Genomic DNA, 56,871 nt, shown 5'->3' with positions numbered 1-56,871 from the left:
TACCCGCGCGGGTCGCACTGATCCGCTCGAACGGCGAGCAGGAGGGCGTGGAGCTGAACCTGCACAAGTCCCGCCCCGTCAGCACCTTCGACGCCCACCGGCTGATCCACCTGGCCGCCGCTCGCGGCCGGGTCGACCAGGTGCTGGAAGGCCTGTTCCACGCCTACCACACCGACGCGCTGAACGTGGCCGACCCGGACGTGCTGTCCGGCATCGCCACGGCGGCCGGCCTGGACGCCGACGAGGTCGGCGCGCTGCTGGCGGGCGAGGCCTACGCGGACCAGGTCACCGCGGACGAACGCCGGGCCCGCGCCGCCGGCGTGGGAGGAGTGCCCTCCGTGGTGATCGACGGCCGTCCGCCGGTCTCCGGAGTACAGGATCCGGCCGTGCTCACGGCCGCCTTCGAAGCGGCCTGGGCACAGCGCGCCGGGGCCTGACGGGGGAGCGTGAACCCGCCTGGTCGGCTGGATCCCTTCTCCAACGGATCTCCAGCAGGCTGACGAAAAGTGATCGACCAGGCGGGGACACCTCCACGCCGACGGGCTCTGGAAAGGAACATCAGTGCAGCGCAAGTGGAAGCTGACGGGCGGCGCGGTCGGTTCGCTGGGTCTGGCTCTGACGGGGGTACTTGCCACGTCCGGAACGGCCAGTGCCGACACCGCGACGACCACGCTCCCGTACATCTGCCAGACGCGGGTCTCCGGTGAGTGGATACCCGTCGAGTACAGCCGCAACTTCACCACCACGGCCCCGGCCAAGGTGGCGCCCGGCCAGACCTTCAAGGTCACCTTCGACTCGGCGCCCATCAAGGCGATCGCCGACTACAACAAGTTGTTGAACACCATCTCGTTCAACTACAAGGTTCCGGCCAACGCCAAGATCGTCAGCTACAAGCTGACGGGCGGCAGCAACCTGGGCACGGCCCACCAGACCGTGGAGCGCAACGGCAACGACCTGCGCGTCAAGTCCGACGGCGAATGGGCCGGCGGCGTCGAGTTCGACTTCCCCAACCTGGAAGTCACCCTCCGCGCCCCTGCCGGCGGCACCCTCACGACGGGCGCCGGCGGTTCCAGCTTCACCGACACCGCGTTCGGCTGGAACCGGCTGCAGCCGGTCACCAACGAGTGGGACCCCTTCCAGTGCTACGCCGACCCGGCGAAGTCGGTCGCGTTCTCGACCACCACGGTCGGCTACTGACCAACGGTCCGACAGGCCCGGGCGCGGCCGCCGAGCACCCTCGGCGGCCGCGCCCGGCCGCACCCTCATCCCGGGGAGCCCGAAAGACATGCCACACACCGACACCGCGCACGCCCCGTCCACGGACGGGACCGCCGGCCAGACGGTCGACTTCTGGTTCGACCCCCTGTGCCCCTTCGCCTGGATCACCTCCCGCTGGGTGCTGGAGGCCGCCGAACGGCTGCCCCTGACCCTGCGCTGGCACGAGATGAGCCTGGCCCTGCTCAACAGCGGCCCGGAGGTCCCCGAGGCCCGGCGCGCCCTCCTCGGCCGCTACTGGGGCCCCGTCCGACTGGTCGCCGCGGCCCGGGACGCACACGGCGACGAGATCGTCGGCCCGCTCTACACCGCCCTCGGCAGCCGCTTCCACGGCCGGGGCGGCATCTTCGAACCGGTGCGCACCGCGGCGGACTCCGACTTCCGCGAGGCCATGCACCGCGCGCTGGACGGGGTCGGGCCGGGCTGCGCCGAGGCCCTGGCCGAACTCGGCCTGCCCGCCTCGCTGCTGAGCGCGCTGGACTCCGAGGAGTGGGACGAGCGGCTGCGCGCCTCGCACGACCGGGTTCCCGCACGGGACCTCGGCCAGGAGCTGATCGGCGTTCCCACGATCTCCGTGGACGGCGGCCCCGGCCAGTTCGGTCCGGTGCTCTCCGCGATACCGCGTGGTGAGCGGGCGGCGGGGCTGTGGAGCGCCTTCGCGACGCTGGCCGCCGATCCGGACTTCTTCGAGCTGAAGCAGAGCACAGGACGCTCCGCGCCCGTCACCGACTAGGCCGTCCGAGTGCCGGCACCGGCCGGGCCGCCGTGCCCGGCCGGCCCCTCTTCCCCTTTCCTTGTCAGCAGTTCTCCCGCCCGCTCCGCGGCACGACCGGAGGAAGTCAGATGCGCATCATCCGAATCCACGAGTACGGGGACCCGGATGTCCTCCGCGTGGAGGAAGCTCCCATTCCGACGCCGGGTCCGGGCGAGGTCCTCATCGCCGCCGAAGCCGTCAGCGTCGGCTTCGCGCAGACCCAGATGCGGCGCAACATCTTCCCGGCCCCGATGTGGCGCCCCCAGTTCCCGATCGTCCTCGGCGGGGACGTCATCGGCCGGGTCGCGGGCGTCGGCGCCGGGGTGACGGACATCCACGAGGGCGACCGGGTCGGCGCGTTCACCCTGAACGGCGCCTACGCCGACTACGCCGTCGTCGAGGCCTCCACCGTGCTGCCCGTCCCCGAAGGCCTGGACGCCGCGCAGGCGACCGCGCTGCCCTCCCCGGGGCCCATCGCCTCCGGCACGCTGGGCACCGCGCGGCTCCAGCCCGGCGAGAGCGTCCTGGTGCACGCCGCCTCCGGCGGCATCGGCCACCTGAGCGTCCAGCTGGCCAAGGCCGCCGGCGCCGGCCTGGTGATCGGTACCGCCGGCTCCGCCGACAAGCTGGAGTTCGTACGGAGCCTGGGGGCCGACGTCGTCGTCGACTACACCCGTGACGACTGGGCCGAACAGGTCCGCGAGGCGACGGGCGGCAAGGGCGTCGACGTCATCCTCGACAGCGTCGGCGGCGACGTCCTGCGCCAGGGCGTCGGCTTTCTCGCGCCCTTCGGCCGGCTGGTGTTCTACGGTTCGGCCGGCGGCGGACTGGAGATCCCCCGGGTCTCGCCCATGGAGCTCATCGAGATGAAGTTCCTGACCGGCTTCGCGCTCTCGCGCTGGCGCGCCGCCCGCCCCAAGGAGTACCTGCGCAATCACGAGGACCTGGCCGCCCGGCTGGCCGACGGCACCGTGCGGCACGCCGTGCACGCCACCCTGCCGCTGCACGAGGTCGCCGAGGCCCACCGCCTCATCGAGGCCCGTTCGCAGACCGGCCGGATCGTCCTCCTCCCGGACGCCGACGCCTGACCGCGGCACCCGCGAGCGGCCCCGCCGGCCCCGGCCGGCGGGGCCGCTCCCGCGTGGCGTGAACTCGTCCCCCGCAGCGGCGGGAGCTGATGGATTCCGGTTCCCGGAGCCCGCCGTGATCAAGGGGATGAGAGCGTGGTGCCATGCGAGACGAAAGGTCATCAGCCATGGAGAATTCCGCCGACGGCGTGTACGACGTCGTCATCCTCGGTGGCGGCAGCGGGGGTTACTCCTGCGCCCTGCGCGCGACACAGCTCGGCCTGAAGGTCGTCCTCGTCGAGAAGGGCAAGCTGGGCGGCACCTGCCTGCACAACGGCTGCATCCCGACGAAGGCCCTGCTGCACGCCGGTGAGGTCGCCGACGAGCTCCGCCGCAGCGAGTCCTACGGAGTGAAGTCCACCTTCGAGGGCGTCGACATATCCGCGGTGCACACCTACAAGGACGGGGTGATCGCCCACCTGTACAAGGGACTCCAGGGCACCCTGAAGGCCCGCAAGAACCTCACCCTCGTGGAGGGCGAGGGCCGCCTCGTCTCCCCGACCGAGGTCGAGGCGGGCGGCGTCCGCTACCGGGGCCGGCACGTCGTCCTCGCCACCGGCTCGCAGCCGCGTTCCCTGCCGGGCCTGACCATCGACGGCGACCGGGTCGTCTCCTCCGACCACGCCCTGGTCCTGGACCGGATCCCCGAGTCGGCGGTCGTCCTCGGCGGCGGCGTCATCGGCGTCGAGTTCGCCTCCGCCTGGAAGTCCTTCGGCGTGGACGTCACCGTCGTCGAGGGCCTGCCGCACCTGGTGCCCGCGGAGGACGTCGAGATCTCCAAGGCGCTGGAGCGGGCCTTCCGCAAGCGCAAGATCAAGTTCGAGCTGGGGGCGCGCTTCTCCGGCGTCGAGTACACCGACTCCGGCGTCCGGGTCTCCCTGGAGAACGGCAAGCAGGTCGAGGCCGAGCTGCTGCTCGTCGCCGTCGGCCGCGGCCCGGTCTCCGCCGGCCTCGGCTACGAGGAGGCCGGGGTCGCCCTGGAGCGCGGGCACGTCGTCGTCGACGAACTGATGCGCACCAACCTCCCGACCGTGTCGGCCGTCGGCGACCTCGTACCGACCCTCCAGCTGGCCCACGTCGGCTTCGCCGAGGGCATCCTCGTCGCCGAGCGGATCGCCGGCCTGCCGGTCACCCCGGTCGACTACGACGGAGTCGCCCGGGTCACGTACTGCGAGCCGGAGATCGCCTCCGTCGGGCTCACCGAGGCCAGGGCCAAGGAGCTGTACGGCGCGGACAAGGTGATCGTCAGCAAGTTCAACGCGGGGAGCACCGGCAAGAGCCGGATCCTGAAGTCGGCCGGCGAGATCAAGCTCGTCCAGGTCGCCGACGGTCCCGTCATCGGCCTGCACATGATCGGCTCGCGGGTCAGCGAGCAGATCGGCGAGGCCCAGCTGATCTACAACTGGGGGGCGCTGCCCGCCGAGGTCGCGAGCCTCGTCCACGCGCACCCGACGCAGACCGAGGCGCTCGGCGAGGCCCACCTCGCCCTGGCCGGCAAGCCGCTGCACGTCCACGGCTGACCACGGCCGACCACGTCCGGCGCGGGCCGCCGTACGGGCCCCGGAGCCGCTCCTTCCGAGGTCCGTACGGGCGCGCTCGCCGTAATGTCCTGGCGGGGAGCGGAGCCGGGTGCCACCATCGGCTCCGCGCGGACGCGGGGTCCGCCGGTCAGCAGACGAGGACGCGCCATGACTCCGGATCACTCCGTACCGGGCCGGGTTCCACCGGGCTGGGGTCCCCGGGAGCCCGCCGGACCGGGTCCCGCCGGACCGGGGCCCGCCGGACCGGGGCCCGCCGCACCGGGTCCGGCCGCACCCGGGCGGGGCGGCGCGCGGGCCACCGGGGTGCTGCTCGGCGTCTCGACGGTGCTCGTCGGGCTCATGTCGGGGCTGTTCTTCGCCTTCGACGTCTCGGTGATGCCGGGGCTGGCCCGACTCGACGACGACCGTGCCTACGTCACCGTCATGGGCAACTTCAACGCGGCCATCGACGGCAACGGCCTCTTCGGCACGGCCTTCGTCCTGGCCCTGTTCACCGCCGCCGCGGCGGCGGTCCTCTCGCTGCGCTCGGGCCGCCGAGCGGTCGCGCTGTGGGCCGGGGCGGCCGCGCTCGCCTACCTCGTGGTCCTCGTGATCACCTTCGCGGTGAACATCCCGCTGAACAACGAACTCGCGGACGCCGCGGCCTCGGCGCGCACCGACCTCCCGGTGGTGGACAAGTTCAAGGGCACCTGGGTCACCACCAACATCGTCCGCACCGTGGTCTGCACGCTCGCCCTCGCCTCCCTGGCCCGGGCCCTCGTCCTGCACGGCCGCGCCACGCCACGCTGACCGGCGGGCGGGCACCCGGGCGGGGCGCCCGCCCGGGTCAGGAACCGCCGTGCAGGACCAGGGCCCAGGCCAGCAGGCCGGTCGCCGCCGTGCACAGCAGCGTGCGCCAGACGTTCGCACGGACCCACGGCCCCTCGAAGGCCCGCCGGACGGACGCCGGATCGGCGAGCCGGTCGGCCGGGCCGGCCTGCTCCAGGGCGTTGTTGAGCGGGATGTTCACCAGGCCGGTGACCGTCATCGCCAGCACGTAGCAGACGAACGCCCCGACGAGCGGCGCCAGGGCGTCCCGCCCGTCGGCCGGGACGTGCAGGCCCACGGCGAGTCCGGTGAACAGCAGCGCCCCGAGGTAGCCCAGCATGAACCAGCCGTTGAGGATGGCCACGTTGACCCGCTGCATCACCTCGACGACGGTCCGGTCGCCGGTGCCCCGCAGGCCGGGCATCACGGCCACGGCGAACCCGTAGAAGAGGCCGCTGACCAGCCCCATGGTGATCGTCGCCGCGATCAGTGACGCGAACCGTGCCGTTTCCACGCAGAGCTCCCCGCACGTAGTCGAAATCCGGTCATCGAGCTGTCGGTCCCGGCCGATCCTACGGGCGGAGATCGCCCGCGTCCCGGAAAATCCGATGGGCCGTTACCAGCCGGTTTCAGCCGTTGGACACCTTTCTGCGCACACAGCCGCACGGGGTACCCTCCGCTTCCGCGGGCCCGCACGCCCGGCAGCGAAGCCTGGAGAGGAAACTGACCGTGACCGAACCGAAGCACCGGCTGGACGCATTGCGGGCCGACATCGAGCGCCGCAACCCCGCCCAGCCCGAGTTCCACCAGGCCGTGCGCGAGGTCCTGGACACCCTGGCCCCCGTGTTCGCCGCACGCCCCGAGTACGCGGAGGCGGGACTCGTCGAGCGGCTGGTCGAGCCCGAGCGGCAGATCATCTTCCGGGTGCCGTGGACGGACGACCGCGGCCGGGTCCACGTCAACCGCGGCTACCGGGTGGAGTTCAACAGCGCGCTCGGCCCCTACAAGGGCGGGCTGCGCTTCCACCCGTCGGTCGACATCGGCGTGGTGAAGTTCCTCGGCTTCGAGCAGATCTTCAAGAACGCCCTGACGGGCCTGGGCATCGGCGGCGGCAAGGGCGGCAGCGACTTCGACCCGCACGGCAAGTCCGACGCGGAGGTCATGCGCTTCTGCCAGTCCTTCATGACGGAGCTGTACCGCCACATCGGCGAGCACACGGACGTCCCCGCCGGTGACATCGGCGTGGGCGGCCGCGAGATCGGCTACCTGTTCGGCCAGTACCGGCGGATCACCAACCGCTGGGAGGCGGGCGTCCTCACCGGCAAGGGGACCGGCTGGGGCGGTTCCGAGATCCGTCCGCAGGCCACCGGCTACGGCAGCGTCCTGTTCGCCGCCGAGATGCTGGCGGTCCGCGGCGAGTCCCTCGACGGACTGACCGCCGTCGTCTCCGGCTCCGGCAACGTCGCCCTGTACACGATCGAGAAGCTCCAGCAGCTCGGCGCCAACCCGCTGACCTGCTCCGACTCCCAGGGCTACGTCATCGACGAGAAGGGCGTCGACCTCGCGCTGCTGCGGCAGATCAAGGAGGTCGAGCGCGGACGCGTCAGCGAGTACGCGCAGCGCCGCGGGGCGTCCGCCCGCTTCGTACCCGGCGGGCGGGTCTGGGAGGTCCCGGCGGACGTGGCCTTCCCCTCCGCCACCCAGAACGAACTCGGCGCCGACGACGCCCGCGCGCTCGTCGCCGGCGGGGTCAAGGCCGTCTCGGAGGGCGCCAACATGCCCACCACCCCGGAGGCCGTCCACCTCTTCCAGGCGGCCGGAGTGGCCTTCGGCCCCGGCAAGGCCGCCAACGCGGGCGGAGTCGCCGTCAGCGCCCTGGAGATGGCCCAGAACGCCGGCCGCACGGGCTGGAGCGCGAGCCGGGTCGAGGAGGAACTCGCCGGCATCATGCGCGACATCCACGCCGTCGCGTACGAGACGGCCGAACGGTACGGAGCCGCCGGCGACTACGTCACGGGCGCCAACATCGCCGGCTTCGAAAGGGTCGCCGACGCGATGCTCGCCCAGGGCGTGATCTGACCCGCGATCCGGGGGCACCCGGCCGGGAGCCCGGTGGAGGGCCGTAACCTGGTCCTCCACCACCGACAGGGAGCAATCCGTGCTGAGCGCGCTTGACGGGACGTACGGCGACCGCGAGGACGCGCTGAGCGTCGCCGGGCGGAACGCCTCGTACGAGGAACTGCTGGGCGCCGCCGGCGCGGTCGCCGCCGACGTCGCGGGCGCCCCGGCGTTCGCGGTGACGGCGACCGCCTCGCTGGAGACCGTCGCGGCGGCCGTCGGCGCCCTGCTGGCCGGGGTGCCGCTCGTACCGCTGCCGCCCGACGCGGGACCGGCCGAACGCGCGCACATCCTGCGGGACTCGGGCGCCGTGGAGGTCGACGTCGACTTCGCACGGCGGGCCCCCGCCCGGACCGCCCCGGCCGCGCCCGCCGCGGACCCGGCGCTGATCCTGTACACGTCCGGCACCACCGGGCCGCCCAAGGGCGTCGTGCTCAGCGGCGCCGCGATCACCGCCGACCTCGACGCCCTCGCCGGAGCCTGGCAGTGGACCGCCGAGGACACCCTCGTCCACGGGCTCCCGCTGTTCCACGTGCACGGGCTGGTCCTCGGCGTGCTCGGCGCGCTGCGCACCGGCAGCCGGCTCGTGCACACCGGCCGCCCCACCCCGCAGGCCTACGCGGAGGCGGGCGGCAGCCTCTACTTCGGGGTGCCCACCGTCTGGTCCCGCATCGCCGCCGAACCGCGGGCGGCCGCGGCCCTGTCCGGGGCCCGCCTCCTCGTCTCGGGCAGCGCCGCCCTGCCGGCCCCCGTCTTCCGGGACCTCGAACGCCTCACCGGCCACCGGCCGGTGGAGCGGTACGGGATGACGGAAACGCTGATCACCCTCAGCGGCCGGGCCGGCGGAGAGGTCCGCCCGGGCACGGTCGGCACCCCGCTGCCCGGCATCCGGACCCGCGTCGCGGCCGAACCGGGCGCGGAGATCGGCGAACTCCAGCTCACCGGCCCCACCCTGTTCTCCGGCTACCTGGGCCGCCCGGAGGCCACCGCGGCCGCGTACACCGAGGACGGATGGTTCCGTACGGGTGACATCGCCGCCGTCGACGCGTCCGACGGCGTCCACCGGATCGTCGGCCGGGCCTCCATCGACATGATCAAGTCCGGCGGTTACCGGATCGGCGCGGGCGAGATCGAGAACGCGCTGCTGGACCACCCCCGGGTGAGCGAGGCGGCCGTGGTCGGCGTCCCCGACGCCGACCTCGGACAGCGCATCGTCGCCTTCGTCGTCGCCGAAGGGGTCACCGGCACCGAACTGACCGACTTCGTCGCCGCGCACCTGTCGGTCCACAAACGCCCGCGCGAGGTCCGGTTCATCGCCTCCGTCCCGCGCAACGCCATGGGCAAACCACAGAAGAAGCTCCTGCTCACGGACGACACCGGGGACCACGCATGACCACGCCCGAGACCACCAGGGACCTCCGCACCACCGGCAGCCCCTGGATCCGCCGCTTCCACACCGCGGTCCGCCCGCAGGACGCACCCGTCCTCGTCGTGCTCCCGCACGCCGGCGGCAACGCCTCCTTCTACTTCCCGCTCTCCCGGGACCTGGCCCCGTACGCCGAGGTGCTCACCGTCCAGTACCCCGGCCGCCAGGACCGCTTCGGCGAGCCGAGCCCCGACACCGTGACCGGGCTCGTCGACGAGGTCGAACGGGCCCTGCGGCCCTGGCGGGGCAGGCCCCTGGTCCTCTTCGGGCACAGCATGGGCGCGGTCCTCGCCTTCGAACTGACCCGCCGGCTGGAGCGGGCCGGCACGGGCCCGCGCGGCCTGGTCCTCTCCGGACGCCGCTCCCCGCTCACCCACCGGGAGGAGAGCACCCACACCGAGGGGGACGAGGCCCTCCTCGCCCGGCTGAGCGAACTCTCCGGCACCGACCCGCAGCTGCTCGCCGACCCGGACTTCCGGGAGCTGATCCTGCCGTCGCTGCGCAGCGACTACAAGGCGATCGAGACATACCGCTACGAGCCCGGACCGGTGCTGCGCACCCCCGTCAGCGTGCTCTGCGGGGAGTCCGACCCGCGGGCGAGCCTGGCCGACGCCATGGGCTGGCGGCAGCTGACCGGCGCCGCCTTCACCTTCCGGTCGTTCCCCGGGGCGCACTTCTACCTGGCGGAACAGCACGACGCCGTGGTCCGCGCGCTCACCGAGGACCTGTCGGCCTTCGCCGCCGTCTGACCGGCCGGGGCCCTTCCCGGGGCCTCCCCGGGCCCTGGCCACGGCCCTCGTCCGGGGTCCCCTCCGGGCCCCGGCCGGGCGGCCGGATCCTGCCGGAGATCATCTAGGCAGGGCCGGGGGGCGTCGGTACGTTGCTCGCATGGACCAAACGGCTGGCGATCCCAGAACCGACCATCGCGCCCTCGTCGCGGCCGGCATCACCGTCGTGATGTGGGCCTCCGCCTTCGTCTCCATCCGCGCGTCGGCCGACCACTTCGGCCCCGGCGCGCTCGCGCTGGGGCGGCTGCTGACGGCGTCCCTCGCGCTGGGCGCCGTACTCCTGGTCAAGCGGGTGCCGCTGCCGCCCCGTCAGGCCTGGCCGGGGATCCTCGCCTCCGGGGTGCTCTGGTTCGGGCTCTACATGGTGGCGCTGAACTGGGGCGAGCAGGAGGTCGACGCCGGTACCGCGGCGATGGTCGTCAACATCGGCCCGATCGTCATCGCCCTGCTCAGCGGCTGGCTGCTGAAGGAGGGCTTCCCGCCGATGCTGCTGGCGGGGATGGGCGTCTCCTTCGCCGGAGCGGCCGTCGTGGGCGTGTCCACCTCGAACGGCGGCTCCTCCTCGGTCGTCGGCGTGCTGCTGTGCCTGGTCGCCGCCCTCGCCTACGGGGCCGGGGTCGTCTCGCAGAAACCCGCGCTGCGGTACGCCACTCCGCTCCAGGTGACCACGTACGGCTGCTTCGTCGGCACGGCGTGCACCCTGCCCTTCGCCGGGCAGCTGCTCGACCAGCTCCCCGAAGCCCCGCTCACCGCCACCCTCAACATGGTCTACCTGGGCCTCTTCCCGACCGCCCTCGCCTTCACCACCTGGACGTACGCCCTCTCGCGCACCACCGCCGGGAAGATGGGCGCCACCACGTACGCGGTGCCCGCCGTGGTGGTCGTCATCGCGTGGTTCGCCCTCGACGAGGTGCCCGGCTGGCTGACCCTGCTGGGCGGCGCGATCTGCCTCGCCGGCGTCGCCGTCTCCCGCAGGCGGCCCCGGGCCGCGGCGGTTCCCGCGGGGAAGTGACGCGGGAGCGGCGGGAGTTCAGCTCCGGTCGCGGCCTTCGAGTTCGGCCTCCAGTCCGCCGAGCAGGATCTGGAGTCCGAACTCGAAGGTTTGCTCCGGCGCCGCCGCGTACGCCGTCGCCGCCGGTCCGTCGACGCGCGTGCGCAGCCTCGGGAACTGCCGGGCGACCTCGGTCGCCCTGGCCACGGTCTCCTGGATCAGCTCCTGCGGGTCGCCGCCGTCGCGCCCGAGCCGCCGGGCCAGCGAGGCCTCGGCGGAGGTGCCGAGGACGCTGCCGAGCACGAACGTGAAGACGGTGCCCGCCGCCCGGTCCGCCTCGGGGCCGGTGAACCCGGCCGACTCGTAGACCGCCAGGCTGAGGTCGTCGTACCGCGCCTTGCCCGGCCCGTAGAACAGGTACGAGCCGAAGGCCGGCACCAACCACGCGTGGCGGCTCAGCATCGCGTGCAGCCCGGTGGCCATGGAGGTGGCCGCGGCGCGCCAGCCGACCGCCTCGGGGTCGGCCAGCTCGATCTCGTGCCAGACGTGGTCGCCGGCGAGCAGGACGAGGTTGTCCTTGTTCTTGACGTGCCAGTAGACGGCCGTGGCCGCGGTGCCCAGGCGCTTGCCCAGGCTCCGCATGTTCAGGCCGTCCAGACCCTCTTCGTCGAGCAGTTCGATCGCGGTCAGGACGATGTGTTCCCGCGTGAGCGTGTCGCGTGCCATGCCCCTCACGATAGGCCGCCCACCCCCACTTGCACAAAGTTCAGGCGAGGGCTTGCACTTAGTTCAAGTCCAGGCCTACAGTCTCCTTGAACTTAGTGAAAGTCACTGGGTGAACGTCACAGCGGCGCCGTGGGCGCCGTACGAGGGGGACCACCGTGAACGCTCTTGTCGCCGCACTCCAGCTGCTCGTCGCCGCCGCCTTCCTGAGCATCCCGGTCGTCCGCGCCCGCTACGGAGCCGTCGCCATGGGGGCCGCCGAGGCGGAACTGCGGCGCCAGGGGGTGCGGCCGACCGTCCTCACGGAGAACGGCATGCGCTTCGACGCCGGCGGCCACGAGACCTGGGCGCCCGTCGGGTTCGCCGCGACGATGGCGGCCGCGGCCGGGGCCAACCTGCTCGCCGCCTCCTGGGCCCCGGTCCTGACCTACGTCGCGCAGTCGCTGATCGTGCTGGTCAACTGCGTGATCCTGTACAGCAACCTGACGGCGGTCCCCTCCGTGACCGCCGCCTTCGCCCGCAAGGGCGACGAGGAGCTGGCCCGCGTCGACGTGGCGGCCCTGCTGAAGGCCGCCGAGGACGGCTTCCCCGCCTGGGTCTGGGTCCTGCAGAACGCCCGCCACGTGGTCGTGTTCGGCGCCTCGGCCGCCGCCCTCGCCGTCACCGCCCTCGCCTGAGCCCCCACGGGCCCCGGGTCCCGAGGGGGCGGCCGGGCCCCGTCAGGCGGCGAACGTGGTCCCGTCGGGCGGCGAACGTGGCCCCCCGTCAGGCGGCGAACGCGGCCCCGTCAGACGACGAACGTGGCCTCGTTGCGTCCGAGGAGATAGCCGAGCTGGAGCCGGTTGAGGGCCCCCATCTCCTGTTTGATGGCCGCGATGTGGGCCTGGAGGGAGCGCTCGCTGATCCCTATGCGGCGGGCGATCGCCTTGTCCGCGTAGCCCTCCACGAGCAGCCTGCTGATCGACTCCCGGATCGCCGGAACCACTTCGTCCGCCGCCTTCGCGGCGTGGAGCGGCACGAAGGGAAAGGGCTTCGCCCGGTCCCAGGCCTTGTCGAAGGTGTCCCGGAGAAATCGTACGATCGTCGGTTCGGTAATCGAGATAGCCGTGGTACGGTCTTCGTTCGCCGAAATGAAGGCGACGTCGTCCACAATGATCAGACGGTCGAAGAATTCTTCCAGGGTGCGAACCTGGGCGCCGTATTCGGTAACCGCGCGGACATATTCCTTCGTCGCCTCGTCGAATCGCGTGGTGTGCTGATAGAGCGTCCGCATCGCGATCCCCGCCGAGATGTGCCGGCGTACGGATTCCAGGGCCTCCTTCAGCACCGCGCTCGGCCGTGCCCCGTCCGGCTGCGCGGTGAGGATGTCCCGCCGGACCGATCCGAGGGCGTCGTTGATCGCGCCGGAGATACTGCCCAGGCCATGCAAATAACGGACTCCGGGCCCCACGACCTCCTCGTCCGCGCGGGCCTCCACCGCCGGCGCGGCGGCCGGGCGCGCGGCCTGCTGCGCGGCCTCCTGGGCCAGCAGCCCGAGGTGCGTTGCGAGTTCCCGCAAGAACGCCTGCGGTTCCCCCGCGGCGGCCGCACACAGCGCTTCAGGTGCACCGCTCTGTGCGGTTTCGACGTATTTGACTACGTCCACGTGCCACCCCTGTCTGTCCGGTATGCAGCTGTTCGTAGCGGTCTGGACCCCGTGGGTTCCCGCAATGCGTAAACCGGAGCCATCGTAGGTCTACCTCGTCGTGACCCGGCAGGGGAGATTTGGTCTCACCGCAGGAACGAACACGAAGAAGGCGCCCGGCGATCATCACCGCCGGAAACCGCCTCGGTTTGGCGTTCCTGGAATGGCCGAACACGAAACGACTCGAGGGGACTGGGCAAAATGGGGAAGAACCACATGGTGACTCGTCAGACCGGCCGCGTTTCCGGAATCCGCGGCCGCGTCGCACTCGCCGCCGCGGGCATCGCGCTCGGCGTCGGTACGACCGTCGCCGGGATCGCCCAGGGCGCCCTCACCACCGACTCCGGCAGCCACCTGCGCCTCGGTGACGTCGGCTGGAACAACACGAAGCCGCACGTGGTCGCCGGTGACGTGGGCTGGAACACCCCGCAGCCCGCCGAAACCACCCCGGCGCCGGCCACCACCGCCCCGGTTCCCGGCCCCACCAACGACGTTGGCTGGAACTGACCGTCCGCCGCCGCCCCGTCCTGCACTGCTTCACCTCCCGCCACTGACCGACCGGCAAGAGAATGGCTGATCCTCGTGGTTGCCCCCTCCCCCTGGTTCCTGACCTCCGAGAACGGCGCGGCCCCCGAGCCCGCCACCCGCGTCTACTGCTTCCCGCACGCCGGGGGGAACCCCCGGACCTTCCTCGACTGGCAGCCCGCCATGGGACGGGACGCGCGGATCCTCGCCGTCTGCCCGCCCGGCCGGGGCCACCGCTTCCGTGAACCGGCCCTCCCCTCCGTCGCCGCGCTCGCCGACGGGGCCGCCGCCGCCATCGCCCTCGCCGCCACCGACGACCGGCCCTTCCTCCTCTTCGGCCACAGCTTCGGCGCGGCCCTCGCCTTCGAGGTCGCCCGCCGCCTCGACGCAGTACGCGGCCTCGCCGGCCTCGTCGTCTCCGGATGCAGCGCCCCCTCCCTGCTCCCGACCCCCCGCGTGGTCCGGACCGCCCGCCTGGAGGGCCGGGCCTTCACCGAGGCCGTCGGATTCTTCGGCGGACTGCCGCCCGAGGTGGTCGAGGACGAGGCCGTGCAGGAACTCCTCCTCCCGCACCTGAAGGCCGACTTCCGGCTCGTCGCCGAATACCGCTACCGGCCCGCCGCCCCGCTGGACGTCCCGGTCACCCTGCTCAACGGCACCGAGGACCCGCACGTCGACGCGGTCGCGCTGGACGCCTGGACCCGCGAATGCGCCACGGAACCCGGCCGGCACTGGGCCGAGGGCGGCCACTTCTACTTCGAGGGCCGGCCCGAAGCCGTCACCCGCGTCCTGCGCCCGCTGGCCCGCGCGGCCGCGTCGGCGACACCCGCCGGGGATGAGTACGTTGAGCTGATCTGACACCCCCGGCCCGAGGGCCGACGCACCCCGGCAGCTCACCAGCGAGGATCCCGATGAACCACACCGCTCCCTCCGGCGCGCCCACGAACGCGCCCACCGCCGCAGGCTCCGCCGCCGACCAGCTCCGGCGGGCCGTCGCCTTCCGGGACCTGCACGCGGGCCCCCGCCCCTTCGTCGTCCCGAACCCCTGGGACGCGGGAACCGCCCGCATCCTGGCCTCCTTCGGCTTCGCCGCGCTCGCCACCACCGGAGCCGGCCTCGCCCACAGCCTCGGCCGCCCCGACGGGACGAACGCCGTCAGCCGCGCCGAACTCCTCGCCAACGCCGCCGTGATCGTCGAAGCCACCGGCCTGCCCGTGACCGCCGACCTGGAGAGCGGCTTCGGCGAACGGCCCGAGGACGTCGCCGAGACCATCCGCCTCGCCGCCGCCGCGGGCCTCGTCGGCGGCTCCGTCGAGGACTCCACCGGCCGCGACGAGGACCCCGTACGCCCCCTCGACGAGGCCGTGGAGCGGGTCGCCGCCGCCGTGGAGGCGGCCAAGGGACTCGACTTCCCCTTCACCGTCACCGCCCGCGCCGAGAACTTCTTCCAGGGCCGCCCCGACCTCGACGACACCATCCGGCGCCTGCGGGCCTACGAGGCCGCCGGCGCCGACGTGCTCTACGCCCCGGCCCTGCCCGACGCCGACGCGATCCGCGCCGTCTGCTCCGCCGTCGACCGGCCCGTCAACGTCCTGATGGGCGGCGCCCTGCCGCTGTCCGTCGCCGACCTCGGCGCCCTCGGCGTACGCCGCGTCAGCACCGGCTCCGCGCTGTCGCGCGCCGCACTCGGCGCCCTCACCCGGGCCGCCCGCGAGATCGGCGAACTCGGCACCTTCGGCTTCGGCGCGGACGCCCTCCCCTACGCCGAGGCCAACGCGCTCCTGAGCCCCGCCGCCCCCGCCCCGTCCGCCGACCGAGAGAGCGAACCGGCACCGTGAGCCTTCCGCACGCGTTACCCGCCGCCACCGCGGCCACCACCGTCCCGGCGGCCCCTGCCGTCCACGCCGTCCACCTGTCCGCGCCCCGCTACGTACTCGGCGAACTCCCCGCCGACCACACCTCCATCGACGGACTGGCCGAACGCGCCCGCCGGTTCGGGATGCCGCCCCGCGCCGACCTGTGGGGCTGGGGGACCGTCCACCGCACCGCCAAGTCCCTGGAGACCCTCGCCGCCGAATCCGTCCGCGCCACCCTCGACGCCGCCCGCACCGCCCCGGGCGACGTCGACTGCCTCCTCCTGTGCTCCACCCGCTTCCCCGGCGGCCCGCGCACCCACGGCACCTTCGTGGAGAACGTCATGGCCGCCACCGGCCTCGGCGCCGCCGCCTTCACCGGCCTGACCCTCGGCCGCTGCGCCAACCTTCTGGCCGGCATCCGCACCGCCCAGGCGTACGTCGCCGCGGGCATGTACCGCCGGGTCGCGGTCGTCACCGCCGACCGGGTCACCGACGAGTCCGTCCGCATGGACAACTTCGCCCTCTTCAGCGACGGCGCCGCCTCCTGCCTGATCAGCGCCGCCCCGCTCGGCCCCGACGCCTACGAGATCGTCGCGGGCGCCGGCGCCCAGGACCCGGCCGGCCTCGACTGGTCCAACGAGATCAGCTCCGACCTCGCCCGCGAGGTCAACGAACGCGTCCTGGAGGACGCCGGAATGAAGATCGGCGACATCCACGGGGTGCTGCACCCCAACCTGTACAAGCCACTGGTCGTCCTCAAGGAACGCCAGGCCGGCTTCAGCCGCGAACAGCTCTTCCTCGACAACATCCCGCGCGTCGGCCACTGCTTCGCCGCCGACCCGCTGATCAACCTCGTCGACCGCGCCGGGGCCGGCGCCCTCAAGCCCCACGGCCACTACCTGCTCGCGTCGAGCGTCCCCGGCGTACGGATCGGCGTCCTGCTGCGCAGGCTCCCGGCCCCCGCCGCCCGACGGGGGGACCGCTGACATGAGCGCGCCCACCAGCCCCGCCGACGAGAGCTTCCTCGACCTGGCCCGCAGTTCCTTCGCACCCGCCTTCCCCCTGCCCGACCTCACCACCTCCCTGCCCGCCGGCCCCTTCGAGGCCTCCCCGGCCGGCGCCGCCGAAGCCGCCCGCATCGCCGCCGCCCCGCCCGCCGGACTCTTCCGCCGGCTGCTCGCCGACCAGGAGAGCGAAGCCGTCCTCCTCGCCGCCCGCCGGGTCCTCGCCGCGTTCCTCGCCCCCGAGGGCGACCCGGCCGACGACGACCCCGACCCCGGACCGGCCGCCGACGCCGACGCGGTCGCCGCGTACGTCGCCGCCGCCCGCACCGAACTCGCCGCCGTCCTCACCCCGCTGCGCACCCACCCCGACCCCGAGGTCCGCGCGGCGGTGCTGCGCCAGCGCGCCCCCCTCACCCTGACCGGCGGCTGCTGGCTGGACACCGTCTCGCAGGCCGCGACCCAGCCCGCCGAAATCGTCGGCCGCCTCTTCGGCCAGCACTGGCTGCTCCAGGGCGAGGGCACCGCCGAGGCCGGCCTCCTCGGCCGCCGCCGCCGGGCACTCGCCGGCCACGGCGTCTACCTCCCCGAAGTCGAGGCCGCCGCCTTCCTCGACGCCGCCGGCGCCCGCCCCCTCACCGCCCTGCACGCCGCCTTCCACCTGGCCCTGTCCCGGCTGCCCGCCTCCTTCCTCCCCGAGGTCGTCGGCGTCCACTACGCCGCCCACGCCCTCGGCCTCGACGAATTCCTGCTCGGCAGCGAGCCGATGCTCACCGAGCACGACGTACGCCCCGTCCTCGCCGAGTACCTGGACCTCACCGGACAGTCACCGACCGGATTCGAGGACCGCCGCCGCGCCCTCGCGGCCGTACGGCTGGTCGTCCGCCTGGAACGCGAGCACACCGCCGCCCTCGCCGAGCTCGCCGCCTGGCACGAGGGCCTCTCCCTCGACGCCAAGGTCGCCCTGATCGTCGAGCGGCACGCCCCGCACGCGGGACGCCAGCACCGCGCCGTGCGCCTGGGCACCCGCAAGCTCACCGACTGGCTCGACGACGCACAGCTCGACGCGGCCGCCTTCGTCCGCGAGTTCCGCACCGCCCGCCAGCTGCGCCCCGGCCGCGACGGCGGACCCTGCCGGTTCCTGAAGTCCATCAAGTTCGGCGGCCCCATGTTCGGCATCTTCGACGAGCGGGAGGCGGCCGTCTTCGCCGCCTGGGCGCGGTCCGTCGCCGCCGGAGAGCCCGCCGGAGCCGACCTCGTCCCGCTGACCGCCGGGGACGAACCCGCCCGCGCCTGGAGCGGACGCCTCGCGACCGTGGAGCCCGCCGACGTGCGGGTCGGCGAGCCGGCACCCACCGACGACCACCGCCGCTTCTTCCACCGCCTCGTCAACTTCGAGCGCCACCCCGCCGTCCTGCCCGCGGCCCGGGCCCGCGCCGAGGCCGGACTCGCCGACGCCGAGCTGCTGTTCGAGCACGGCTCCCAGGGCCTGCTGACCGACGCCTCGTACTTCGACTACACGCCCGAGGCCCTGATGGAGCGGGTCGAGCGGATCTACCGGGACAAGCTCGTGGACCCGTACGAGCCGCTCACCGAGATCCCCTCCCGCGACGAGGTCGTCTTCGAGCAGTCCACGTACGCCCTCGGCAGCCTCATCGACGGCACCTGGGCCCACCGCGTCGGCAACCTCGGCCGCCGCCGGCGGCGCAGCGACGACATGCTGTTCTCCATCTACGCGGACGAGATGGGCCGCGGCGACATGGCGAAGAACCACATCACGATCATCCACAAGGTGCTGGCCAGCATGGACATGGACCTGCCGCACATCCGGCAGGAGGCCTTCCTCCACCAGGGAGACCTGCCGGACCACTTGTACGGCTTCTCCGTCCACCAGATCTGCCTGTCGCTGTTCCCCGACAGCCTCTACGACGAGATCCTCGGCTACAACCTGGGCATCGAGATGTTCGGCCTCGGCGCGATGCGGCTCCACGAGATCCAGAAACTGCGCCGGCACGGCCTCGACGTCTCCTACGAAGAGGCCCACCTGTCCATCGACAACTTCTCGGCGGGCCACGCCCGCCAGTCCGCCGAGATCGTCGTCGCCCACCTCGACGACGTGCGCACCGCCTCCGGCGAGGAGGCCGTCCAGTGCGCGTGGCGGCGGATCTGGCGCGGCTACGCCTCGTTCGCCTACTTCGTCGAGCACGGCCTGGTGAAGCGGGTCCGCGCCGAAGCGGCCGCCGCCGCGGCCCTGGCCGCGCAGACCCCCGCCGACCTGGTCATCTGAGGAGCCCCACCATGGAACTGACGACGAGTTTCGACCCCGAGGTCCTCGCCCTGCCGTTCTACGAGGACTCCCACCGCCGCCTCGCCGAGTCCGCCGGCGCCTGGTGCGACAGCAACCGCGTCCTGTGGGAGGAGATCCGCACCCTGGACCCCGACACCGCGGGACGCCGCCTCGTGCGCGCCCTCGGCGCGGCCGGCTGGCTCTCCGAACTGGATCCGCGCGGCGCCCCCGTGGACGACTTCCGCGCGGTGTGCCTGCGCCGCGAGGCCCTCGCCTACGCGGAGGACCTCGCCGACTTCGCCTTCTCCATCCAGGCGCTCGCCGCGACCCCGCTGCTGCGCTTCGGCAGCGAGGCGCAGCGCGGGCGCTACCTGCCGGGGATGGCCGCCGGCACCCTCATCGGGGCGTTCGCGGTCTCCGAGAAGGAGGCCGGCTCGGACGTGGCCTCGGTCGGGCTGGAGGCGGCCAGGGGCGAGGACGGCTCGTACGTGCTCAGCGGCCGCAAGGCGTGGATCGCCAACGGGACCATCGCCGACGTGTTCGTGGTGATCGCCCGCACCGGGCAGGGCCCCGGCCCGCTGGGTCTGTCCGCCTTCCTGGTGCCCGCGGACACCCCCGGGCTGCGGGTGGAGCGGGTCGACGCGATCGCCCCGCGCTCCTTCGCCCACCTGTCCTTCGAGGAGTGCCGGCTGCCCGCCGACGCCCTCCTGGGGCGGCCGGGCAAGGGCTTCGTGGTCGCGGTGGACCTGCTGGAGCGGTTCCGCACCACCGTCGGCGCGGCCGCCCTCGGCTTCGCCCGGCGGGCCTTCGACACCGCCCTCGCCCACGTCCTGGGGCGCGAGGCGTACGGGGCCACCCTCTTCGACCTCCAGCTGGTCAAGGCCTCGCTCGCCGACATGGAGGTGCAGCTGAACGCGGCCGCACTGCTGGTGGCGCGCGCCGCCTGGGAGACCGACCGGGGCAGCCGCCGGTTCGCCCGGCACTCCAACATCGCCAAGGTCCACGCGACCGAGGCCGCCCAGGGCGTCGTCGACTCGGCCGTGCAACTGCTCGGAGCGGCGGGCATCGTGCAGGGCGGCGTCACCGAGCGCCTCTACCGCCAGGTCCGCTCGCTGCGCATCTACGAGGGCACCTCGGAGGTGCTCAGGATGGCCATCGCCGGCTCCCTCGACATGCGCCGGGCGGCCCGCGCGGCGGCCTGACCCGGGGCCGCCCGTACCGGTCGCCCTTCCCGTACAACCGCCTTACCCGTACCACCCGTTCAGCAAGGAGCTGGCAGTGAGCAGCACGAAGACCCAGGCCGCGGCCCCCGTCACCCCCGTTGACGCGGTGCGCCTGCCGGACCCGTACCCCTACTACGCGCGCCTGGTGGCCGAGCGGCCGTTCGCCTTCGACGAGGCGCTCGGGGCCTGGGTGGCCGCCGACGCGGCCGCGGTGCGCGCGGTGCTCGGCAGCGACGCCCTGCGGGTGCGGCCGGTGGCGGAGCCGGTGCCGGCCGGGATCGCCGGGACCCCCGCCGGGGAGGTCTTCGGGGAGCTGGTGCGCATGACGGACGGCCCGGCGGCGGTCCGGCTCAAGGCGGTGGTGGCCGAGGCGCTGGCCCGGGCCGACACCGCGCACGCGGCCCGGCTGGCGGCCCGGCACACCCGCGAGGTGCTGGCGGCGGGCGGCGAAGTCCCGTACGAGGAGCTGATGTTCGCGGTCCCGGCCCGGGTGGTCGCCGAGCTCAGCGGCCTGACCGAGGGCGCCGGCCGGGAGGCGGCCCGCGCGATCGGCGACTTCGTGCAGTGCATCCCCGCCTCCGCGACCCCGGCGCAGCAGCGGGCCGCGGCCACCGCGGCGGTCCGGCTGCGCGAACTCCTCACCCCGGCCCTGAACGCGGCCTCCGCCACCCCCGTCCCGCCCGCCGGCCCGGGCGGCGCCCCCGGGCTGCTCGCCGAGCTCGTCGGGGCCGCCGACCGGCACTCCTGGCCGCACCTCGCACCGCTGCTCTCCAACGCCGTCGGCTTCCTGTCCCAGACCTACGACGCCACCGCCGGCCTGATCGGCAACACCCTGGTCGCCCTCGCCCGGGGCGCCGCCGCTCCGGACACCCCCGCGGCCACCGGAGCGCTCGTGCGCGAGGTGGTGCGCCACGACGCCCCGATCCAGAACACCCGCCGGTTCGCCGCCGGTTCCTTCGTCCACGCCGGCTGCGAGGTGGAGCCCGGGCAGCAGGTCCTGGTCGTGCTCGCCGCCGCCAACCGGGACCCCGCCGTCAATCCGGACCCCCACACCCTGTCGCCCGGCCGGGTGAATCCGGCGGTCTTCACCTTCGGCGCGGCAGCCCACCGCTGCCCAGGTGAGGAGCTCGCCGTCGCCATCGCCCGCGCCGTCGTCACCGAACTCCGCACGGCAGGCTTGAACACCACCGCGACCCCCGCCTACCGCCCTCTGGCGAACGCCCGGATCCCGCTCCTCTAGCGCGCAGGCACTCCCAGGACGCCGCCCCCGCAACCGCGATCAGGCCGGGGGTCTCCCACCCCCATGCCTTCAGACAGGACAAACCGCAACATGTCGGACACCATTCACCTCTGGATGCGGCACGAGGCCCGCCTCACCGAACGCCGCGCCCCCCTCACCCCCGAAGACGCCGGCCGCCTGGTGGCCGAGGGCATCCGGATCACCGTCGAGGAGTCGGACCAGCGGGCCTTCCCGCTCGCCGCCTACACCGCCGCCGGCTGCGCCACCGCCCCCACCGCCTCCTGGGACGCCGAAGCCCCCGACGACGCGTACGTCCTCGGACTCAAGGAACTCCCCGCCGGCCCCGGCACCCCGGCCCTGCGCCACCGGCACATCTATTTCGGCCACGCCTACAAGGGCCAGTCCGGAGCCCGCGAACTGCTCTCCCGCTTCACCGCGGGCGGCGGCGCCCTCCTCGACATGGAGTACCTCACCGACGAAGCCGGCCGCCGCGTCGCCGCGTTCGGCTACTGGGCCGGCTACGTCGGCGCCGCCCTCGCCGTCCTGCACCACCGCGGCACCCTCACCACCCCGCTGCGCCCCACGGACCGCGCCGCCCTGGACGCCCTCCTCGCCGCCGGAGCGGGCACCGCCACCGCGACCGGCAGCGCCACCGCCCTCGTGATCGGCGCGCTCGGCCGCAGCGGCCGGGGCGCCTGCGACGCCCTGACCCGGGCCGGCCTGGAACCCACCCGATGGGACCTGGCCGAGACCCGCGAGATCGACCGCGGCGCCCTGCTCGCCCACGACCTGATGGTCAACACCGTCCTGACCACCACGCCCGTACCGCCGTTCCTGACCAAGGCCGACCTCGACGACCCCGCCCGCCGGCTCTCCCTGGTCTCCGACGTCACCTGCGACGTCACCTCCGACTGCAACGTCCTGCCGGTCTACGACGAGACCACCACCTGGACCGAACCCGTCCGCACCCTGCGCACCGGCCCCAACTCCCTCGACCTGATCGCCATCGACAACCTCCCCTCCCTCCTCCCGGTCGAGGCCAGCACCGCCTTCTCCGCCGAACTCGCCCCGCAGCTGCTGCGCCTGGCCGCCCCCGCGGACGGCGTGTGGGAACGCGCCCTGCACACCTACCGGACGGCCGTCGAAGCCCAGGAGGATCCCCTTGTCCGCTGACCAGTCCGCACCCGCCGCGATACCCCAGGCCGCGGCGTCCGGCACCGTCCACTGGATCGGCACCGGCCTGTCCACCGGCCGCTCCGGCCTCTCCCTCGTCTGCGAACGCGCCCGCCGCGTGGTCCTGTGGGACCGCACCGCAGAGCGCGCCGCCGCCCGCCTCGCCGCACTCGGCCTGGCGGGCCGCGCCGAGGTCCGCGCGTTCACCCCGGCCGCCCTGGCGGCCGGGGTGGGCCCGGGCGACGTCCTCGTCTCCATGCTCCCGGCCGCCGAACACGCCCCGCTGCTGCGCCTCGCCACCGACCGCGCCGCCCACTTCGCCTGCACCAGCTACGTCTCCCCGGAACTCGCCGCGCTGGCCGAGGAGGCCGCCGGCCGCACCCGTACCGTCGTCCTCACCGAGGCCGGCCTCGACCCCGGCATCGACCACCTGCTGGCCCACGACCTGGTCGCCCGGGGCCGCGAAGCCCTCGGTGACCTGCCCGCGACCGCCGCGTTCACCTCCTACTGCGGAGGCCTCCCGGCGGCCCCCAACCCCTTCCGCTACCGCTTCAGCTGGGCCCCGTACGGGGTCCTCGCCGCCCTCGGCTCCCCGGCCCGGCACATCGAGTCCGGCGCCGCGACCACCGTCCCCCGCCCCTGGGAGGCCACCCGCTCCCTGACCCTGGCGGGCGAGGACTTCGAGGTCTACCCGAACCGCGACAGCCTCCCCTTCGTCGCCCAGTACGGCATACCGGACCACTGGCGGCTCGACACCTTCGTCCGCGGCACCCTGCGCAACGCGGGCTGGCACACCGCCTGGAAGGAGGTCTTCGACACCGTCGCCGCCGGTGACCCCGAAGCCGTCCGCGCCCTCGCCGGCTCGCTCGCCGCCCGGTACCCCACCACCCCCGCCGACCGCGACCGCGTCGTGCTGTCCGTCGCCCTGGAACTGCGCACCCCGTCCGGCCCCTCCTGGCGCGGCTCCCACCTGCTCGACCTGACCGGCGGGGCGGCGGAGTCCGCGATGGCCCGCTGCGTGTCCCTCCCCGTCGCCTACGGCGTGACCCGGATCCTGGCCGGCGCCCTCTCCGCCGGACTCAGCCGCGCCGCCGCACCCGGCGAGAGCGGCCGCTGGCTCTCCTTCCTCGGCGCCCACGGCCTGCGCGGCACTCGCGAAGAAACCACCTCCACCTCCTCAGGAGCACCGGCATGACGCAGCCCACCCGCCTCCCCGGGGCACCCGCCCTCCCCGAAGCCTTCATCCTCACCGGCGCCTTCCGGGTCGTCTGCCGCAACCCCCGCTACCTGGAGGAACTCGCCGCCCGCGGCCTGAAGATCCTGCTCATCACCCCCGACACCCAGCGCGAGGCCGTCCGCCGCGCCCGCAAGGACCCCGACCACCCGGCGTCCCTCATCGAGGACATCGCCTACGTCGACGGCTCCCTCGACCTCGACGGCTCCTTCACCCCCGGCTTCGTCGCCGAGGCCCGAGCCTGGCGCGGCCGCTACGCCGTCCGCGGCGCGTACGCCGTCGGCGAGACCCTCGTCGAACAGACCGGGCTGCTGTGCGACGCCCTCGGCCTGCCCGGACCCGGCCTGCGCGCCACCCGCGTGTGCCGCAGCAAGTACCTCCAGCGCTGGTACCTGGAGGAGTTCAGCCCCGCCACCCTCGTCCTGCCGCCCGGCGGCCGCGACGACGCCGACCTGGCCTCCCTGCGCTACCCGGTCGTCGCCAAGCCCGCCACCCGCCACTCCAGTTCGGGCGTCGTCGCCGTCGGGGACGCCGAGGAGCTGCGCGCGCTGCTGCCGCAGTACCCGGACCACGAGACCGTGATGATCGAGGAGAAGGTGACCGGCCAGGAGTACTCGGTCGAGTCCCTCGTCCAGCACGGCGAGCCCGTCTTCACCTCGGTGACCCGCAAGGAGACCACCGAGTCCGGCGACCGGACCTTCGTCGAGCTGGCCCACTCCGTCCCCAACGCCCGCACCGAGGAGGACGCGGTCCTGCTGGCCGCCAACCGCCGGATGCTGGAGGTCCTCGGCTTCCGCGACGGGATCGCCCACGCCGAGTGGCGCATCGGCGAGGACGGCGCCCCCCGCCTGATGGAGGTCGCCGCCCGCACCCCCGGGGACGGCCTCGTCGCCCTCTACCACCTCGCCACCGGACGGCCCCTGGAACCGGAGATCATCCGGATCGCGCTCGGCGAGAGCGCCGCCTACCCCCCGCCGCGCCGCTTCACCCGCCAGGTCTACCTGGAGCACGAGGCGGGCTGCCTCGCCGACGTCACCCTCGACTGGCCCGGCGTCAGCCCGCAGTGGGTCGGCGAGGCCGGCACCTGGCCCGAGTGCGCACCCGGCGAACCCGGGGACCGCGCCGCCCTGCGCGCCCTGCTCGTCCTGAAGGAGGCCGGCGCCCGGCTCCAGCCGCTCGCCTGCTCCGACGACCGGGCGGTGACCTTCCTGATCGACGCCCCCACCCCGGAGGGGCTCGACGCGCTGGAACGGGCCGTACGGGCCGCCGTCACCGTCACCGTCGAACCGGGGGACCCCGATGAGCACTGACGTCCGGCCCGCCGAAGCGGCGGCGGAGACCGCGGCGCCCACCCCGGCCGCCCCCGGCGTGTGGGCCACCTTCACCCAGGCCCCGCGCGCGGTGAAGACCGTACTGGCCGGGGTCCTCGTCAACCGGCTCAGCGGCTTCCTGCACGTCTTCCTCGTCCTCTTCCTCACCGCCGAGGGCCACTCCAAGGGCCGCACCGTCATCGCCCTCGGCGTGTACGGGGCCGGCGCCGTCGCCGGCTCGCTCGTCGGCGGCACCCTCGCCGACCGGCTCGGCATCCGCGGCGCGACCGTCCTGTCCATGAGCAGCACCGCCGTGCTCACCGCCGCCCTGCTGTACCTGCCCGACTTCACGCTGCTGCTCGCCGCGATCGCCCTCGTCAGCCTGGGCGCCCAGCTGTTCCGCCCGGCGTCGGCCACCCTCCTCGCCGAGGAGACCGACGGCGACCGGCAGATCATGATCTTCGCGATGTACCGCTTCGGCCTCAACGTCGGAGCGACCGCCGCGCCCCTGCTCGGCTACGCGCTCTACCACGCGGGCGGGCAGACCTACACCCTGCTGTTCTGGGGCGAGGCCGCGCTCGCCCTGGTCTACGCGCTGATCGCCCGGGCCACCCTGCCCGCCCGGAAGAAGCCCGCCCCCGCCGCGCCGGACGCCGCCCCCGCGCGGACCGGCGGCTACGGCGCCGTCCTGCGCGACCGCCGCTACCTGCTCTACCTCGCGGCGGCCTTCTTCCACTCCGCCGTCTACATGCAGTACCTGTCCACCCTCCCGCTCTACATGAAGGACGCCCAGCTGGCGCTCTTCTGGTACACCTTCGCGGTCGCGCTCAACGGCGTCATCGTCATCGCCTTCGAGCTGCTGGTCACCAAGCTGTCGCAGCGCTGGCCCCTGAAGATCACCATCGGCCTGGGCTTCGCGCTCGTCGGCGCCGGAGTCGCCTGCTACGGACTGCCGATCGGACCGGCGGCCATCGTCATCGGCACGCTCGTGTGGTCCCTCGGCGAGATCCTCGGCGGCCCCGCCGTGTTCGCCTACCCGGCGAGCGCCGGCCCCGAGGCCCTGCGCTCCCGCTACATCGGCAGCTTCCAGTTCGTCTTCGGCCTGGGCTCCGCCCTCGGGCCGATGGCCGGCACCTGGCTCTTCCTCCAGTTCGGCTCGCTGGTCTGGCCGCTGGTCGGTGCCTGCTCCCTCCTCGCCACGCTGTGCGGCCTCATCGCCGTACGGCCGCGCCCGGCCGCCGCTTCCTAGCACCCCCCTCCCTCCTGCCGATCACCGATCCGAACGAGAGGTTCCGACCATGGGGCACGAGAGCAACCGGCCCGGCACCACGCACTTCCGCTGCCTGGGAGTCGGGGTGGGCCCGGCAAACCTGAGCCTGGCGTCGCTGCTGCACAACAGGCCGGACGTACCCAATCTCTTCCTCGACCGCAAGGAGTCCTTCGGCTGGCACGACGGCCAGCAGATCCCGGGCACCACCCTCCAGGTCTCCCAGTTCAAGGACCTGGTCAGCCTCGCCGACCCCGCCAGCCCCTTCTCGTTCCTGGCGTACCTGCACGCCAAGGGCCGGGTCTACCACTTCCTCAACGCCCAGTTCGACGACGTGCCGAGGCTGGAGTTCCGCAACTACCTGGCCTGGGCCAGCCGCCGCAACGAGAACGTCGTCTTCGGCGAGGGCGTGCGCGAGGTCGGCTTCGACGACGCCCGCCGGGTGTTCACGGTCGCCACCGACCGCCGCACGGTCACCGCCGACAACGTCGTCGTCGGCGTCGGCAGCCGGCCCTGGGTCCCGCCGGAGGGCGAGGACCTCCTCGGCCCCAGCCAGTTCCACGTCGCCGACTACCTGGGCGCCGCCCGGGACGTCGGCGGCAAGCGGGTCGTCGTCATCGGCGGGGGGCAGTCCGGCGCCGAGGCCTTCCTCGACCTGATCTCCCGCTCCGGCTGGGAACTGCCCCGCCGCGTCTCGTGGATCTCCCGTCGGCAGAACTACTTCCCGATCGACGACTCGCCCTTCACCAACGACTACTACATGCCCAGCCACGCCGACTACTTCTACGGACTGCCCCGCGAGCGCCGCCAGTCGCTGAACTCCCGCAACGTCCTGACCAGCGACGGCATCTCCGAGTCCACCCTGCGCGAGATCTACCAGACCATCTACGTCCACCGCTTCGTCGAGGGCAACGAGGACCTGGTCGCCCTGCACCCGGGCCGCGAGGTGTTCGGCGTCAGCGCCGGCCCGTTCGGCGGCTGGGAGGTCCGCGCCCGGCACACCGGCGAACCCGACTCCGTCGAGAAGTTCGAAGCGGACATCGTCGTGTGGGCCACCGGCTACCGGCCCGCCGCCATGGACTTCCTCGCCCCCGTCGCCGCGCGGCTGGAGCGCGAGGGCGACGAACTGCGCGTCGACGAGGACTACGCCGTCCGCTGGGACGGGCCCGCCGACCGCCGGATCTTCGTCCAGAACGGCGTCCGCGGCCAGCGGGGGCTGGCCGACCCCAACCTCAGCCTCAACGCCTGGCGCAGCCGGCGCATCGCCGACCGGCTGTGCGGCGTACGCGGCGACGAGCAGCTGGCCTCCTTCATCGAGTGGTCCTCCAAGGCCCCCCAGGACGAACGGTGGAGCGCCTGATGCCCGCCGACCGCACCGCCGCGCCCGCCGGACCCGGCCCCTGCGCCGATCCCGCGGATCCCGCCATACCCACCGGGCCCGCGGCCACCGCCGCGGGCGCCGGCGGGCCCGCCCGCGCCCGTACCGACGTGGCCGTCATCGGCGCCGGGATACTCGGCGTCCTCACCGCCCGCGAGATCCTCGCCCGGGACCCCGGCGCCACGGTCACCGTCCTCGACCGCGACATGACCGGCTCCGGCGCCACCCGCCGCTCCGCCGGACTCCACTTCCCGCGCGGCGCCAACGAGACCGTCCGCACGCTGGCCGCCGAGAGCCAGCGCTTCTACGAGGACCTCCGCACGGCCCGCCCCGACCTGCCCATCCACCCGCTCGGGATGACGGTGCTCGCACCGGAGCAGGCCGAGGACCGGCTGCGCGAGGTCTACCTCCCCGAGGCCAAGCTCCGCTGGACCGCCGAACTGCCGCCCCGCGTCCCCGCCCTGCCGGCCGGCTTCGGCGCCTGGGAGGGCGACGGCTGCCAGTACGCCGACGTCCACGACCTGACCCAGCGCCTCGCCGCCGGCCTGCGCCCGGCCGTGGCCTTCCGGGAGGGCGTCGAGGTCACCGGGCTCGCCGCCGGCCCGGGCGGTACCCGGCTGACCCTCAGCGGCGGCGCCACCCTCGACGCCGGCCACGTGGTCCTCGCCCCGGGTCCCTGGCTCGCCGCGCCCGCCTGGCGGGAGCTCGTCGCCCCCCTCGGCGCCCGCGTCAAGAAGATCGTCGCCCTGCACGTCGAGCTGCCCCCGGCCCCCGGGGACCGGGCCGTCGTCCTGCACACCGAGGACGCCTTCCTGCTGCCCCTGCACCACCGGGGCCACTGGCTGTTCAGCTACACCTGCCAGGAGTGGGACGCGGAGCCCGACACCGTCGCCCCGGCCCTCACCGCCGGCCACCTCCGCGAGGCCCGCGCCCTGCTCACCCGCTACGCCCCGGCCCTGGCCGCCCACTGCCGGTCGGGCCGCGTCTTCTGCGACGCGTACGGGCCGGACGGCGCCCCGGTCGTCACCCCGCTCGACCCCTACGGCCGGCTCGTCTTCGCGGGCGCCGCCGGCGGCTCCGGCTACCGCCTCGCCCCGGCACTCGCCTCCCGCGCCGCCGATCTGATCCCGTCCCTCCCGTCCCCGCGAAAGGCCACGACATGATCATCGCCAGTTATGACGCCGACGTCCTGGAGCAGGCGTTCGGCATCGACATGAGCGGCGTGGAGGGCCTCGGCACGCCCGCCGCCTGGGGCCGGATCGCACCCGGCAGGGCCACCGACAGCCACCACCACGACGAGACCGAACTGTTCGTCGTCACCGCCGGGCGCGGCGAGTTCGTCATCGACGGCGCACGCCACCCGGCCGCCCCCGGCACCGTCGTCCTCTTCGAACCGTTCGAGACCCACGTCCTGGAGAACACCGGCGGCCCGGACTCCGGTGACCTCGTCTTCTTCACCCAGTACTGGCGCGACGCCGAGCGGGCCATGACCTCCGCCGCCAACCCCGTCCGCAAGGGCTTCGGCGACCGGCCCGTCTTCGTCTTCTCCACCCCGCCCACCCCCAACGGGGACCTCCACCTCGGCCACCTCGGCGGCCCCTACCTCGGCGCCGACGCCTTCACCCGCTACCAGCGCATGAACGGCGCCGAGGCCTACCACCTCACCGGCAGCGACGACTACCAGAGCTACGTCCTCGGAGCCGCCCGCCAGGACGGCCGCACCCCCGCCGAGACCGCCGCGCACTACAGCGCCGAGATCGCCGAAACCCTGCGGCTGATGGACATCCCCCTCGACCAGTACACGGTCACCGACCAGGACCCCGCCTACCCCGACGGACTCAAGGACTTCTTCAGCCGCGTCGTCGCCTCCGGGGAGGTCACCGTCACCGAACGGGACGCCCTCTACGACGCCACGACCGGCCAGTACCTCTACGAGGCCGACGTCAAGGGCGGCTGCCCCGGCTGCGCCGGCCTCACCAACGGCAACATCTGCGAGGAGTGCGGCGAGCCCAACACCGTCACCGACCTCACCGACCCGCGCTCCACCGTCTCCACCGCCGCCCCCGCGACCGCCCCGGCCACCCGCTGGAGCCTGCCCCTGCACACCTTCGCCACCGAGGTCCGCGCCCACCACCGCACCGGCCGGGTCCCCGCCCGGCTCCGCGAACTCGCCGACCGCCTCTTCCGCCGCCCCCGCCTGGACATCCCCCTCACCCACCCCTCCGCCTGGGGCGTGCAGCCCCGCGAGAGCGCCACCGCGGACCAGGTCATCTGGGTCTGGCCCGAGATGAGCTACGGGTTCCTGCACGGCATCCAGTCCCTGGGCGCCCGCCTCGGCAAGCCCTGGCGGGCCGCCGCCCCCGAACACGACTGGAAGATCGTCCACTTCTTCGGCTACGACAACAGCTTCTACCACTCCGTGCTCTACCCGGTCCTCTACCAGCTGGCCTTCCCCGGCTGGAACCCCGACATCGACTACCACGTCAACGAGTTCTACCTGCTCGAAGGCGCCAAGTTCTCCACCAGCCGGCGGCACGCCATCTGGGGCAAGGACGTCCTCGGCCCCGACACCGTCGACGCCGTCCGCTACTTCCTCGCCGCCACCCGCCCCGAAGGCCTGCGCACCGACTTCACGCGCGCCGCCTACGAGACCACCCTCAACGACACCCTCATCGGCACTTGGCAGCACTGGCTGACCGACCTCGGCGCCCGCGTCGCCAAACACCACGCGGGCCGTGCCCCCGACGCCGGCAACTGGACCCCCGAGCACTCCGCCTTCCTCTCCCGGCTCGGCACCCGTCTCGCCGCCGTCACCGCGGCCCTGGAGAACGACGCGTTCTCCCTGAACCAGGCCGCCGCCGAACTCGACGGCATCGTCCGCGACACCGTCCGCTTCGCCCGCGCCGAAGGCCTCCTCGCCGACACCCCCGGCTGGGAGGCCGAGAACCGCACCGCCACCGCCCTCGAACTGGCGGCCGCCCGCCTCCTCGCGCACGCCGCGGCCCCCGTCATGCCCCGCTTCGCCGCCCGGCTCGCCGCCGCCCTCGGCCAGGACGCCCCGGGCACGTGGCCCCGTACCGTCGAACTCCTCGCCCCCGGCAGCGCTGTCTCCCTCGCCGACGCCGTCTTCTTCCGGCCGGCACCCGACCCCGAACCGGCCCTGACCCCCTGGCTCACCCAGGTCGCCCGCACCGTCCTGCGCCTCGGCGACGACGAGCGGATCGCCGACCGCACCCTGACCCAGCTCGCCGCCGGCTCCCTCCAGGCCGTCACCGTCCAGTACCAGATCCTCGACGCCCTCGACGTCGACCTGTCCATGGACGAACTCCTGCACGGCGGCACCCTCGCCGAACTCGCCGCCGTCATCGCCGAGCGCGCGGAACCCGCCGCCGTCGCCGCCCTGACCTCGGGAGAGCCCCGATGAACCACCTCCAGCTGCTGCGCGAAATGGCCCGGCGCGGCCTGTCCGTCACCCTCACCGACGGAGACCTGCGCCTCCAGGGCAACCGCGAACGGATGGACCCCGAGTTCATCGCCCGCGTCAAGGCCGCCAAGCCCGCCCTCGTCGCCCACCTCGCCCAGGAAGCCGAGCACGGCCCCGGCTTCCCCCTCACCCCCCTCCAGCGCAGCTACTACGCCGGCCGCAGCGGCATCTTCGAGATCGGGGACGTCGCCAGCCACGTCTTCCACGAGATCGAGGGCCACTGGGACGTCGACCGGCTGCAGAGCGCCCTCGACACCGTCGTCGGCGCCCACAGCGCCCTGCGCTCCCGCTTCCTCTCACCCGAACGCCAGGTCACCGAACCGGCCGCCCGAGCACCCCGCATCGGCGTGCTCGACCTGCGCGCCCACAGCCCCCGCCAGCAGGAACTCATCCGCACCGAACTCCGCGAGATGCGCTCCCACCAGGTACTGCCGGCCGACCAGGCGCCGCTGCTCACCGCCGACGTGACCGTCCTCGCCGACGACAAGATGGTGCTCCACGTCGGCCACGACGGCCTCGTGATGGACGGCATCAGCATGTTCCTGTTCTTCCGCGCCTGGTGGCACGCCTACCAGAGTCCCGCCGCCGACGTCCCCGAGGAACTCCCCTACGAGGACTACCTGGCCGCCCTCGAAGCCGCCCGCGACCGGGCCCCCGCCCGCCGCTCGCGCGCCTACTGGACGGCCCGCGCCGAGGACCTCGCCCCCCACCCCGACCTGCCGCTGCGCACCAGCCCCGCCGCCCTGTCCTCCTCGCGGTTCACCCAGCGCCGGGTCCGGCTGGACCGCACGGCCTGGACCGCGCTCAAGGAGCGGGCCGCCGAGGCCGGGCTGACCCCCTCCGCCCTGCTGCTCGCCGCGTACGCCGAAACCCTCGCCACCTGGGGCGCGGGGGAGCGGTTCACGCTCACCACCACCGTCGCCAACCGGCCGCCCGTCCACCCCCGGATCTTCGAGGCCATCGGACAGTTCTCCGACACCCTCCTCGTCGAGGCCGCCACCGACCGGACGATGCCCTTCGCCGACCGCGCCCGCGCCCTCCAGCAGCAGCTCCACACCGACATAGACCACCGCCACCACTCCGGCATCGAGGTCCTCAAGGAACTGGCCCGCCGCCGCGGCGGGATGGCCGGCGCCCGCATGCCGTTCACCTTCAACAGTGCCATCGGCCACGTCAGCAGCGAGGTCGACGGCTCCGCCCTGGAACTCTTCGGCAAGGAGGTCTTCTCCGTCAGCCAGACCCCCCAGGTGTGGCTCAACGCCTTCGCGATGGAGCAGCACGGCGCGCTCGTCGTCCAGCTCGACGGACTCGACGAACTGTTCTGCGAGGGCCTCCTCGACGACCTCGCGCACGGCTACGAAACCCTCCTCGGGACCCTCGTCGACGCCGACGCCTGGCAGCGCCACGCCTTCGACCTGCTGCCGCCCGCCCAGCGTGCCCGCCGCGCCGCCGCCAACGACACCGCCGTCGCCCTCCCCGACGAGATGCTCGGCGACGCCGTCGTCGCCCGGGCGGCCCGCACCCCGGACGCGCCCGCGGTCCTGACCGCCGACCGGACCGTCAGCTACGGCGAACTCCTGCACCGGGCCGCCACCGCGGCGACCTGGCTGCGCGCCCAGGGGGTGGGCCGGGGCGAACTCGTCGGCCTCGTCATGCGGCGCGGACCCGAGCAGATCATCGGCATCCTCGCGACCGTCCTCGCCGGAGCCGCGTACCTGCCCGTCGACGCCGGCCTGCCCGCCGCCCGCCGGGACTACATGCTCGCCGACGGCCGGGTGCGGTGCGTCCTCACCAACACCGCACCGCCCGGCACCGGCCCCGGCACCGGCACCGCCGACACCGCCGCCTCCGGCGCGGGCCTCGCCGTCCTCGACCTCACCGGCCCCGCCGAGGGCCGCGCCGAGGTCCCCGACCGGCTGCCCGGATCGCACCCCGACGACCTCGCGTACGTCCTCTACACCTCCGGCACCACCGGCGCCCCCAAGGGCGTCATGGTCACCCACCGCAACGTCGCCAACGTCGTCGCCGACTGCCACACCCGCTTCCGCATCGGCCCCGACGACCGCTTCTTCGCCATCAGCGCCTTCAACTTCGACCTCTCCGTCTGGGACGTGTTCGGCGCCCTGTCGGCGGGCGCCGCCCTCGTCATGCCCGACCACGACAAGGCCGTCGACACCGCCCACTGGCTCGACCTGTGCCGCCTGCACGGGGTCACCGTGTGGAACTCCGTCCCCGCCATCGCCGGACTCCTCCACGACCAGGCCCGCACCGACGGCGCGGCGCCGCCCGCCCTGCGCCTCGTCATGATGAGCGGGGACCGGCTGCCGCCCGCCCTGCCCGCCGCCCTGCGGAAGATGACGCCCGGCCTGGAGGTCGTCTCCCTCGGCGGCCCCACCGAGACGACCATCTGGAACATCCTGCACCCCGTCGGCGAGGACGAGGACGGCAGCGAGTCCATCCCGTACGGCAAACCCAACGCCAACAACCGCGCCTACGTCCTCGACCGCGACGGCCTCGACGCCCCCGACTGGGTCACCGGCGAGATCGTCGCCGCCGGCACCGGCCTGGCCCGCGGCTACTGGGGCGACGAACAGCGCACCGCCGAACGGTTCTTCACCGACCCCGGACGCGACGAACGGCTGTACCGCACCGGCGACCTCGGCCGATACCTGCCCGACGGGAACATCCAGATCCTCGGCCGCAGCGACTTCCAGATCAAGATCAACGGCTATCGCATCGAGGCGGGCGAGGTCGAGACCCGGCTCGCCGCCCTGGCCGAGGTCGCCAGGGCCGTCGTCGCCGCCCACGGCAACCGCCTCGTCGCCCACCTCGTCCCGGCCGGCTCCCACCGCCCGCACCTGACCGAACTGCGCCGGGCCCTGCGCGCCGACCTGCCGGACTACATGCTCCCCGCGGCCGTGGTCTGGCACGACTCCCTCCCGCTGACCAAGAACGCCAAGGTGGACCGTACGAAGCTGGCCGCGCTCGCCGCCCAGGACCCGGCCGCCCCCGCCACCGCGGCGACCGGCGGCAGCGCCCCCGCCACCCAGGCCGAGAAGATCCTCTGCGACATCTGGTCGACCGTCCTGCGGCGGCCCGACGTCGGCGCCCTGGACACCCTCGCCTCCCTCGGCGGCGACTCCATCGCGGCGGCCCGCATCCTGACCGCGGCCCGCAAGCGGTTCGGCGTCACCCTCACCCTCGACCGGTTCGCCGAGGTCGACACCGTCCGCGCCATGGCCGCCGTGCTCCGCCCGGAGGTCCTCCGATGACCACCCCGACGCCCTCCCGGACCTCCGTACCGCCCGCGCCCGACGGCGGCCAGGACCACCCCGCCGGGGTGCCCGAGACGATCCGCCGGATCGTCTCGGAGCCGCCGGCCGGCGACGGCCGGATCTCCGTGGCCCGCCTCGACGGCACCCGCACGATGCCCCTGCGGGAGCTGTACGAGCGCTCCGGCCGCCTCGCCCACCACCTGCGCGACGTCCACGGCATCGGCCCCGGCGACCGCATCGGGATCCTCGCCGCCAACAGCCTCGAATGGGTGCTCCTCGACCTGGCCGCCCTGCGCCTCGGGGCGCAGACGGCCGGCCTGGAGCCGGGCAAGTTCACCCCGTCCGCCGAACTGATGGACCGCTACGGCCTGCGCCTGCTGTTCACCGACCAGCCCACGGACACGCCCGGCACCCCGCCCGCGGTCCTCGGCACGGACACGGTCCTCGGCCCGACCGGCCCCGGCGACGCCCCCGACCGGCCCCTGCCCCCGGTCACCTGGGGCTCCGGGGACGTCACCACCATCAAGTTCACCTCCGGCAGCACCGGCGTCCCCAAGGGCCTCGGTGCCACCGCCGGCAGCATCGACAGCTCCCTCACCGCCGTCCAGGAGATCTTCGAACACGGGCCGGGCGACGACCTGTTCGTCTTCCTCCCGCTCTCCCTCCTCCAGCAGCGCTACTGGGTGTACTCCGCGCTGCTGCACGGCCACGACGTCACCCTCACCACCTACGAGGCCGCCTTCGCCACCCTGCGGCGCGTGCGCCCCACCGTGGTCATGGGCGTCCCCGCCTTCTACGAGAGCGCCCGCCGGCAGATCGAGGGCCGCCTGCGCCGCTCCGGCGGCCAGGACGTCCGCCAGGCGGCCCGGGCCCTGTTCGGCGACCGGATCCGCTACCTGTGGACGGGCTCCGCCCCCGCCTCGCCCGCCGTGCTCCGCTTCTTCACCGACGCCGGCCTGCCCCTCTTCGAGGGCTACGGGCTCAACGAGACCTGCATCGTCACCAAGAACCACCCCGGCGCCCACCGCGCGGGCAGCGTCGGCCGGGCGGTGCGCGGCAAGGAGGTCCTCATCGGCGAGGACGGGGTCATCAGCGTCCGCAGCACCCATCCCGTCAACAACCGGTACGCGTACGCCCGTCCCGGCGACTCCGAGAAGGTCTTCGCCCCCGACGGAACCGTCCGCACCGGCGACCTCGGCCACCTCGACGAGGACGGCTACCTGTTCGTGCGGGGCCGCGCCGACGACGTCATCGTCCTCGACAACGGCAAGAAGGTCATCGTCCGGCCGATCGAGGAGATGATGCGCGTCGACCCGGCCATCGCCGAATGCGTGCTGTTCAGCCCCACCCAGACCGACCTCGTCGCCGTGGTGTCCCCGGCCGCGCTGCCCGCCGACCGCGCCGCGATCGCCGCCCGGCTCGCCGCCGTCAACGCGGCCGCCGCCCCCGACGAGCGGATCAGCCGGGTCCTCGTCGCCGACCGGCCGTTCAGCATCGACAACGGCCTGCTGACCTCCCAGTACAAGCCCAAACGGCCCGACATCGCGGCCGCCTACCACTCACCGCTGCACGCCCAGGAGGCCGGAATCCATGCCTGACACCCAGCCCGCCGCACCCGCCGAGTCCGTCGAAGGGGCCGCCCGCGCCCAGCTCTCCCTCGTCCTGATCCCCGAGGTCGAGCCGCAGGACCTCGACCCCGACGCCGACATGGTCGCCGCCTACGGCCTGACCTCCCTCAACAAGGTCCTCTTCCTCACCGAGGTGTGCGAGGAGACCGGCGTGGACCTCGCACACTTCACCGAGCACGACCTCGCCGTCATGCGCACCCTGCGCGACGTCACCGACGCCCTCACCCGCCACCACGCCACCACCGGAGCCTGAGCCATGAGCTGGAACGACCATGCCGCCGCCGTCCTGGAGAACGACCGGGTGCGCCTCACCCCGATCACCGAAGCCGACCGCGAGGGCGTCCGGGCCGTCGCCATGGACCCCGAGATCTGGCGCTACTTCGTCGCCGCCGTCGAGACCGAAGCCGACTTCGAGTCCTTCTTCGACACCAACCTCGCCGACCACGCCGCCGGCCGCCGCGCCGTCTACGTCATCACCGACAAGGACAGCGGCCGCATCGCGGGCAGCATGAGCTTCGGCAACATGGCCGAAGCCGACCGCCGCCTGGAGATCGGCTGGTCCTGGCTCGGCCGGGACTTCCGCGGCCGGGGCGTCAACCACTGGGCGAAGGCCCTGCTGCTGGCCCACGCCTTCGAGGTGCTCGGCGCCGAACGCGCCGAGTTCAAGACCGACGTCCTCAACGTCCAGGCCCGCCGCGGCCTCGCCAACATCGGCGCCACCGAGGAGGGCACCCTGCGCAGCTTCAACTTCATGCCCGGCGGCCGCCGCCGCGACGCCGTCTTCTACAGCGTCCTGCGCGCCGAATGGCCGGCCGTCCGCGAGGCCCTCGCCCGCGGCCCGAAGAAGGCCGTACCGGCATGAGCACCGCCGGCGGCATCACCTTCATACGGGCCGGCGGCACCCCGCGGGACATCGGCCGCGCCCACGGACAGGCCCTCGCCGCGCCCCTGCGGGCCTTCCTCGACGACGGCCTGGCCCGGCTGAACCACCTCACCGACCGGCCCCTGACCCTGCCCGCGCTGCTGCCGAAGATCGCCGCCTACCGGGCGGCGGTCACGGCGGCCCTGCCCGACCTCGCCGAGGAGGTGACCGGCCTCGCCGAAGGGGCCGGGATCGGCGAGGACGAGGCCTGGCTGCTCCAGCTCCGCCGGGAGATCATGGGCTACTCCAAGGTCCCCACGGCCGGCGACTGCACCACCTACGCCCGCACCACCGCCGACGGCACGCCCGTCCTGGCCCAGACCGTCGACCTCAGCGGCGACCTCGACAGCCACGTCGCCGTCCTGGAGACCGCCCGCGCCGGCTCACCCCGGCGTTCGCTGGTCCTCAGCTTCGCCGGACTCCTCGGCTACCTCGGCCTCAACAGCGACGGCCTCGCCGTCGGCCTGAACCTGGTCCTCGGCGGCACCTGGCGCCCCGGCGTCCCCCCGTACCTGGCCATCCGCCACCTCCTGGACAGCGCCGGCACCGTCGACGAGGCCCTCAAGGTCCTCGCCGGGCTGCCGCTGGCCAGCTCCCGCTCCCTCATGCTGTGCGACCCCGAGCGGGCCCTGTACGCGGAACACCTCGACGGGCGACTGCGCGTACGGGAGGCCGGCCCCGGCGGGCTCGTCCACACCAACCACTTCCTCCACCCGGACTTCGCCCCCGCCGACGAACTGAACGTCTTCGCCCGGAACTCCTCGCTGCGCCGCCTGCGCGCGGCCACCGACGGCCTCACCGCCCTGCCCGGCGACGCGGACGCCGAGGACCACTTCGCGCTGCTCGCCGCGGAGCCCCTGCGCGTCCCCGACCGGGGCGACATCCGCGCCGAACGCACCGTCGCCGCGGTCGTCATGCACCCGGTGTCCGGCCGGTTCCACGTCCGGCCCGGGGACCCGGCGCGTTCCCGCACCCACGAGTTCCGCCTGTAGGCCCCTTCCGGAGTCGAAGGACCGTACCCAAGGAAGGAGCACGATGGACGCATGGCTGGTCGACCTTGACCGGGTCGACCCCACCGACATCAGCGCGCACTATCCCGAGGGCCTCACCGAGGAGGAACTGCGGCGCGGCGCCGAGTTCGTCCACGCCCGCGCGGCCCACCGCTTCTACCGCGCCCGGCTCACCGTCCGCCGGCTGCTCGCCGACCGCCTGGGCCTGGCCGCGTCCGACCTGCGCATCCACTACGACCCCGCCGGCAAGCCGTACCTGCCCGACCAGCCCGGCACCCACGTCAGCTGGTCCCGCTCGGACGGACTGCTGCTCCTCGGGGCCACCGAGACCGGACCGGTCGGCGTGGACGTGGAACTGGTCCGCCCGGCCACCACCAGCCTGGACGTGCTCACCTTCGTCTACCCGGGCGTCCCGGCGAGCGCGACCCCCGAGACCTTCTTCCACGCCTGGACCCTGCTGGAGGCCGCGGTCAAGGCCACCGGCCGCGGCCTCACCGACGGCGCCCGCGAGGTCGACCTGGACTTCGGCCCGGACGGCGCCGTCACCCTGCGCGGGATCACCGGCCACGGCCCCGGGCCCTGGCACGGCCGGACCGCGCTCCAGCCCACCCGCCAGGACGCGCCCTGGGCGATGACCGCCTTCGTGTCCCGGGACCTGCCCCCGGTCACGGTCCTGCCCTGGCCCGGCCGGGAGCACGTCCGAGACCGGGCCGGGGCGGCCGCGCTCACGCCGCGGTGCTGAGCACCGCCGTACCGTCCGCGGCGATCGCGGTGAAACCCGTGTACGGAACCAGCGCGGGCGGCACGGTCACCGAGCCGTCCGCGCGCTGGTACTGCTCCAGGATCGCGACGAGGGTCCGGCCGACCGGCAGCGCCGACCCGTTCAGCGTCGCCGCGAACGCCTTCCCGCCGTCCCGGTCACGGACCCGGATGCCGGCCCTGCGGCCCTGGAAGTCCCCGCAGTCGGAGCAGGAGGAGATCTCCCGGTAGGTGCCCTGGCCGGGCAGCCACACCTCGATGTCGTACGTACGCCGGGCGGCGAACCCGAGGTCCCCCGCCCGCAGTTCCACGACCCGGTGCGCCAGACCCAGCCGCCGCAGGGCGGTCTCCGCGTGCCCGACCAGCAGCTCCAGTTCCTCGCGGGACCGGTCCGGGTGGCAGATCCGCACCAGCTCCACCTTCTCGAACTGGTGCAGCCGCACCAGCCCCCGCGTGTCCCGCCCGTAGGAGCCCGCCTCCGCCCGGTAGCAGGGGGTGAACGCGGTGAGGGCCAGGGGCAGTTCGCCCTCCTGGAGGGTCTCCCCCCGGTACAGGTTGACCAGCGGCACCTCGGCCGTCGGGATCAGCAGCAGGTCACGGTCGGCGGCGTGCGTCGCGAACAGGTCGTCGGCGAACTTCGGCAGCTGCCCGGTGCCCGTCATCGTCTCCCGGCTCACCAGGTGCGGCACGCCGTGCTCCACGTACCCGTGCTCCCCGGTGTGCAGGTCCAGCAGGAACGAGGCCAGCGCCCGCTCGAGCCGGGCCCCCGCACCCCGCGTCACGGCGAACCGCGAACCCGACAGCTTCGCGGCCCGCACCTGGTCGAGGATCCCCAGCCGGGTCCCGACGTCCACGTGGTCGCGCGGGGTGAACTCGAAGCCCGGAGGCTCCCTGAAGACCCGGCGCACCACCGGCGGATCCTGCTCGGTCCCGTCGGGGACGTCCGGGTAGGGCCGGTTGGGGACGGCCAGCAGCAGCGTGTCCAGGGACTCCTGCGCCTCCCGGAGCTCCTCGGACACCGACCGCAGCCGCTCCTTGGCCTCCTGGATCCGGGCGCGCGCGGCCGCGTCGGGCCGCACCCCGCTGCGCGCGGAGCGGTTCTGCTCCGCCCGCAGCTTGTCCCGTTCGGCGATGAGCCGGGCCCGCAGGCCGGTCAGGTCGCGCAGGGCGGTGCGGTCCAGGCGGTGGCCGCGGCGGGCCAGGTCGGCCTCCGCGGAGTCCTGGAGCAGGATGTGCGGATCGTGCATGACGGCTCCTCAGCCCTTGTGGTGACGTCGGTCCTTGTCGGTCACGTCAGTCCTCGTCGGTGACGTGCGCGGTGGCGATCGCCCGGTAGCGTCCGGGATCCCGGGACCTCAGCCACCGGGCGTAGCCGAGCCCGCCGAGCGCGGCGCCGGCCATCAGCCAGGGGATCCGGTTGACCCAGACCGAGGTGGTGCCGGTGACCAGGGCGAAGTTGTCCAGCAGCAGCACCAGCGCACCCGTCAGCCCGGCGAGGGCCAGCAGCGGCGCGAGCCGGGTCCGCCACCAGTGCCCGTCGGGGCGCCGCCGGAAGAAGACCAGTACGGAGACGGCCACGGCCGCCTGGAGCCCGACGATGCCGACCGTCCCGAGGGCCAGCATGGTCGTCGCGAGCGTCGTGTACGGATGGGCCCCCGCGAGCGCGAACACCCCGCACACCAGCGCCGTGACCACCGACAGCACCACGCTCGCCCGGTACGGGGAGGAGTGCCGCGGGTGCACCCGGGCCAGCGAAACCGGCAGCACCCGCTCCCGGCCCAGGACGAACAGGTACCGGTTCGCGGCGGTGTGCAGCCCGAGCAGCGCCCCGAACAGGCTGGTGCACAGCAGCACCTGCATCACGCCCGTCGCGAAGCCGCCCAGGTAGCCGTCGGACAGCCGGAAGAACAGGTCGCCGAGCTCCCGCTCCGCCCGGCCGGCCGCCTCGTCCGCGCCGATCGCCCCGACGGCCGCCCAGCTGACCACCGCGAAGAACACGGTGATGAGCACGACGGAGACGTAGGTGGCGACCGGCACGCTGCGCCGCGGGTTCCGGCTCTCCTCGCCGTACAGCGCGGCCGCCTCGAAACCCACGTACGAGATCAGGGCGAACATCAGCGCCACCCCGAGCCCGGGGGAGAAGACCGTCTCCGGCCGGAAGGAGGCCGCCGGGAGGGTGTCCGCGCCGCGCCGCAGGGCGATGGCCAGCGCCAGCAGGCCGAGCACCGCCACCTCGGCGACCATGAGGACCGCCAGCAGCCGGGCGCTCAGGTCGATCCGCCGGTAGCCCATCACCGCCGTCAGGGCCAGCGCCCCGCCCGTCCACACCGGCCAGGGCACGGGCAGGCCGTGCGCGCCGGACACCAGCTCCGCGAAGTACCCGAAGGCACCCGCGACCCCGGCGACGGCCGCCGTGTACGCGGTGACGGCGGTCAGCCCGCCCGCGACGGCGAGCGGCCGGCCCAGGCCCTGCCCGATGTACGTGTAGAACCCGCCCGCGCCCACCACGTGCCGGCTCATCGCCGCGTACCCGACGGAGAAGCACAGCAGGATCAGCCCGGCGAGGGCGAAGGTGGCGGGCACCCCCGCGCCGTTGCCGATGGCGTAGGCGAGGGGGACCGAACCGACCACCCCGGACATCGGGGCCGCCGCCGCGACCACGAGGAACACGATCCGGGGGGTCGTCAGGGTGCGGCGCAGCCCGGGCGCGGCGGCTCCGGCCGCGGCTCCGGCCGCGGCTCCGGCCGCGGGTCTCGCGGGGATCGTGGACGTCACCGGATCACCTCGGGTGGTTGCGGATGATGTCGACGGCCTCCGGGATGCCCATGTACGGCAGCCGCACCTCGGCCATGTCGTCGGTCCACTGCTCGGCGAGGTCGTAGCGCTGCTTCGGGGTGGTCTCCAGCAGCTTGCAGCCGGGGAAGACCTCGTACCCGTCCAGCAGCCGCGCGTGGGCGAACATGCCCTCCTGGAACAGCTCCTCGCGCTCCAGCACGAACTCCTCCGACGGCAGCTCGTCCCACAGCTGCCGGCCGCGCCGGATGAGCTCGATCAGCCGCGGCCGGTACGAGGGATTGCGCGCCAGGTGCTCGCGGACGATGGAGCTGCCCACGGTCAGGTGGCGGATCTCGTCGATCGAGGCACCGCGCGCGATCTCGGCGGCGGCCGGGTCCAGCAGCGTCCACTTGCGCTCGCTGAGCTCGGCCGCGGGCGCCAGCACCCCTTCGATGACGATGGTGAACACGGCGACCGCGCCGATGAAGTCGCCCTCGTCGCGCACCACGGTCGTGGCGAACTCGGCGATCGGGTTCAGCACCCGCCGGGTGTAGTCGGCGCCCTGCTCCGTGATGAAGTCCAGCAGCCCCGCGGCGGGCACCCCGAGGTCCACCAGGTGCTTGCGGAAGATCATCGCGTGCCGGGCCTCGTCGACGACCTGCGTGGTGAAGAACTCCTGCTCGACGACGCCGGGCGCGCCGATCACGTAGTGGGAGAGCACCTCGACCGCCCGCGACTCGGCCAGCGAACGGTTGCCGAGCTCCAGCACCAGCGCCTCGCGCAGCGGACCGTCCTCGCGCATGTGGGCGGGGGTGACCGCGTCGTGACCGGCTTCGGCGCGTCCGCGCAGGGTGCCCTGGGCGACGGCCGACAGCCAGTAGCCCAGGTCGCACTCGTCGGCGGTCAGGGTCATCTCCTGCGCGCCGTCGAGCAGGTTGGGGGCACGGTCCCAGTCGGCCTCGACGGGGATCTGCGGAACGGTGGTCATGACACCTCGCTGGGAGTGACGGAAGCGGCGGGAACGACGGAACCCGCGGACACGACGGAACCCGCGGGGGTGACGGCGGCGCTGTGCATGCGGCCGGCGAAGCTGAGCATGGGGGAGTCGACGGTGTGGCTGCCGCCCGTGACCTCGGCGAGGAGCATGTCGTGGTCGCCGACCTGGTGCCAGCCCAGGACCCGGCAGGCCATGTGGGCCAGGCTCCCGCCGAGCAGCGGAGCACCCGTGAGCGGATCGGTGGACCAGTCGAAGCCCTCGAACTGGGCGTCGCCGAGCGGACGTCCCGGATTGGCGAAGCGGCGGGCCACGTCGTTCTGCGCCGAGGCCAGGACGTTCACCGAGAACCGGCCCGCCCTGCGCACCAGCGAGGCGAACGTCGAGGTGGGCCGCAGACAGGCCCCCAGCACCAGCGGGTCCCGGGACAGGGTCACCACCGCGCTCGCCGTGGTGCCGTGCCGGACCCCGCCCTGGCTGACGGTCAGCACCGTCACGCTCGACGCCAGGCGGCGCAGCGCCAGCCGGGCCGCCTCCGGATCCTCGTACCCCTCGGCGGGCCCGGACACCGAACGGTCCGTGAGCCAGGCCGGATAGCGGCTCACCGGTGCGCCCCGACCGCCGGGGCCGCGCCGGCCGCGGCGGCCTGCTCCTCGTAGGGCAGCGGGACCGGGCCGTCGGTGGCCGCGCGGCGCTTCAGCATCGCCGTCACCCGGTCCACCAGCGGCGTCGGCACCGGCTCGAAGGGCAGCCCGAACGGCTTCAGGAAGTTCCCGAAGACGCCCCGGTCGCCGAACACGTGGAACGGCAGCGCCAGCAGCGCCCACTCCGGCCCGATCAGCCACATCCACAGCACGCCGACGAGGGCCACGCTGAGCAGGCTGTGCATCGTGTTGTACAGGACGTAGTACGCCTTGTGGATCCGCCCGTCGGGGCTGCGCCGGTAGGCGATGGCGCCCGGGATGTAGCCCAGCAGGTCGATGTACAGGAACAGGCCGATCGCCGCGATCCAGCGGATGTCCGTGAAGTGCCACAGGATCAGACCGATCGTCACGGCGAAGGCGACGAGGTACTCGGCGCGGTGCAGGTTGAAGGTGACCGGTGACTCCACCGGGTTCTTGATGTCCATGAGGGGTGTCCTTCCGACGGGCAGCTGATCAGGACAGCCGCAGGGGGCTGCCGGCGAAGTAGTCGGCCAGCTCCGCGGCCACGCTGGCGCGCGAGGGCGGGTGGAAGGCCAGGGCGCGCACCGCGCCCGCCAGGTACGCCACGTCCGCGGAGCGGATGAAGGCCATCCCGCCGAGCAGTTCCACGGCCTGGTCGACGGCCGAGGCGAGCAGGTCCTGCGCCGCGTAGCGGGCGGTGAGCACCGCCGCCACCGCCTCGTCGCCGTCGACGCCGTCCTCCATCGCCCGGGCCGCGCCCTCGACGAGGCCGACGGCGGCGTCGAGCCGGACCGCCAGCCGGGCCCGCTCGTCGGCCGTGCCCCGCGCGCCGGCCAGCACCCGGGCGACGAGCGCCGAGGCGGCGCCCACGTACGTGGAGGTGGCGAGGAGTTCGAACCAGGTGAACCCGGCCGTCTGCAGGTCGTCGAGCCGGTCGGCGTCCTCGGGGGTGCTGTGGATGACGAGGTCCCGCGGCACCTCCACGTCGGTCAGCAGGACCTCGTCGCTCTGCGCGGCCGCCAGCACGGGCGTCCCCCAGAACGGCCGGGTCCCGACGCCGGGGGAGGAGGCCGGGATGAGCATCAGCGCCAGACCGGAGCGCCCGTCCTCCCCCGTCACCTGCACGCTCGCCGTGAGCACGTCCATCGAACGGGACAGGCTGCACGGCTTCTTCGACCCGTTGACCCGGTACCCGCCGGGCGTGCGCTCCGCGACGACGGACGGCGCCAGGATGTTCTGGCTGGTACGCCCCTCCGCCCAGCCGGAGGCCAGCAGCAGCCCCTCCGGGGCCACCGCCCGCATCAGCTTCAGCTGGGCCGGGGTGAGCCGGCCGGTGGCCTCCGCCAGCCGGAACAGCATCGCGACGGTGAAGTGGTGCATCGTCGAGGCGACCCCCAGCGAGGGCGAGGCGGCGGCGACCGCCCGCTGCACCCGCACCGCCTCCAGCGGCCCCGCGGCCGCGCCGCCGTACGCGGCGGGCACGAGCAGTCCGGGACCGCCGAACTTGCGGTACAGCTCCAGCACCGGACTGTCCGCGCTCTCCCGCGCCCCGCCCTCCGCAGAGGTGAGCGGCAGGTCCTCAAGCGCGTCGAGAAGACCTGGATGGAATTGCTCGCAGATCCCGCGCGCTGTCGTCAGGGAACGCATCGGCGTGTTCTCCTCGGGCTCTCTCGGAATTCTCCTCCGGACCGGTGAATGCATTCCTGTGATCCGAAAGCCAATATTCGGAAAGCAGTGTTTCACTCACCGTCTGACTGAGGCCTGACACCCTTCTGACCAGTGCTTTCTTCTGACCCTTCCCTGACCGGCAGCTGACCGCCACCCCCTGTGGCACTTGTGGCGGCGCGCCGCCCGTGCCATAAGTGGGGAAGTGCCCGCGGGAGAATGGATCTGAAATGACCGGAACGATTCTGGAGACGGATGCCGCACTCGACGCCATCCGGCGGTACGCGGACGCCGGAAATCCGAGCGCGTATTTCGCCTTCAGTGACGGGAACAGCTATTTCCGGCTCCCGGACCAGCCCGGGATCATCGTCTACCGGCCCGTGGGCCGCTACCTGGTGCAGTTCGGCGGCCCCTTCGCGCCCTTCACCCCGGCCGGACCGGACGGCCCCCGGGCCCGGCTCCTCGCCGGCTTCACCGCCTTCGCCGCGGAACAGGGCCGCGAGATCGTCTCGGTACAGCTCCAGGGCGCGGACGCCGACGTCTACGTCGACCAGGGCTTCACCGTGAACCAGATGGGCGCCTCCTACGCCGTCGACCTGGAGACCTTCACCCTGGCCGGCACCAGGTTCATGCAGCTCCGCAACAAGATCTCCCGGGCGCTGCGCAGCGGCCTGGAGATCAAGGAGGTCCCCTTCGAGGACCACGCCGACGAGATCGCCGAACTCGACACCGCCTGGCTCGCCACCAAGGGCGAGGGCGTCAAACCGCTGGAGTTCCTCGTCGGCCAGACCGGCGGCCGCTACCAGCCGCTGCGCCGCCTCTTCGCCGCCGTCCGCGACGGACAGCTCATCGGCTACGTCTCCTACGCCCCCGTCTACGGACCGCGGCCCGGCTGGATGCACGACCTGAGCCGGCGCCGGCCCGACTCCCCGCCCGGGGTGATGGAGGCCCTCAACAAGGCGGCCATCGACGTGTTCACCGCCGAGGGCACCCGCTGGCTGCACTTCGGCTTCACCCCCTTCACCTCCCTGACGGCCCCCCAGTTCCCGGGCCACAGCCGGGGCTTCCACTGGTTCATGGAGCACCTCTGGGAGCACGGCGCGCACATCTACCCGGCGCGCACGCAGCTGGAGTACAAGCAGAAGTGGGCGCCCTCCGCGGTGCTGCCCGAGTACATCGCCTTCCAGCACCGGGCCAGCCTGCCCGCGCTGGTCCACGTCTTCCGCGCCTGCAACGCGGTCTGAGAGGGAGGCCCCGATGTCCGAGGAGACCGGGACGACCGAGGAGATCCAGGCCCAGGGCCTGCTGGTCGTCGAACAGTTCCAGGCCTGCGCCGCCGCCCCCGACGACCTGGAGGCGGCCCGCGCCAGCGACGAGGGCCTCGCCCGCCTCGACGCCCTGCTCCGCGAAGGAGCCGCCGCGTCCTGACCCCCACCACCCCTCCCCGCCCGCGCCCCCGTACGGATCCCCGTACGGGGGCGCGGCCGTGGACGGTCCCGGCACGCGGAGAGCGGGGCGGCGGGGGAATCCCCCACCGCCCCGCACCGGCCCCGCCCGGTCCTCAGCGCAACGCCGGGCGGGTGCGCACCACCGTGCCGGCCGGGCCGCGCACCAGCATCGGGCGCCGCCGCAGGGCCGGTCCGGGCGCCGTCTGGACCGGCCCTGCGGCCGGGCACAGGTGCGCGAGGAGGAGGTCCTGCACCACCGGTCCGCCGGAGCCGGCCAGCAGCTCGTGACGGTCGTGGACGACGGCCCGCCGGTCCAGCAGGACGCCTTGCCCGGGCGCGGGCGCCGCCTCCACGGGCGGTGCGCCGCGCCCCGGCCCGTACAGCAGCGAGCGCAGGCTCCCCGCACCCTCCCGGCCGGCCACCGCCACCAGCGTGAACGCGCAGCCGGCCGGAGCCGGCCCGGGCGGCTCCACCCGTACCGCCGCCCCGGCGGGGGCGACCGTACGGATGCGGTGCAGCTCGATCAGCCAGTCGGCGTGGATGTCGAGCCACGGCCCGCTGAGGGTGCGCCGCAGCAGGGCCGACAGCCCCGCCGCCAGCCGCCGGTCCGCGAGGTCCCGTACCGGGTTCGCGGGCCCGGCGGCCGCCGGGGCGGGCACGTACTGGAACAGCCAGTCGTCGTCCGCCGTCCACGACATCCGCAGCCGCAGGACGCGCCCCGGATCCTCCCCGAAACCGGCCGCGACCACCGCGGGCACGGGCGGCAGCCCGGCCAGTGCGAAACCGTGCTCGCGCAGCGCGTGCCCACTCGGCGACGGCACGGCCCTCAGCCCGCGGCGACGGGGGTGCGCTCGGCGGACAGCCGCGCCAGCTCCAGGCGCTCGTCGAGGTGGCGGGCGGAGGAGTTGGCCCGCCACAGCGCGCCGCGGGCGATGCCCCGGCGCATGTGGGCGGTGTCGGCGCTCGGGATGACCACGTTGTGGAACCAGCCCGCCGCGTGCTGCGAGTCGATGGTGATGTGCAGCCGGTGGTAGGTGATCCCGACCTCGGGCAGGCCGAGCCGCTCCCAGGCCCGGACGACGTTGCGGAACCGGTCCGGGGCCAGCCACTCCGTCATCCCGAGGAAGCCGACCGCCTCGGGGTACAGGTGGCGGTAGCGGCACAGCAGCACCGCGAGGTTCCCGGAGTGCAGGTCGGTGGTGGTCATGGCCGCTTCGAGGTCCTCGGCGCGGACGTCGAAGACCTCGTAGATCTTGTTGAAGAGGTGGGTGTGCACGGCCTCCGGGTCGCCGTTGCCCATCTCGTCCCAGTAGTTGCCGGCGATCTCCATCTTGCTCGCCCCGGCCGTGCCGATCTGCATCATCGCGAGGAAGTCGTCGAAGCGGCCGTCGATCAGCGACTCCTGGATGACGTACGTGCGCAGGTCCTCGGCGCGCGCCTCGCGGTTGATGAAGTCGGTGTAGTAGGGGTGCTTGAACGCGCGGTGCTTGCGGACGAGGCCCTTGAGCCAGGACAGGAACTGCTTGGGGTCGGCGGGCGCCGACTCCAGCAGCCCGGGCTCCAGGTGGGCGTCCTCGGTGGTGAGGGTGGCGTGCTCCAGCAGCCGGGTGACCTCGTGGAGCAGTACGGAGCCCTCGGCCGTCGGCCGCGACGGTATCTGCATCACCGTCTGGTAGATCCGCGACAGCAGGAGCTGCTGCTGGTAGTGGGCATCGTCCCGGTCGGGGCCGGCCACCGCGGCGGCGTTCATGCGGGTGACCGCCTCGACGACGCGGGCCCGCTCGCCGAGGTACTTGGCGTCGACCTCGTCGGCGTCCACGGTCAGCCAGGACGAGACCTCCTCCACGAGCGCGGCGGCGTCGGTCCTGCGGATCGCGGGAACGTTGGGGTTGTCGGTGCTGGGCAACTGCGTCTCCATGTCTCTCGGGGTCGCTCGGGGTCGCTCGGGCGCTCGGGCCACAGGTGGCCGCTCGGGAAACGACGCCCGGCCGGTCGCGCCGGGCAGGGAAGGGAATCGGATCCGTCGACGGGAACCCGCGGGCGGATCGGCTGGATCCGCGTCCTCGCTCCGCGAGTCCGGGGACGAGAGGGGTGCCGGAGGGGGCCCGGGCCGGTGCGGCCGGGGCCCCTCATGCCAAAGACACGCGCACCCCTTGGTCGGATCGGGATGCGCGTGCCTGGGATGAGCACCTGCGGAGAGGGCAGGATTCGAACCTGCGTGGGCAGAGCCCGTCCGGCGGGTAACCCCACCGGACCCCATTCGGCCGCTTTGGGAACCTCTCCAACGGCCTTTCTCTGCCATCAGCTTGGCACGCCGTGGCTGACACGGTGCTGACGGATTCACGAGGGCCGAATTCGGCGGGAACGGTCAGGGGCCCATCAGCGCCCGCTGGGATAGTGAGGGGCGATCGAGCCACTTCACCAGATGCCAGGGGAGTTCCCGTGAGTGCCGAGACCGCCAAAATCGCTGTATCGCGTCTCTACAACGACGAGAACGGCGAATCGCATTTCATCGACGAGACGCTGGAGGTGACCGCCGTCAATTTCGCCCCGCCCGCGCCGCCGATCTTCGTTTCCGAGGGCGTGCCGGCCAAGCAGGCCGTCTACCTCTTCCTCCCGGCCGGGTACGTGGGCGACTTCCACCCCGCGCCGCGCCGCCAGATCATGACCCTGATCAGCGGTCTGCTGGAGTGCGGGGTCAGCGACGGCACCTGGCGCACCTTCACCCCGGGCAACACCCAGCTCGTCGAGGACACCGAGGGCAAGGGCCACGCCACCAAGGCCCTCCAGGACTGCGTGATGATCGTCTCGCAGCTCGCCGACTGAGCGTCCCCGTCGGCGTACGGAAAGCGGGAAGCGCAAGGGGGCCCGGGCCGATATCGGCCCGGGCCCCCTTTCCGTTCGCGCGTCAGCCCTTGACGTAGCCGAAGCTCTCGACGATCAGCCCGTTCTCCAGGCGGGTCACGTTGACCCCGCGGACGAAGTCCTTCGCGCCGGGGCCCCAGCGCAGCGTCCAGCGGCACACCGCGCGCTCGCCCGCCACCCAGACCTCCTCCACCTCGAACGTGGCCTGCGCGTTCGACGCGATCGAGGACCAGAACTGCAGACATTCGTCATATCCGACGTGCTTCGAACCGTCCGGGGCGGGCCCGGAGTTCTCCAGCCGGCAGTTCTCGGCGAGGAGGTCCTTCAGCAGTCCCGGGTCGTGCTGCTGGAATGCCTGGTTGAACTGGTCGATAACCTTGCGTGTCTGCTCGTCGGACATCGGAACTCCTCATGACTCATGGCTCACCGCGATCGGCCCGCCGGTCGGAACGGGCCGCAAGGGAAAGTAATACAGTCCAACAGCCCGCGCCGTCCGAGTAACCAGAAGTTCCGGCCATTCGAGTCAGTCGCACGTCAGTGCCCGCGCCCTACGTTCGTAGTATGACCACAGCAGACAGTGCGCCTCTCGCATTGGCCTATCAGCAGGCCATCGAATATCTGACGGGCCTCGCCGACCGGCCGGTGGGTGCCACTGCCGGCTCCGAACAACTGCTGAAAATGTTCGGTGGCCCGCTGCCCGACGGGCCGGCCGACGCCACCGACACCATCGAGGTCCTCGGCCGGGCCGTCGCCGAAGGCGGCATCCCGACCGCCAACGGCCCCCGCTACTTCGGCTACGTCACCGGCGGCACCCTGCCCGTGGCCATCGCCACCGACTGGCTCGTCTCCGCCTGGGACCAGACCGCCAGCCTCTACAACCTCTCCCCGGCCATCGCCGTCGCCGAGGACGTCGCCGCCCAGTGGGTCCTCGAACTCCTCGGGCTGCCCGCCCACGCCTCCGTCGGCTTCCCCACCGGCTGCACCATGGCCCACCTGACCTCCCTCGCCGCCGCCCGCCACAAACTCCTCGCCGAAGCCGGCTGGGACGTGGAACGCGACGGCCTGGGCGGCGCACCCGACGTGGCGATCGTCGCCGGCGCCCAGCACCACATGACCATCGACCTCGCGGCCCGCTACCTCGGCTTCGGCACCGCACGCATCCGCAACGTCCCCGTCGACGACAAGGGCCGGATGATCCCCGCCGAACTCGACCGCACCCTCGCCGGGATCGAGGGGCCGGTCATCGTCTGCGCGCAGATCGGCGACGTCAACTCCGGCGCCGTCGACCCCGTCGGCGAGATCTGCGACATCGCCCACCGCCACGACGCCTGGGTCCACGTCGACGGCGCCTTCGGCCTGTGGGCCGCGGCCAGCCCCCGCCTGCGCCCCCTCGTCGAGGGCGTGGAACGGGCCGACTCCTGGGCGCTGGACGCCCACAAGTGGCTCAACGTCCCCTACGACTGCGGCATCGTCGTCATCGCCCACCCCGAAGCGCACCGCGCCGCCATGCTCAACGAGCGGGCCGGCTACCTGCCGCCCGGCACCGACGGCGAACGCGACGCCATCGAATGGGTCCCCGACTTCTCCCGGCGCGCCCGCAGCCTGCCCGTCTGGGCCGCGCTGCGCTCGCTCGGCCGCTCCGGCGTCGCCGACCTCGTCGACCGCTGCTGCGCCCACACCCGCCGCTTCGCGGAGCAGCTGGCCGGTGTCGAGGGGGTGGAACTCCTCAACGACGTCGTCCTCAACCAGCTGCTCGTCCGCTTCGGCGACGACGACCACGTCACCCGCGCCGTCATCGCCCGCATCCAGCGCAGCGGCGTCTGCTGGTTCGGCGGCACCCTCTGGGAGGGCCGGGCCGCGATGCGCGTCTCGGTCGTCAACTGGCGCACCACCGAGGAGGACGTGGACCGCAGCGTGCGGGTCGTCCTCGAATCCCTCGCCGCGGAACTCGCCGCCCCCTGACCTTCCCGCCCCCCTGACCTCCCCGCCCCCCACACCCGGGCCGGGCCCCGCCCCGGGGGCCCGGCCCGCGGGCGTACCCGGGCCCGGGTACGCGGGCGGCCCGGCCCGGGGAGCACCCCGGGCCGGGCCGCAGCCGTACGGGCAGCGGGAGCGCCGCTACCGCAGCTCCTCCTCACCGCAGCGCGCGACCCACTGGGCGAAGCCCTCCGACGCGTCGGCGCGCCCCGCCAGGTAGCCGCGCGCGAGACGCTCCACGTAGTCCGGGAGGTCCGCCGCGGTGGTCTTCAGACCGCGCGGCTTCTTCCCGAAACCGCCCTCCTGGTCCGCGGCCAGCGTCAGGCTGCCGCCCAGGTGCACCTGGAAGCCCTCGACCTGCCGGCCGTCCCCGTCCGTGACCAGCTGCCCCTTCAGCCCGATGTCGGCGACCTGCGTGCGCGCGCACGAGTTGGGACAGCCGTTGACGTTCACGCCGATGGACACGTCCTCGCCCGCCAGCCGCTTCTCCAGCTCCGCGACCAGCGTCGCCGCCCGCTCCTTCGTCTCGACGATCGCCAGCTTGCAGTACTCGATCCCCGTACAGGCCATCGTGTTCCGCCGCCACGACGACGGCCGCGCCTCCAGCCCGATGCCCCGCAGCGCCTCCACCAGCGGCTCCGGATCGGCGACGTCCAGCACCAGCAGCTTCTGGTACGGGGTCAGCCGCACCCGGCCGCTGCCGTGCGCCTGCGCCACATCGGCCAGCGCCGCCAGCTTCGTCCCCGACAGCCGCCCCACCACCGGCGCCGCACCCACGTACGACAGCCCGTCGTGCTGCGGATGCACCCCGATGTGGTCGATCGGGACCGCCGGCAGCTCGGGCGCCGGCCCGTCCAGCAGCGGCCGCCCCAGGTACTCCTCCTCCAGGACCCGCCGGAACTCCGCCACACCCCAGTCCGCGATCAGGAACTTCAGCCGCGCCTTGTTCCGCAGCCGCCGGTAGCCGTAGTCGCGGAACAGCCGCGCCACCGCCACCCACACGTCCGGGACCTCCGCCAGCGGCACCCACACCCCGACGTGCCGCGCCAAAATCGGCACCGTCGACAGCCCGCCGCCCACCCACATGCCGAAGCCCGGGCCGTGCTCCGGGTGCACCGCCCCCAGGAACGCCAGGTCGTTGATCTCGTACGGGACGTCCGGCAGCCAGGACACCGCCGACTTGTACTTCCGCGGCAGGTTCGACAGCGACGGGTCCCCGACGTACCGGGCGGCGATCTCCCGCACGGCCGGGGTCGCGTCGAGCACCTCCGCCGCGCCCACCCCCGCCACCGGACTGCCCACGATGACCCGGGGACAGTCCCCGCACGCCTCCGTCGTGGACAGGCCCACCTCCTCCAGCCGGCGCCAGATCGCGGGCACGTCCTCGATCCGCACCCAGTGCAGCTGGATGTTCTGCCGGTCGGTGATGTCCGCCGTGTTCCGGGCGAAGCGCATCGACACGTCCGCGATCGCCCGCAGCTGCGCGAGGTCGAGGGTGCCGCCGTCGCTGCGCACCCGCATCATGAAGTGCTCGTCCTCCAGCTCCTCCGGCGCGAGCGAACCCGTCTTCCCGCCGTCGATGCCGGGCTTGCGCTGCGTGTACAGCCCCCACCAGCGCATCCGGCCGCGCAGGTCGTCGGGGTCGATGCTCGCGAAGCCCTCGCGGGCGTAGACCCGCTCGATGCGCTCGCGCACCAGCAGCGGGTCCTCGGCCCGCTTGAACTCCTCGTTGGCGTTGAGCGGTTCGCGTTCGCCCAGCGCCCACTGGCCCTCGGGGCGCTTGGCGGCGGTCCGTGCGGTCCGTGCGGTCCGGACCGGCGGCGCGGCTGTTTCCGTCATCTGTCCGTGCTCCTACGGGGGCTGGGGGAGGGGGAGGAGTGCGGGGTCCGGGCCGGCTCAGGCGGTGCCGAGGCCCGCGACCGGGACGATCATTCCGCTGGGCAGCCAGCTCGTGGCCTCCGCGTGGTGGTGGCCGCCGGCCGCGCCGCCACCGCTGCCGGGCACGTACAGCACCGCCGTCGCGTACAGCTTCGCGGGCGCGGGGGCGGCCGTACCGCGGGCCCGCAGCCAGGCGTCGTACCCGGCGGAGGTGGGCAGCTCGCCCGGGAAGCGGGCACCGAGCGCCTTCAGGTACTCCACCGCGGCCGGACTGTTCGGCGCGTACCGCAGCGGGATGAGCTGGCCGGCGCTCGGGGAGAGCAGCGGCGCGGTGAACAGCCAGGGCGCCAGGTAGGTGCCCTCGGCGACGGTGCGGCCCGCCTCGACGTCCCGTACGGCCGTGTCCGCGCCCGCCCAGCCGGAGGTCACCACCAGCGGCTGCCGGCTCGAATCCGGCTTCCCGACGGAGATCCCCGCCCGGCCCGCCGCGGCCCGCACCTCGGCGGCCGCGGCCCGCCCGCGCGGCGAACCGTCCTCGACGAGCCCGATCGACCGCGCCCCGCGCCCGGCGAGGAACCCCACCGACTCCCGCAGCGCGGCCGCGTCCGCCGCGGCGAGCCCGTCGGCCGGGCAGCCCGTCGGCGGCTGCGCGTCCCCGCCGAGCAGGGCCCCGGCGGCGGCGCTCGCGCACTCCGGCCCGTCGTCGCCGCGCAGCGCCGCGAGGCCTTCGCCCCGCCCGGCGCCGTCCGCCCGGCCCGTGTCCACCGCCAGCGCGGCGACCGCGCCGCCCGACGACACCCACACCTGCCCCGGCCCCGCCGGGAGTTCCACCGGGACCCAGGTCAGCGTGGAGCCGGGCCGCAGTCCGCCCTTCGTGAGCCGGCCCCGGTCGGTGCCCGCCGAGGCCTCGCCGGCCCCGACGGCGACCAGGTTGAAGCCCGGCCGGTTCGGCACCACCATCACCGGCACCTGCTTGCCGCCCAGCCCGAGCGAGCCGAGCAGCGGCCCGCCCAGCGCCCGGGCCGGCCCGGCCGGCGGAGCCAGGGGCCCCGCCGAGACACCGGCCAGGACCGTACAGGCCACGGCCGCGGCGAAGTACGCCGAAACGCTCGCGCGGCGCCGCAGCAGGCCCCGGCGCAGCAGCAGCACGCCCAGCGCCAGGGCGGCGGTCAGGACGACCGCCGCCAGGAGGACTGCGCTCACCGTCGTACGACGCTGTCGCTGACGACGAACAGGACACCGTGCGGCTGGCTGTCGCCGTAGTCGCCGTGCGGCCAGGAGGCCCGGTTGAAGCCGACGCAGGGCTTGCCGGTGTGCTCGTCGCGGAAGGACCGGTCGAGGGTCACGTTGCCGCGCCGGTCCAGGTCGAACATGCACACCCGGTGGTCGCCGCCACCGCCGAACGACCCGGCGACGAAGTAGTTCGCGACCGCGATGCGGCTCACGTTCTGCGTCTCGCGGTACACGCCGTCCGCGCCCCGCTTGAAGTTGTCCATGGCACCCCAGTGCGGGCCGCCCGAGCTCACGTCACGGATCGGCACGGTGCTGACGAGCTCCGGGCAGTCCCGCTCGCGGCCGCCGCGCACGGCCTCGTTCAGGTCGTCGACGGAGCACTTGGCGCCCGTACCGGCCGCGAGGAGCTTCTGGATGTCCAGGACGTAGATCATGCCCGTGGTCTCCTCCAGCGGCTTGCCGTACGGCACCGACTGGCCCATCACCGTGTGGAAGAGGAACCGGTCGTCGGGGCTGACGGCCAGCCAGCTCGCGTTGTCGCCGCTGCCGGTGACCCCCGGGTCGCGCCGGAAGGTGCGGTAGGCGGTCGTGTCGTCGAAGACCTCCTTCCACTGCGGGGCGGGCGCGGTGATGTCCGGCGTGTAGAAGACGGCGCCGCCCGCCATCGAGGAGACGAACGCACCCTTGTGACCGGGCCGGTTGGTCAGCGCGGTCTCCATGACGACCCGGGACTCGCGGAAGAACGCCCGCGGCTCCTGCGCCCCGCGCGGACCGTCGGCGACCTTGGACACCGAACGCAGCGTCGGGTTGTCGCGGTCCGCGATGTCGAAGACGCGGACGGTCTGGCGCGCCAGGTTCTCCCGCAGCTCGGAATCGGGGGTCATGAAGTTGCGGGCCTCGGCGAAGTCGCTCGCCACCATCACGTTGAGGTCCTCGCGGACGGCGATGCCGTGCGGGTTCGCGCAGCTCGCGGCGGGCAGCGCCGGGACGTTGCCGCACTGCGCCGGGTCCTCGCCGCCCTCGGTCGCCGCCGGGATCTCGGCGAGGGTCTTGCCGTCCTCGCCGATGCGGACGATCTCCCCGGGCGAGCCCGCCGCGCCGTTGCCGACCCGGACCTCGCCGTTGGTGTACGTGCAGGGGCCGGTCACGTTCGGGCCGCCCATGTACGTCCCGTACGCGGTTCCGTCGCTCAGCACCTGATAGGCGTCGGGCAGGGTCCCGCACGGGGTGTCGACGGTCGTGTTGACGCCGGCGATCGTCAGCGCGGGCAGCGCCTTCGCGTCGAACACGAAGGTGGTGTCGCTCATGATGCCGCCGGCGTAGATCCGGTCGCCCTTGTGCCACACGTACTGCATGTGGTGCGGCTCGTTGCCGTTGTTCGGGCCGACGGTGACGGTGTTGGCGACCTTGCCGTACGTGGGGGAGCCCGGGGTGGCGTCGATGACGGTGAGGAAGTCGGGCGCGGGCTGCTTGGCCGGACCCGACCAGACGAGCATCCACTCCCGGCCCGGGCCCTTGGCCGCCGACACCAGGTGGTTGGTGGCCGAGTAGGTGACGCCGTCGCTGCCCTGGAAGGTGGACGTCCAGGTTTCCGGCGTGCCGGCGGCGGCGGGTTCCGCTCCGGTGAGCATGGAGGCGGTCAGTCCCACCGCCGACAGACAGAGTGCGAGGCGGCGTATCAGCCTTCCTCGTCGCGGTCCTTGCAGGCTCATTTCTCCGCTTGCCCTCTCCGGGGGGTGTCGGCCAGAATGCGTAAACCGGCCAGTCGGTGGCTGTTTTCGGTGAATGGCAATTCCTGGCCCGCCGGCCAGCACGGGTTTCCAAGGCATTTCCGGCCCACTATGGCACAGGGGTACTGGCGGTCCGCTGATGCGCGGCTTACCGGCCGCTGACCGCACTCCGCAAAACCCCTGAAATGCGTAAAACCCCTGGTCGCCGCCCGGTTCGGGTCGAAAATACCCGCGATCAGCGGACCGTCAGCGATTCCTGCTCCGGCATTGCTAATCTCGGCAGCGTAATTTCTGACCGCTCACCGCGTTCCCCATTCGTGAGGAAGTCGCCGCGTGCGGAGCCTGTGAAGAAATCGCCGTGTGAAGAAATTGCCGTGTGAAGGAGTCACCGGATGGTGAAGACCCGAGCGGACGGAGATCTCGCCACGCTGGCCGAACGCGCGGGCCGGGACCTCGAAAACGCCTCCCCGCCGGAAATCCTGCGCTGGGCGGCCGAGACCTTCGGGAGGAAATTCTGCGTGACCTCCTCGATGGAGGACGCGGTCGTCGCCCACCTGGCCTCCCGGGTCCGCCCCGGTGTGGACGTGGTGTTCCTCGACACGGGTTACCACTTCGAGGAGACCATCGGCACCCGGGACGCGGTGGACGCGGTGATGGACGTCAACGTCATCACCCTGACGCCGCGGCAGAGCGTCGTGGAGCAGGACGCCGAGTACGGGCCGAAGCTCCACGACCGGGACCCGGACCTGTGCTGCGCGCTGCGGAAGGTCAGGCCGCTGGAAGAGGGCCTGACCGGCTACGAGGCCTGGGCGACGGGTCTGCGCCGTGACGAGTC

General features: G+C 73.5%; 51 protein-coding genes and 1 tRNA gene (1 of these 52 only partly in view). 36 read left to right on the top strand and 16 right to left on the bottom strand.

The annotated features are described in order from the left end of the window. The 6 genes from ABZZ17_RS26525 to ABZZ17_RS26500 form a co-directional block, all read left to right on the top strand. Positions 1-437, top strand: the 3' portion of a protein-coding gene (locus ABZZ17_RS26525) for a DsbA family oxidoreductase (RefSeq protein ID WP_356879248.1). The gene continues 202 nt to the left of window position 1, outside the view; only the last 437 of its 639 coding nucleotides appear in the window; the start codon falls outside the window, past its left edge; the stop codon is at positions 435-437. 124 nt (positions 438-561) lie between these two features. Next, a complete protein-coding gene (locus ABZZ17_RS26520) occupies positions 562-1,197 on the top strand; it encodes a hypothetical protein (protein WP_356879246.1) in 636 nt (211 codons plus the stop codon). Positions 1,198-1,285: 88 nt separating this feature from the next. After that, on the top strand, positions 1,286-2,008 hold the full coding sequence (locus tag ABZZ17_RS26515) for a disulfide bond formation protein DsbA (protein ID WP_356879244.1): 723 nt from the start codon (positions 1,286-1,288) through the stop codon (positions 2,006-2,008). A gap of 110 nt (positions 2,009-2,118) precedes the next feature. Beyond that, complete coding sequence (locus ABZZ17_RS26510; RefSeq protein WP_356879242.1) at positions 2,119-3,117, top strand: zinc-binding dehydrogenase; 999 nt, start codon at positions 2,119-2,121, stop codon at positions 3,115-3,117. Between the two features lie 167 nt (positions 3,118-3,284). Continuing rightward, a complete protein-coding gene (lpdA, locus tag ABZZ17_RS26505; RefSeq protein ID WP_356879240.1) occupies positions 3,285-4,676 on the top strand; it encodes a dihydrolipoyl dehydrogenase in 1,392 nt (463 codons plus the stop codon). A 168-nt stretch (positions 4,677-4,844) separates the two neighbouring features. Beyond that, on the top strand, positions 4,845-5,486 hold the full coding sequence (locus tag ABZZ17_RS26500) for a DUF1772 domain-containing protein (protein WP_356879238.1): 642 nt from the start codon (positions 4,845-4,847) through the stop codon (positions 5,484-5,486). A gap of 37 nt (positions 5,487-5,523) precedes the next feature. Here the strand turns inward: ABZZ17_RS26500 and ABZZ17_RS26495 are convergent, their stop codons facing one another. Next, a complete protein-coding gene (locus ABZZ17_RS26495) occupies positions 5,524-6,018 on the bottom strand; it encodes an anthrone oxygenase family protein (RefSeq protein ID WP_356879236.1) in 495 nt (164 codons plus the stop codon). Positions 6,019-6,233: 215 nt separating this feature from the next. Here ABZZ17_RS26495 and gdhA point away from each other — a divergent pair, with 215 nt between their 5' ends. The 4 genes from gdhA to ABZZ17_RS26475 all read left to right on the top strand — a co-directional run bounded on the left by gdhA (position 6,234) and on the right by ABZZ17_RS26475 (position 10,848). Beyond that, on the top strand, positions 6,234-7,583 hold the full coding sequence (gene gdhA / locus ABZZ17_RS26490) for an NADP-specific glutamate dehydrogenase (protein ID WP_356879234.1): 1,350 nt from the start codon (positions 6,234-6,236) through the stop codon (positions 7,581-7,583). A gap of 79 nt (positions 7,584-7,662) precedes the next feature. Next, positions 7,663-9,015: an AMP-binding protein gene (locus ABZZ17_RS26485; protein WP_356879231.1), complete on the top strand. Its 1,353-nt coding sequence runs from the start codon at positions 7,663-7,665 to the stop codon at positions 9,013-9,015. Then, positions 9,012-9,797, top strand: a complete 786-nt coding sequence (locus tag ABZZ17_RS26480) for an alpha/beta fold hydrolase (protein ID WP_356879229.1) — start codon at positions 9,012-9,014, stop codon at positions 9,795-9,797. The genes ABZZ17_RS26485 and ABZZ17_RS26480 overlap by 4 nt, the downstream gene beginning before the upstream one ends. Positions 9,798-9,936: 139 nt before the next feature. Further along, positions 9,937-10,848 carry a DMT family transporter gene (locus ABZZ17_RS26475; protein WP_356879227.1) on the top strand — a complete coding sequence of 304 codons (912 nt, stop codon included), beginning with the start codon at positions 9,937-9,939 and terminating at the stop codon, positions 10,846-10,848. 18 nt (positions 10,849-10,866) lie between these two features. Here ABZZ17_RS26475 and ABZZ17_RS26470 read toward each other — a convergent pair whose 3' ends face one another. Next, on the bottom strand, positions 10,867-11,553 hold the full coding sequence (locus ABZZ17_RS26470) for a TetR/AcrR family transcriptional regulator C-terminal domain-containing protein (RefSeq protein WP_356879225.1): 687 nt from the start codon (positions 11,551-11,553) through the stop codon (positions 10,867-10,869). A 155-nt stretch (positions 11,554-11,708) separates the two neighbouring features. Here ABZZ17_RS26470 and ABZZ17_RS26465 point away from each other — a divergent pair, with 155 nt between their 5' ends. Further along, a complete protein-coding gene (locus ABZZ17_RS26465; RefSeq protein ID WP_356879223.1) occupies positions 11,709-12,227 on the top strand; it encodes a hypothetical protein in 519 nt (172 codons plus the stop codon). 110 nt (positions 12,228-12,337) lie between these two features. Here ABZZ17_RS26465 and ABZZ17_RS26460 read toward each other — a convergent pair whose 3' ends face one another. Next, positions 12,338-13,195: a LuxR C-terminal-related transcriptional regulator gene (locus ABZZ17_RS26460; protein WP_356879221.1), complete on the bottom strand. Its 858-nt coding sequence runs from the start codon at positions 13,193-13,195 to the stop codon at positions 12,338-12,340. A gap of 255 nt (positions 13,196-13,450) precedes the next feature. Between ABZZ17_RS26460 and ABZZ17_RS26455 the strand changes: the two genes are divergently transcribed. From ABZZ17_RS26455 to ABZZ17_RS26360, 20 genes are all read left to right on the top strand, one after another. Beyond that, positions 13,451-13,741, top strand: a complete 291-nt coding sequence (locus ABZZ17_RS26455; protein ID WP_356879219.1) for a hypothetical protein — start codon at positions 13,451-13,453, stop codon at positions 13,739-13,741. A 75-nt stretch (positions 13,742-13,816) separates the two neighbouring features. Further along, entirely contained in the window at positions 13,817-14,617 is an 801-nt protein-coding gene (locus ABZZ17_RS26450) for an alpha/beta fold hydrolase (protein WP_356879217.1), read from the top strand. 53 nt (positions 14,618-14,670) lie between these two features. Beyond that, entirely contained in the window at positions 14,671-15,597 is a 927-nt protein-coding gene (locus ABZZ17_RS26445) for an isocitrate lyase/phosphoenolpyruvate mutase family protein (RefSeq protein WP_356879215.1), read from the top strand. Next, entirely contained in the window at positions 15,594-16,601 is a 1,008-nt protein-coding gene (locus tag ABZZ17_RS26440; RefSeq protein ID WP_356879213.1) for a 3-oxoacyl-ACP synthase, read from the top strand. The genes ABZZ17_RS26445 and ABZZ17_RS26440 overlap by 4 nt, the downstream gene beginning before the upstream one ends. Before the next feature lies 1 nt (position 16,602). Then, positions 16,603-18,903, top strand: coding sequence for an iron-containing redox enzyme family protein (locus tag ABZZ17_RS26435; RefSeq protein WP_356879211.1), 2,301 nt, complete (start codon positions 16,603-16,605; stop codon positions 18,901-18,903). Between the two features lie 11 nt (positions 18,904-18,914). After that, positions 18,915-20,105 carry an acyl-CoA dehydrogenase family protein gene (locus ABZZ17_RS26430; protein ID WP_356879209.1) on the top strand — a complete coding sequence of 397 codons (1,191 nt, stop codon included), beginning with the start codon at positions 18,915-18,917 and terminating at the stop codon, positions 20,103-20,105. A 76-nt stretch (positions 20,106-20,181) separates the two neighbouring features. Beyond that, positions 20,182-21,366: a cytochrome P450 gene (locus ABZZ17_RS26425; protein ID WP_356879207.1), complete on the top strand. Its 1,185-nt coding sequence runs from the start codon at positions 20,182-20,184 to the stop codon at positions 21,364-21,366. A gap of 90 nt (positions 21,367-21,456) precedes the next feature. Further along, a complete protein-coding gene (locus tag ABZZ17_RS26420) occupies positions 21,457-22,539 on the top strand; it encodes a saccharopine dehydrogenase (RefSeq protein ID WP_356879205.1) in 1,083 nt (360 codons plus the stop codon). Beyond that, positions 22,529-23,734, top strand: a complete 1,206-nt coding sequence (locus tag ABZZ17_RS26415; protein WP_356879203.1) for a saccharopine dehydrogenase C-terminal domain-containing protein — start codon at positions 22,529-22,531, stop codon at positions 23,732-23,734. Before ABZZ17_RS26420 ends, ABZZ17_RS26415 begins: the two co-directional genes overlap by 11 nt. Further along, positions 23,731-25,083 carry an ATP-grasp domain-containing protein gene (locus tag ABZZ17_RS26410; RefSeq protein WP_356879201.1) on the top strand — a complete coding sequence of 451 codons (1,353 nt, stop codon included), beginning with the start codon at positions 23,731-23,733 and terminating at the stop codon, positions 25,081-25,083. Before ABZZ17_RS26415 ends, ABZZ17_RS26410 begins: the two co-directional genes overlap by 4 nt. Further along, a complete protein-coding gene (locus ABZZ17_RS26405) occupies positions 25,073-26,332 on the top strand; it encodes an MFS transporter (protein ID WP_356879199.1) in 1,260 nt (419 codons plus the stop codon). Before ABZZ17_RS26410 ends, ABZZ17_RS26405 begins: the two co-directional genes overlap by 11 nt. Before the next feature lie 49 nt (positions 26,333-26,381). Beyond that, positions 26,382-27,710 carry a SidA/IucD/PvdA family monooxygenase gene (locus tag ABZZ17_RS26400; RefSeq protein WP_356879197.1) on the top strand — a complete coding sequence of 443 codons (1,329 nt, stop codon included), beginning with the start codon at positions 26,382-26,384 and terminating at the stop codon, positions 27,708-27,710. Beyond that, complete coding sequence (locus tag ABZZ17_RS26395; RefSeq protein WP_356879195.1) at positions 27,710-28,891, top strand: FAD-dependent oxidoreductase; 1,182 nt, start codon at positions 27,710-27,712, stop codon at positions 28,889-28,891. The genes ABZZ17_RS26400 and ABZZ17_RS26395 overlap by 1 nt, the downstream gene beginning before the upstream one ends. Continuing rightward, positions 28,888-31,152, top strand: a complete 2,265-nt coding sequence (locus tag ABZZ17_RS26390) for a class I tRNA ligase family protein (RefSeq protein ID WP_356879193.1) — start codon at positions 28,888-28,890, stop codon at positions 31,150-31,152. Before ABZZ17_RS26395 ends, ABZZ17_RS26390 begins: the two co-directional genes overlap by 4 nt. Further along, entirely contained in the window at positions 31,149-34,484 is a 3,336-nt protein-coding gene (locus ABZZ17_RS26385; RefSeq protein ID WP_356879191.1) for an amino acid adenylation domain-containing protein, read from the top strand. Before ABZZ17_RS26390 ends, ABZZ17_RS26385 begins: the two co-directional genes overlap by 4 nt. Next, positions 34,481-36,085: an AMP-binding protein gene (locus ABZZ17_RS26380; RefSeq protein ID WP_356879189.1), complete on the top strand. Its 1,605-nt coding sequence runs from the start codon at positions 34,481-34,483 to the stop codon at positions 36,083-36,085. The genes ABZZ17_RS26385 and ABZZ17_RS26380 overlap by 4 nt, the downstream gene beginning before the upstream one ends. Beyond that, the gene (locus tag ABZZ17_RS26375; protein ID WP_356879187.1) at positions 36,078-36,368 is read left to right on the top strand and encodes a phosphopantetheine-binding protein; all 291 of its coding nucleotides are present in this window, start codon (positions 36,078-36,080) and stop codon (positions 36,366-36,368) included. Before ABZZ17_RS26380 ends, ABZZ17_RS26375 begins: the two co-directional genes overlap by 8 nt. 3 nt (positions 36,369-36,371) lie before the next feature. Next, positions 36,372-36,977, top strand: a complete 606-nt coding sequence (locus ABZZ17_RS26370; protein ID WP_356879185.1) for a GNAT family N-acetyltransferase — start codon at positions 36,372-36,374, stop codon at positions 36,975-36,977. Continuing rightward, positions 36,974-38,029: a C45 family peptidase gene (locus tag ABZZ17_RS26365; RefSeq protein ID WP_356879183.1), complete on the top strand. Its 1,056-nt coding sequence runs from the start codon at positions 36,974-36,976 to the stop codon at positions 38,027-38,029. Before ABZZ17_RS26370 ends, ABZZ17_RS26365 begins: the two co-directional genes overlap by 4 nt. Before the next feature lie 43 nt (positions 38,030-38,072). Next, a complete protein-coding gene (locus ABZZ17_RS26360; RefSeq protein ID WP_356879181.1) occupies positions 38,073-38,789 on the top strand; it encodes a 4'-phosphopantetheinyl transferase superfamily protein in 717 nt (238 codons plus the stop codon). Here the strand turns inward: ABZZ17_RS26360 and serS are convergent. From serS to ABZZ17_RS26330, 6 genes are read right to left on the bottom strand one after another with little or no spacing between them, the layout of a single operon-like run. Continuing rightward, the gene (gene serS / locus ABZZ17_RS26355) at positions 38,773-40,053 is read right to left on the bottom strand and encodes a serine--tRNA ligase (RefSeq protein ID WP_356879179.1); all 1,281 of its coding nucleotides are present in this window, start codon (positions 40,051-40,053) and stop codon (positions 38,773-38,775) included. The two genes, ABZZ17_RS26360 and serS, sit on opposite strands and share 17 nt — an antisense overlap. A 46-nt stretch (positions 40,054-40,099) precedes the next feature. Further along, a complete protein-coding gene (locus ABZZ17_RS26350; protein WP_356879177.1) occupies positions 40,100-41,581 on the bottom strand; it encodes an APC family permease in 1,482 nt (493 codons plus the stop codon). A 4-nt stretch (positions 41,582-41,585) separates the two neighbouring features. After that, entirely contained in the window at positions 41,586-42,569 is a 984-nt protein-coding gene (locus tag ABZZ17_RS26345; protein ID WP_356879175.1) for a VlmB-like protein, read from the bottom strand. Continuing rightward, positions 42,566-43,180, bottom strand: a complete 615-nt coding sequence (locus tag ABZZ17_RS26340; protein WP_356879173.1) for a flavin reductase family protein — start codon at positions 43,178-43,180, stop codon at positions 42,566-42,568. Before ABZZ17_RS26340 ends, ABZZ17_RS26345 begins: the two co-directional genes overlap by 4 nt. After that, positions 43,177-43,704, bottom strand: a complete 528-nt coding sequence (locus ABZZ17_RS26335; RefSeq protein ID WP_356879171.1) for a hypothetical protein — start codon at positions 43,702-43,704, stop codon at positions 43,177-43,179. The genes ABZZ17_RS26340 and ABZZ17_RS26335 overlap by 4 nt, the downstream gene beginning before the upstream one ends. A gap of 28 nt (positions 43,705-43,732) precedes the next feature. Then, the gene (locus tag ABZZ17_RS26330) at positions 43,733-44,887 is read right to left on the bottom strand and encodes an acyl-CoA dehydrogenase family protein (protein ID WP_356879169.1); all 1,155 of its coding nucleotides are present in this window, start codon (positions 44,885-44,887) and stop codon (positions 43,733-43,735) included. A gap of 248 nt (positions 44,888-45,135) precedes the next feature. Here ABZZ17_RS26330 and ABZZ17_RS26325 point away from each other — a divergent pair, with 248 nt between their 5' ends. Continuing rightward, a complete protein-coding gene (locus ABZZ17_RS26325) occupies positions 45,136-46,149 on the top strand; it encodes a DUF2156 domain-containing protein (protein WP_356879167.1) in 1,014 nt (337 codons plus the stop codon). Between the two features lie 13 nt (positions 46,150-46,162). Next, on the top strand, positions 46,163-46,333 hold the full coding sequence (locus ABZZ17_RS26320) for a hypothetical protein (protein WP_356879165.1): 171 nt from the start codon (positions 46,163-46,165) through the stop codon (positions 46,331-46,333). Positions 46,334-46,466: 133 nt separating this feature from the next. Here the strand turns inward: ABZZ17_RS26320 and ABZZ17_RS26315 are convergent, their stop codons facing one another. From ABZZ17_RS26315 to ABZZ17_RS26305, 3 genes are all read right to left on the bottom strand, one after another. Further along, entirely contained in the window at positions 46,467-47,174 is a 708-nt protein-coding gene (locus tag ABZZ17_RS26315; RefSeq protein ID WP_356879163.1) for a hypothetical protein, read from the bottom strand. A gap of 5 nt (positions 47,175-47,179) precedes the next feature. After that, positions 47,180-48,259, bottom strand: coding sequence for an iron-containing redox enzyme family protein (locus ABZZ17_RS26310; protein ID WP_356879161.1), 1,080 nt, complete (start codon positions 48,257-48,259; stop codon positions 47,180-47,182). 287 nt (positions 48,260-48,546) lie between these two features. Further along, positions 48,547-48,636, bottom strand: a tRNA-OTHER gene (locus ABZZ17_RS26305). 159 nt (positions 48,637-48,795) lie between these two features. On the opposite strand from ABZZ17_RS26305, the gene ABZZ17_RS26300 reads away from it, so the two are divergent. Next, complete coding sequence (locus ABZZ17_RS26300; protein WP_356879159.1) at positions 48,796-49,179, top strand: hypothetical protein; 384 nt, start codon at positions 48,796-48,798, stop codon at positions 49,177-49,179. 82 nt (positions 49,180-49,261) lie between these two features. Here ABZZ17_RS26300 and ABZZ17_RS26295 read toward each other — a convergent pair whose 3' ends face one another. Beyond that, on the bottom strand, positions 49,262-49,618 hold the full coding sequence (locus ABZZ17_RS26295; RefSeq protein WP_356879157.1) for a nuclear transport factor 2 family protein: 357 nt from the start codon (positions 49,616-49,618) through the stop codon (positions 49,262-49,264). 161 nt (positions 49,619-49,779) lie between these two features. Between ABZZ17_RS26295 and ABZZ17_RS26290 the strand changes: the two genes are divergently transcribed. Next, entirely contained in the window at positions 49,780-51,180 is a 1,401-nt protein-coding gene (locus tag ABZZ17_RS26290) for an aminotransferase class V-fold PLP-dependent enzyme (protein ID WP_356879155.1), read from the top strand. A gap of 156 nt (positions 51,181-51,336) precedes the next feature. Here the strand turns inward: ABZZ17_RS26290 and ABZZ17_RS26285 are convergent, their stop codons facing one another. Genes ABZZ17_RS26285 through ABZZ17_RS26275 form a run of 3 tightly spaced genes read right to left on the bottom strand, consistent with a single transcriptional unit; the run spans position 51,337 to position 55,955 of the window. Next, positions 51,337-53,034, bottom strand: a complete 1,698-nt coding sequence (locus ABZZ17_RS26285; protein ID WP_356879153.1) for a nitrite/sulfite reductase — start codon at positions 53,032-53,034, stop codon at positions 51,337-51,339. A 57-nt stretch (positions 53,035-53,091) separates the two neighbouring features. Next, positions 53,092-54,276, bottom strand: coding sequence for a hypothetical protein (locus tag ABZZ17_RS26280; protein ID WP_356879151.1), 1,185 nt, complete (start codon positions 54,274-54,276; stop codon positions 53,092-53,094). Continuing rightward, a complete protein-coding gene (locus ABZZ17_RS26275) occupies positions 54,273-55,955 on the bottom strand; it encodes a hypothetical protein (protein ID WP_356879149.1) in 1,683 nt (560 codons plus the stop codon). The genes ABZZ17_RS26280 and ABZZ17_RS26275 overlap by 4 nt, the downstream gene beginning before the upstream one ends. A 473-nt stretch (positions 55,956-56,428) precedes the next feature. Here ABZZ17_RS26275 and ABZZ17_RS26270 point away from each other — a divergent pair. Further along, the coding region (locus tag ABZZ17_RS26270) for a phosphoadenosine phosphosulfate reductase family protein (protein ID WP_356879147.1) at positions 56,429-56,871 on the top strand (443 nt) is incomplete at its 3' end.

Source organism: Streptomyces sp. NPDC006512 (genome assembly GCF_040611935.1).
GTDB lineage: Bacteria > Actinomycetota > Actinomycetes > Streptomycetales > Streptomycetaceae > Streptomyces.
The sequence above is the reverse complement of the archived record's forward strand: the minus strand, read 5'-3'. Positions and strand labels throughout refer to the sequence as shown.

Excerpts from the sequence above, each read along its gene's own strand:
- ABZZ17_RS26395 (WP_356879195.1), top strand. The coding sequence starts at position 27,710 with ATGCCCGCCGACCGCACCGCCGCGCCCGCCGGACCCGGCCCCTGCGCC.
- serS (WP_356879179.1), bottom strand. The coding sequence starts at position 40,053 with ATGCACGATCCGCACATCCTGCTCCAGGACTCCGCGGAGGCCGACCTG.
- ABZZ17_RS26475 (WP_356879227.1), top strand. The coding sequence starts at position 9,937 with ATGGACCAAACGGCTGGCGATCCCAGAACCGACCATCGCGCCCTCGTC.
- ABZZ17_RS26295 (WP_356879157.1), bottom strand. The coding sequence starts at position 49,618 with ATGTCCGACGAGCAGACACGCAAGGTTATCGACCAGTTCAACCAGGCA.
- ABZZ17_RS26365 (WP_356879183.1), top strand. The coding sequence starts at position 36,974 with ATGAGCACCGCCGGCGGCATCACCTTCATACGGGCCGGCGGCACCCCG.
- ABZZ17_RS26285 (WP_356879153.1), bottom strand. The coding sequence starts at position 53,034 with ATGACGGAAACAGCCGCGCCGCCGGTCCGGACCGCACGGACCGCACGG.
- ABZZ17_RS26515 (WP_356879244.1), top strand. The coding sequence starts at position 1,286 with ATGCCACACACCGACACCGCGCACGCCCCGTCCACGGACGGGACCGCC.
- ABZZ17_RS26360 (WP_356879181.1), top strand. The coding sequence starts at position 38,073 with ATGGACGCATGGCTGGTCGACCTTGACCGGGTCGACCCCACCGACATC.
- ABZZ17_RS26370 (WP_356879185.1), top strand. The coding sequence starts at position 36,372 with ATGAGCTGGAACGACCATGCCGCCGCCGTCCTGGAGAACGACCGGGTG.
- ABZZ17_RS26320 (WP_356879165.1), top strand. The coding sequence starts at position 46,163 with ATGTCCGAGGAGACCGGGACGACCGAGGAGATCCAGGCCCAGGGCCTG.
- lpdA (WP_356879240.1), top strand. The coding sequence starts at position 3,285 with ATGGAGAATTCCGCCGACGGCGTGTACGACGTCGTCATCCTCGGTGGC.
- ABZZ17_RS26345 (WP_356879175.1), bottom strand. The coding sequence starts at position 42,569 with ATGACCACCGTTCCGCAGATCCCCGTCGAGGCCGACTGGGACCGTGCC.
- ABZZ17_RS26480 (WP_356879229.1), top strand. The coding sequence starts at position 9,012 with ATGACCACGCCCGAGACCACCAGGGACCTCCGCACCACCGGCAGCCCC.
- ABZZ17_RS26380 (WP_356879189.1), top strand. The coding sequence starts at position 34,481 with ATGACCACCCCGACGCCCTCCCGGACCTCCGTACCGCCCGCGCCCGAC.
- ABZZ17_RS26420 (WP_356879205.1), top strand. The coding sequence starts at position 21,457 with ATGTCGGACACCATTCACCTCTGGATGCGGCACGAGGCCCGCCTCACC.
- ABZZ17_RS26470 (WP_356879225.1), bottom strand. The coding sequence starts at position 11,553 with ATGGCACGCGACACGCTCACGCGGGAACACATCGTCCTGACCGCGATC.
- ABZZ17_RS26385 (WP_356879191.1), top strand. The coding sequence starts at position 31,149 with ATGAACCACCTCCAGCTGCTGCGCGAAATGGCCCGGCGCGGCCTGTCC.
- ABZZ17_RS26375 (WP_356879187.1), top strand. The coding sequence starts at position 36,078 with ATGCCTGACACCCAGCCCGCCGCACCCGCCGAGTCCGTCGAAGGGGCC.
- ABZZ17_RS26435 (WP_356879211.1), top strand. The coding sequence starts at position 16,603 with ATGAGCGCGCCCACCAGCCCCGCCGACGAGAGCTTCCTCGACCTGGCC.
- ABZZ17_RS26445 (WP_356879215.1), top strand. The coding sequence starts at position 14,671 with ATGAACCACACCGCTCCCTCCGGCGCGCCCACGAACGCGCCCACCGCC.
- ABZZ17_RS26335 (WP_356879171.1), bottom strand. The coding sequence starts at position 43,704 with ATGGACATCAAGAACCCGGTGGAGTCACCGGTCACCTTCAACCTGCAC.
- ABZZ17_RS26510 (WP_356879242.1), top strand. The coding sequence starts at position 2,119 with ATGCGCATCATCCGAATCCACGAGTACGGGGACCCGGATGTCCTCCGC.
- ABZZ17_RS26325 (WP_356879167.1), top strand. The coding sequence starts at position 45,136 with ATGACCGGAACGATTCTGGAGACGGATGCCGCACTCGACGCCATCCGG.
- ABZZ17_RS26390 (WP_356879193.1), top strand. The coding sequence starts at position 28,888 with ATGATCATCGCCAGTTATGACGCCGACGTCCTGGAGCAGGCGTTCGGC.
- ABZZ17_RS26405 (WP_356879199.1), top strand. The coding sequence starts at position 25,073 with ATGAGCACTGACGTCCGGCCCGCCGAAGCGGCGGCGGAGACCGCGGCG.
- ABZZ17_RS26410 (WP_356879201.1), top strand. The coding sequence starts at position 23,731 with ATGACGCAGCCCACCCGCCTCCCCGGGGCACCCGCCCTCCCCGAAGCC.
- ABZZ17_RS26330 (WP_356879169.1), bottom strand. The coding sequence starts at position 44,887 with ATGCGTTCCCTGACGACAGCGCGCGGGATCTGCGAGCAATTCCATCCA.
- ABZZ17_RS26430 (WP_356879209.1), top strand. The coding sequence starts at position 18,915 with ATGGAACTGACGACGAGTTTCGACCCCGAGGTCCTCGCCCTGCCGTTC.
- ABZZ17_RS26455 (WP_356879219.1), top strand. The coding sequence starts at position 13,451 with ATGGTGACTCGTCAGACCGGCCGCGTTTCCGGAATCCGCGGCCGCGTC.
- ABZZ17_RS26290 (WP_356879155.1), top strand. The coding sequence starts at position 49,780 with ATGACCACAGCAGACAGTGCGCCTCTCGCATTGGCCTATCAGCAGGCC.
- ABZZ17_RS26500 (WP_356879238.1), top strand. The coding sequence starts at position 4,845 with ATGACTCCGGATCACTCCGTACCGGGCCGGGTTCCACCGGGCTGGGGT.
- ABZZ17_RS26400 (WP_356879197.1), top strand. The coding sequence starts at position 26,382 with ATGGGGCACGAGAGCAACCGGCCCGGCACCACGCACTTCCGCTGCCTG.